The sequence below is a fragment of the Micromonospora sp. AB353 genome (genome assembly GCF_049538395.1).
Taxonomy (GTDB): domain Bacteria; phylum Actinomycetota; class Actinomycetes; order Mycobacteriales; family Micromonosporaceae; genus Micromonospora; species Micromonospora aurantiaca.
Window position 1 is genome coordinate 109650 of record NZ_JBMVFV010000004.1, and the last position, 55837, is coordinate 165486.

Genomic DNA, 55837 nt, shown 5'->3' on the forward strand with positions numbered 1-55837 from the left:
AGACGTACCCGATGGGCGAAGATCAGCGTGCCGCGGGCGGCGAGGCCGGCCACGAGCCGGTCCACCGCGCCCAGCGGCCCGCCGCCCCCGGCGCGGCGGGCGGCGTCGGCGAGCGCGGGCAGGTCGGCCGCGCCCACCCGCAGCGCGCCGCCGAACACGCCGCTCGGATCGGCGGCGCCGACCTCGACCACCTGCCCGCGTTCCTCGCGCACCGTGGCCTGCCCGGGAGCGGGCGGATCGGTGAGCACCAGCGCCACCGTCGGCCCCACCGGGCTGGTCGCGAGGTGCTTGAGTACGGCGGTGTGCGCCACCAGGTCGGTGCCGCTCACCAGCACCGGGCCGGTCGCGCCGGCCACCAGGTCGGCCAGCTCGGTCAGGTCGGCGGCGATACGCACGTCGTCCGCCCCGGCCCGGCGCCACTGCGCGGCCAGCCGCTCGGTGAGCGGTTCCCCGTTGACCCGGCCCGCCGGCTCGACCGGGTGGGCCGGCGGCTCGGTGAGGTGGCCCGCCGCCGGTTCGGCGGCGAGCACGATCGCGAGCGTCACCGCTTCGCCGCGTCGGCGTAGGCCGCCAGCGCCTCGTCGATCGTCCCGTCGACGATCAGCCGTCCGGCGTCGAGGTACAGCCCCCGACGGCAGAACCGGGTGAGGTCCTTGTCGTTGTGTGACACCAGCACCAGCGTGCGCCCTTCCGCGAGAAGTCGCTCGATGGTCGCATAGCACTTCGCGCGGAACTCCGCGTCCCCGACCGCTGTCACCTCGTCCACAAGCAGCACCGGGTGCGGCAGGTGCGCGATCACCGCGAAGCCCAGCCGTACCTTCATCCCCGACGAGTAGTGCCGCACCGAGGTGTCGATGGCGCGTTCCACCTGCTCACCGGCGAACGAGACGATCTCGTCGAAGTGTTCCCGCAGGTACGCCGACGACAGCCCGTGCAGCCCGCCCACCAGGTACAGGTTCTCCCGGCCGGTCAGGTCGCCGGAGAACCCGGCGGACAGTTCGAGCAGCGGCGCCACCCGGCCGTGCACCCGGATCGAGCCCTCGTCCGGGATGAGCACGCCGGCGATCAGCCGCAGCAGCGTGCTCTTGCCGGTGCCGTTGCGCCCCACCACGCCCACCGTCTCGCCCGGTTCGATCCGGAACGACAGGTCACGCAGCGGCCAGAACCGGCCCGCGTCCGGGTCGCGGGCGCCCCGGTGCACGATCAGCTCCCGCAGCCGCAGCTGACGGCGCCGGTTGCGGACGAACCGGATGCCGAGCCCGTCCGCCTCGATGATCGGGGCCATTCAGAGTTCCTTCAGCACTGCCGGTTCGAGGCGGTGGAACGCCCACCAGCCGAACGCCAGCACCAGCACGCTGCCGGTCACCGTGATGATGAGCAGCCGGGCGTCGGGGAACTCGTCCGGGTACCAGACCGCGTGGTGCAGTTGAAAGATTCCGACCAGCGGGTTCAGCTCGTACCCGATCTTGAGCCAGCCCGGCATGCCCGACTCCCGTACCAGGTCGAGCGGATAGATGATCGGGGTCGCGTAGAACAGCAGCCGGATGATCAACCGCATGGTGCGTTCGATGTCGCGCATCAGCACGTTTCCCGCCGACAGCAGCAACGCCAGGCCCACCAGCAGCACGAACTGCACCGCCACCGCCAGCGGCAGGGCGAGCAGGCTCCAGCCGGGGCGGATCCTCCCCTGGCTCGCGTAGATCGCCGCGACGGCGGCCAGGATCGGCAGCCCGGCCAGGTACTCGGCGAACCGGCCGGTGACCCGCCCGATCGGAAAGATCGGCCGGGGCAGGTTCATCGTGGTGATCAGCCGGGACTGCCCGGTGAGCGCGTTCGCGGCCTCGGTCAGCGCCGAACTCGCCCACATCCAGGCGAAGATGCCGGTGATCAGGAACAGCGGATACGACCCGGCCGCCTCGCCCAGGTGCCGCCGGGTCGCGCCGGAGTAGAGCACGCCGAAGACGAACCAGTAGATCAGGCCCATGCCGAGCGGCTCGATCAGCGACCAGAAGTAGCCCAGCACCGACTGCTGGTACTTCACCGCGAGATCCCGGCGGACCAGGATGCGCAGCGAGGTGCGGGCGGACCAGAGCGCCGCGACGCCTGACGTCACCGCATGATGGTCGCTTTGTCAGTAGCGCTCCCGGGCCGGGTGCGGGCCGGGATCACCCCAACGGGGTCAGCACTCGATCACGTTGACGGCGAGCCCGCCCCGCGCGGTCTCCTTGTACTTGACCTTCATGTCCGCGCCGGTCTCCCGCATGGTCTTGATGACCTTGTCCAGCGACACGTGGTGCACCCCGTCGCCCCGCAACGCCAGCCGGGCCGCGGTGATCGCCTTGATGCTCGCCACCGCGTTGCGCTCGATGCACGGGATCTGCACCAGGCCACCCACCGGATCGCAGGTCAGCCCCAGGTTGTGCTCCATGCCGATCTCGGCGGCGTTCTCCACCTGCTCCGGCGTACCGCCGAGCGCCTCGGCCAGCCCGGCCGCCGCCATCGAGCACGCCGAACCCACCTCGCCCTGGCAGCCCACCTCGGCCCCGGAGATCGACGCGTTCTCCTTGAACAGCACACCGATCGCACCGGCCGCCAGCAGGAACCGGACCACGCCCTCCTCGGAGGCGCCCGGCACGAAGCGGGCGTAGTAGTGCAGCACCGCCGGGATGATCCCGGCAGCCCCGTTCGTCGGCGCGGTGACCACCCGCCCGCCGGCCGCGTTCTCCTCGTTGACCGCCAGCGCGAACAACGTCACCCAGTCCATCGCGCGCAACGGATCCCCGCTGCCGGTCTCCGCCTCCAGGCCGCGCCGCATCTCCGCCGCGCGCCGCCGGACCTTCAACCCACCCGGCAGTACGCCGTCACGGGTGCAGCCGTTCTCCACGCACTCGCGCATCACCCGCCAGATCTCCAGCAGCCCCGCCCGCACGTCCGCCTCGCTACGCCAGGCCAGCTCGTTGGCGAGCATCACCTCACTGATCGACAGGCCGGTCTCCGAGGTGACAGTGAGCAGCTCCGCGCCGGTGAGGAACGGGTGCCGTACCCGGGTCGTGTCCGCCTTGATCCGGTCCGCCCCGGCCGCCGCCTCGTCCACCACGAACCCGCCACCGACCGAGTAGTACGTGCGCGTCCGCACCTCGTTCCCGGCCGCGTCGTACGCCGCGAACGTCATCCCGTTCGGGTGGTACGGCAACGATCGCCGGCGATGCAGCACCAGATCCGCGTCCGGGTCGAAGTCGATCCCCTGACTGCCGAACAGGTCGAGCCGCCGCTGCGTACGGATCCGCTCCACCCGCGGCCCGACCGAGTCGGTGTCGACGGTCTCCGGGACCTCACCCTCCAGCCCCAGCAGCACCGCCCGGTCACTGCCGTGCCCGTGCCCGGTCGCGCCGAGCGAACCGAACAACTCCGCCCGTACCCGCGCCACATCGGCGAGCTGCCCGTCGGCCTTCAGACCCGCCACGAACGTACGGGCAGCCCGCATCGGCCCGACGGTGTGCGAGCTGGACGGCCCGATACCGACGCTGAAAAGATCGAAAACACTGATCATGTGCTGTTTCCTCGCCGTCGTCCCCGTTGTGCGGATCCGAGCCGGTGCGTAGGTGCCGCGCCCGCCGGGCGGGTAGACGGCCGGCGCCCGGGGTGGGGGCGCCCGACCGGCGAGCCTACCTCGCCCCCGTGAATACCCGCCCCCACTCCACGCCATGCCCGGCCTTGTTGCGCGCGGTCCGCCCCACCCTCCACCGCTCCGTCCGAGCCGGCTTCCGGGGCGGCCACCTCAAGATCGCCCCCACTCCCCCATCGATCTTGGAGTTCTGGCACCCGGAATCGACGTCTTTGCGGCATACACGAACTGCCACAACTCCAAGATCGCCACCCCCAGCCCTGCCGCGGGCGCTCCCGACTCCCGGCTCTCGGGCCCCCGGCGAGATCTTGGTACGAAACGGCCCCCATAGGGGCACTTTCCTACCAAGATCTCTACCGATCCCACTACGCGGAATGCTTGTCTCACCAGACGGATGGCGTTCGACGCAGCAGCCAGCCGAACGAGGAGCCCTCGCCCTAGTCCACCCCACAACTCCCGCGATCTTGCAGTTGTGGCCTTCACCAATGGCGCGAATCGGGCACAACGAGGGCCCTAAGTGCAAGATCGCGGAGGCGGAGGCGGAGGCGGAGGCGGAGGCGAGGGCGGGGGCGGGAGCCGGGAAGCCGGGAGCCGCCCGCGGCGGGGCTGGGTGCGGGCGGGTCGGGGTCGGAGCGGGCGGGCTGGGTGGGCTGGGGAGCCTCTGCGGACAACCAGGTGGGTGCGTCGGTGGGGAGGGGCCGGGGTAAGCACCTACGGGTGCCCGGGTCGCCGATCCTCCTCGGGGCTGAGGGCGCGGCGCGTACCCCTTTCTACCGTGGAATCAGCGCGGCGGATCGCCGCAGAAGTGGGAGACGACGATGAGTCGCAAACTGGTCCGGCCCCGCCAGGGGCGCATGATCGCCGGTGTCTGCGCCGGCCTGGGGCAGCGGTTCGGCATGTCGGCCGGCATGGTCCGGCTGCTGTTCCTGCTGTCGCTGCTGCTGCCCGGCACGCAGGTGATCATCTACCTGGTCCTGTGGATTCTGATGCCGAACGAGGACCGCTACCTCGCCACCCGCTGACGCGGCACGAGCCGGGACGCCGGCCCACACGCGACGCGCCCGCCCCGGATCCTCGGGGCGGGCGCGCGGTGTCAGAGCAGGAAGGTCAGGGTGCCGTGTAGGTGACTGTCACCTTCTCGTATCCGAGGGAGCGCAGCAGCCCTTCGAGCATCTTGCGGGTGTTCTCCTCGGCGCGGGCGGTGAGCCCGCTGTCCCGGGCGGCGGCGGTGATCCGGTCCTCGGCGAGCTTGTAGACCTGCTGCTGCCGGTTCGGGTCGCCGGCCACCAGGTCGTTGAGCCGGTTGATCAGGCCGCGCTGCTCGGCGAACACGTAGCTCTTGTCCATGTCCAGATCGGTCTCGCCGAGCTGCGGCGCGGGCAGCTTGATCTCGGCGGTCTTGCCGTCCTCGGAGACCACCACGGCGCCGTCGGCGATCTTCGTGAAGTCGACGTACGCCTCGACCCGGCCCGCCCCGACGAACAGCGTGCGCTCGTTGAGCAGGAAGTCGGGCACGTTGCGCCTGTCGTTCTGCACGTCCACCACGACCTGGAAGTTGCCCTCGGCGGCGACGTAGCGGCTCAGGTCACGGATCGACTTGAGCAGCGGCGGCTGGCTTCGGTCGGTCTGCTCCTTGGCGAACGGGTTGCGGAAGTCGGGCAGCAGACCGGTGGCCTGCACGCCGAGCAGCACCACCACCGCCAGCGCCGCCGCGCCGAGCACCCAGAGCAGGCCGCGCGCCGCACCGCCGCCCGACGCCGGGGCGCCCGGACCGGGGTCCGGATCGGGCGAGCCCTCCGCCCGGTCGCGAAGGGACTCGCTGGTGGGGTAGTCCGGGAACTCCCGGGTGGGCTCGTTGATGTCACCGTCGCGGGCCATCGCCCTCACCGTCCTCGTCCGACACATCGACTGACAATGACGGTACGGCCACCGTGCGACAGCCGCTCGCCGAGCGCCTCGATCGGGTGAAACCGCAGGTCAGGCGAACGCGGACACGCCCGTCAGCCGCTGGCCGATGACGAGCTGGTGGATCTCGGAGGTGCCCTCGTAGGTGAGCACGCTCTCCAGGTTGTTGGCGTGCCGCATCACCGGGTACTCCCCCGAGACGCCGTTGGCACCGAGGATCGTGCGGCACTGCCGGGCGATGGCGAGCGCCTCGCGGACGTTGTTCAGCTTGCCCACGCTCACCTGGTCGGGCCGCAGCGTGCCCGCGTCGGCGAGGCGGCCCAGGTGCAGCGCGAGCAGCATGCCCTTGTTCCACTCGACCGCCATGTCGGCGAGCTTGGCCTGGGTGAGCTGGAACCCGGCGAGCGGACGGCCGAACTGGGTGCGCGTGGTCGCGTACTCCAGGGCGGTCTCCAGGCAATCGCGGGCCGCGCCGAGCGCGCCCCAGACGATGCCGTGCCGGGCCTCGGTCAGGCACCCCAGCGGCGCCTTGAGCCCGATCGCCTCGGGCAGTCGCGCGTCGGCCGGCAGCCGGACGTCGTCGAGCGCGATCTCGCCGGTCACTGACGCGCGCAGCGACATCTTGTGCCGGATCTCGCGCGCCGTCACCCCCGGCGTGTCCATCGGTACGGCGAAGCCGCGCACCCCGTCGTCGGTACGCGCCCAGATCACACCCACGTCGGCGATCGGCGCGTTGGTGATCCACAATTTGCTGCCGGTGAGGATCCAGTCGTCGCCGTCGCGGCGGGCCCGGGTGGCCATCGAGGCGGGATCGGAGCCGTGGTCGGGTTCGGTGAGCCCGAAACAGCCGATCGCCTCGCCTGCTGCCATGGCGGGCAGCCAGCGCTGCTTCTGCTCCTCGCTGCCGTAGCGCCAGATGGCGTACATGGCCAGCGAGCCCTGCACCGACACCAGGGACCGGACGCCGGAGTCGCCGGCCTCCAGTTCCAGGCAGGCCAGCCCGTACGCGACGGCGGAGGAGCCGGCGCAGCCGTACCCGGTCAGGTGCATGCCGAGCAGGCCGAGCTTGCCGAACTCGCGGGCCAGTTCGCGGGCCGGGACCTGGCCGTCCTCGTACCAGCCGGCGACGTGCGGGCGTACCCGGTCGGTCACGAGCCGGCGCACGACGGTGCGGATCTGCCGCTCCTCGTCGCTGAGCGACGCATCGATGTCGAGCAGGTCGAGAGGAGTCATGGCGTCACCTTAACCAAGACTCAGGGAGGCGTCACTCGCCCTGGTCACCGAGCACGAGCACCCGCGCGTGGATCTGGTTGCGCTGCTGGAGCGCCGCGCGCAGCGCCCGGTGCAGGCCGTCCTCCAGGTAGAGGCCGCCGTTCCACTGGACGACGTGCGGGAAGAGGTCGCCGTAGAAGGTGGAGTCCTCCGCGAGCAGCTTGTCCAGCGCGAGTTCGCGCTTGGTGGTGATGAGCTGGTCAAGCCGCAGCGGGCGCGGCGGAATCTCGGCCCACTGCTTCAGCGTGAGGTTGTGCTCCGGGTAGGGACGCCCGTCCCGGACCGCCCTGAAGATCACGGCGTGCTCTCCTCCCCAGGCCAGGCTGACAATGTGGATGTCAGCCTAACCGCTCAGGTCCACCGTCCCCGCCGCACCACATCCTGCACCGGACGCCGCCCTCGGCGCAGCGACGGTGACCGGTGGTCGACAGCTCGGTAACCTACTGTGATCGCACCGATCGGGTGCAGTTCCGGCGGTACCCCGAACGCCTCCCGGTACGCCCCGATGCGCTGCGGCGGGATGCCGAAGAAGCAGGCGCCCAGCCCTTCGTCGACGGCGGTGAGCAGCATCAGCAGCGCCGCGAAGCCGGTGTCCACGTACCAGTAGGGCACCGGCCAGCGGTCCTCGGCGCGGTCCGCCCAGCCCTTGTCCGCCTCGGCGTAGCGGTCCAGGTAGGCGTCGCGGTTCGCGTGCGGCACCACGATCAGCGGCGCCCGGCGCATCCCGGCCAGCCAGCGTTCCCGGCCGCCGCCACCGGGCGTGGTGGCAGCCCAGAACCGTTCCCGGTCCTCGGGTTCCTCCAGCACCAGGAAGCCCCAGCCCTGCGAGAACCCGGCCGACGGGGCCCGGACGGCGTGGTCGAGCAGCCGGTCCACCACCTCCGGCGGCACCGGCCGGTCGGGGTCGTAGTTGCGCACCATCCGGCGGCGCCGGACGACCTCGGCGAACTCCACGCTCAGACCTCCGGGCGGACGCCCCAGGCGCCCCGCCAGGTCTGCCCCGGCTCGAGCATGATCAGGTCCTTGCCGGAGCGGAACGCGTCGGGCGGGCAGGTCATCGGCTCCACCGCCACGGACCGGCGGTGCCGTTCCCCGCCGAGGGTGTCGCCGGTGAACACCTGCCACCAGCCGAACTCGCGGTCCGCCCAGATCCGCAGCCCGGACGAGCCGTCCGGCGCGCTGAGCACCACCGCCGAGCCGCCGTCGGCGTCCCGCTCGACGTCACCGAACGCGGTGTCGAGCACCAGGTCGCCGATCGGGCGCGGGCTGGTGAAGTCGAACTCGGAGCCGGTCACCTCGGCGGCGGCGACCGGCAGCAGGCGGCTGTCCACCAGCACACGCCGCCGGGCCGGCAGATGCAGCCGCAGCTCGTCCACGCCGACCTTGGGCAGCTGGAGGTAGGGGTGGACGGAGAAGCCGAACGGCGCGGGCTCGTCGGCGAGGTTCGTCGCCTCGTGCTCGGCCCGCAGGCCGTCCGGGCCGACGCTCCACCGGGCCCGTAGCCGCAGCGCCCACGGGTAGCCGGGGCTCGGCGGCAGGTCGTAGCCGATGGTCACGCTGTCCGCCGACTGCTCGATCGGCTGCCACCGCACCCAGTTCACCAGGCCGTGCAGGGCGTTGTGCCGTTCCGGCTCGGTGAGGTCGAGCTGAAACGACCGCTCCCCGACCGTGTAGACGCCGTCCCGGATGCGGTTCGGCCAGGGCGCCAGCACCTGCCCGGCCGAGCCGGGGCAGACCTCGTCCTCGGCGTACCCGTCGAGGTGGTCCACGCCGTCGTAGCGGTAGGCCCGCAGCCCGCCGCCCACCTCGACCACGACGGCCTCGTGGCCGCCGGCCGCGATGGTCCACTGTGTACCGGACGGTGGCTGCGCGTCGATCCCCATGTCGGCGACCCTACCGTCAGTGGCGCTCCTCGGCGGGGGTGGTCGAGCGATAGCGCAGCAGCGCCGGGAACGCCACCACCAGCAGCACCGCGAGTACGGCGGCGGCGAGACCGCCACCGACCATGGCGAAGCCCGTGCCGAAGGCGGCGGCCGTCGCACCGGCGCGCAGGTCGCCCAGGCGCGGGCCACCGGCCACCACGACCGTGTTCACGCCCTGGAGACGGCCCCGCATCCGGTCCGGCGCGTAGACCAGCAGCATCGACTGGCGCAGCGTGGCGCTGACCAGGTCGGCGGCGCCGGCGACGCCCAGCAGCACCACTGCCACCCACAACTGACCGGCCAGCCCGGCGAGCGCGATCGCCACGCCCCAGCCGACCACCGCCACGGTGAGCGCGAGGCCCTGGCGGCGGACCCGGCCGATCCAGCCGGAGGTCAGGCCGCCCAGCATCGCGCCGATGGCGATGGAGCTGTACAGCCAGCCCACCGCCGACGCGCCGCCGAAGCGTTCCTGCGCCAGCTCCGGGAACAGCGCCCGCGGCATGGCCAGGATCATCGCGATCAGGTCGATGGCGAAGGAGAGCAGCAACACCCGCGTGGTGGCCAGGTAGCGGAAGCCGTCGACGATGCTGGCGAAGCCGGCCTTGCGGACGCCGCCGTCCGGGTCCGGCGTGGGCGGCATCGCGGGCAGCCGCAGCGTGGCCCAGAGCGCCGCCGTGTACAGCAGCGCGTCCGCCGCGTACGCGATGGGCAGCGCCACCTCGACCTGCCAGGCGGCGAAGATCAGGCCGGCGGCGAGCGGGCCGAAGACGGCGGCGGCGGTGAACGTGGTGAAGTTCAGCGTGGTGGCCGCCGGGACCAGCTCGGCCGGCACGAGCCGGGGCAGGATCGCGCTGCGGGCCGGCGAGGTGATCGCGAAGGCGGTCGACTGGAGGGCGACGAGCAGCAGGAGCAGCAGCGGGCTGCGCACGCCGGCCAGCGACTGCACCAGCAGCCCGAGCGTCGAGGCCCAGAGCACACAGCCGCCGACGAGCAGCACCCGGCGGCGGTCCCGGGCGTCGGCGACCGCGCCGCCCCACAACCCGAAGAGCAGCAACGGTACGAAGCCCGCGATGCCGAGCAGACCGACCCAGAGCGAGCCGCCGGTCAGGTCGAACATCTCCACCGGCACCGCCACGGCGGTGAACTGGAAGCCGAACATGGCGATCGCGTTGCCGGTCCAGACCCGCCGGTACGCGGGCACGCGCAGCGGGCGCAGGTCGATCGCCCAGCGGCGCGCACCCCGCCGCCGGGCCTGCGTGACGTCGGTCACGGTGCGAGCCGCTCGACGACGAAGACCCCGTCCCCGGTACGCCGGAAGCGCAGCCGGTCGTGCAGCCGGCTGGCCCGGCCCTGCCAGAACTCGACGGTCTCCGGGCGGACCCGGAACCCGCCCCAGTGCGGCGGCGCGGGGATCGGGTCCACGTCGGCGAACCGCTCGGCCGCCGCCCGGTACGCCTCGTCGAGCGCGGCCCGGTCCGGCACCACCGCCGACTGGGCGCTGGCCCACGCCCCGAGCTGCGACCCGCGCGGCCGGCCGGCGAAGTACGCCTGCGTCTCGGCCCGGTCCACCTGCTCGACCCGGCCGGTCACCGTCACCTGCCGCTGCATCGGGAACCACGGGAACACCAGGCTGGCCCACGGGTTCCCGGTCACCTCGGTGCCCTTGCGCGAACCGTGGTTGGTGTAGAAGACGAAGCCCTCCGGGTCGTACCCCTTGAGCAGCACGGTGCGCCCGCTGGGCCGGCCCCGGCCGTCGGCGGTGCCGAGCACCATCGCGTTCGGCTCCGGCAGCGGATGAGCAACCGCGTCGGCGAACCAGCGGGCGAACTGGGTGTGCCAGTCCGGCGCCAGATCCGTCTCGGTCAGGCCCAGGTCGGCGGCGTACTCGTTACGCATACCGGCCGGGGCGGGTGTGTCGCCTGTCACTGTGGTAGTCCCTCTCCCGGGCGTGCCGGCGTCCCCCGACGCTGGCCAGGCCCCGGTACCCAGTCTTCTCCCTCTCTCACCGACGTCCAGCGGCGGGGATGTCGCGTGGCGCACAGTGGCTGTGGGTCGCGCAGCTTGTTACCCAGCGGGCAAGATGTTCCGAACCACATCCCTGAAGGGTCGCCTGAGCTGCGGGGCTCGATCAGCCCGCCCGGGCGCGCCGAGCCGAAGCCAGGAGACGACATGTCCGATTTCAAACCGGGCCTGGAGGGCGTCGTAGCCTTCGAGACCGAGATCGCCGAACCCGACCGCGCGGGGGGTTCACTGCGCTACCGGGGCGTGGACATCGAGGACCTGATCGGCCAGGTCTCGTTCGGCAACGTCTGGGCGCTGCTGGTGGACGGCCGGTTCGGCCCGGGCCTGCCGCCGGCCGAGCCGTTCCCGGTGCCGGTGCACTCCGGTGACATCCGCGTCGACGTGCAGTCCGCGGTCGCCATGCTGGCGCCGTACTGGGGGCTCAACCAGCTTCTCGACATCTCCGACGAGCAGGCCCGCGAGGACCTGGCCCGGGTGTCGGTCACCGCGCTGTCCTTCGTCGCCCAGTCGGCGCGCGGCCTGGGCCTGCCGGCCGTGCCGCAGAAGGAGATCGACAAGGCGGAGACCATCGTCGAGCGGTTCATGAAGCGCTGGCGGGGTGAGCCCGACCCGCGGCACGTCAAGGCCGTCGACGCGTACTTCATCTCGGCCGCCGAGCACGGCCTGAACGCCTCCACCTTCACCGCCCGGATCGTCGCCTCCACCGGCGCGGACGCCGCTGCCTGCATCTCCTCCGGCATCGGCGCGCTCTCCGGCCCGCTGCACGGCGGCGCCCCGTCCCGGGTGCTCAGCATGTTGGAGGCGGTCGAGCGCAGCGGCGACGCCGACGGGTACGTCAAGGGCGTCCTCGACCGGGGCGAGCGGCTGATGGGCTTCGGCCACCGGGTCTACCGGGCCGAGGACCCGCGCGCCCGCGTGCTGCGGCGTACCGCCAAGGAGCTGGGCGCGCCCCGCTTCGAGGTCGCCGAGGCGCTGGAGAAGGCCGCGCTGGCCGAGCTGCAGGCCCGCCGCCCGGACCGCGTCCTCGCCACCAACGTCGAGTTCTGGTCGGCCGTGGTGCTGGACTTCGCCGAGGTGCCGGCGCACATGTTCACCTCGATGTTCACCTGCGCCCGGATGGGCGGCTGGTCCGCGCACATCCTGGAGCAGAAGAAGCTGCAGCGGCTGGTCCGGCCGTCGGCCACGTACGTCGGCCACGGCCCGCGCAAGCCGCAGCAGGTCGAGGGCTGGGACGCTATCCCGCACGGCGTCTGAGGTGTAAGGAAGGGGCCCCGCTTAACGCCTCCGGTAGAGGCGGGGCCCCTTCTTAACGCCCGCCTCCGTGCCCACGAGGTGCTGCGCCGCTGTGGCGCACGACTCAGCGCCGACAGTGGGACCAGCCGCCGGTCCGGCCCGCCCGGGTGGGAGGATGAAGGCCGGCAGCGCTGCCGGCCGGGTTCGGACCCCGGCCGCCCCGTGCGCCCGGCGCACGCCCGGCCATCGGTCCGCGCCCGCACCAAGGGCCCGTCCCGCCCACGCGGAAGGATCGAGACAACCGTGGCTGACGCACCGACCATCCGGATTCCCGACGAGATCAGGCCCGCCGACGGACGATTCGGCTGCGGCCCGTCCAAGGTCCGTCCGGCCGCGGTCTCCGCCCTCTCCGACGTCGCCACCAGCTACCTGGGCACGTCGCACCGGCAGAAGACGGTCCGCGACCAGGTGTCCCGGCTGCGCCGCGGCCTGGCCGAGTTCTTCTCCCTGCCCGAGGGGTACGAGGTGGTGCTCGGCAACGGCGGCACCACCGCGTTCTGGGAGGTCGCCACGTTCGGTCTGATCCGCGACCGGGCCCAGTTCGCCAGCTTCGGCGAGTTCGGTGCCAAGTTCGCCAAGTCGGTCAAGGACGCACCGTTCCTCGGTGAGCCGACGGTGCGCAAGTCCGACGCGGGCAGCGCCCCGACGCTCGTGGCCGAGGCCGGCGTGGACGTCTACGCCACCCCGCACAACGAGACCTCCACCGGTGTCGCGGTGCCGATCAGCCGCGTCGCGGGCGCCGACGAGGGCTCGCTGCTGCTGGTCGACGCCACCTCCGGCGCGGGCGGCCTGGACGTGGACGTCGCCCAGACCGACGTCTACTACTTCGCGCCGCAGAAGTGCTTCGGCTCCGACGGCGGGCTCTGGCTGGCCCTGATGTCGCCGGCCGCGCTGGCCCGGGCCACCGAGGTCAAGGAGTCGGGCCGCTACATCCCGGCCTTCCTCGACCTGGTCACCGCGATCGACAACTCGCGGCTGGAGCAGACGTACAACACCCCGGCGCTGGCGACCATCTTCCTGGCCGCGGAGCAGACCGACTGGATGAACTCGCAGGGCGGGCTGGCCTGGGCGGCCAAGCGCACCGCCGAGAGCGCCGGCATCGTGTACGGCTGGGCCGAGCGCTCGTCGTTCGCCACGCCGTTCGTGTCGGACCCGGCGCTGCGGTCCAACGTGGTCGCCACCATCGACTTCGCCGACGAGGTGGACGCCACGGCGATCGCCAAGGCGCTGCGCGCCAACGGCATCGTCGACACCGAGCCGTACCGCAAGCTGGGTCGCAACCAGCTGCGGGTGGCACTGTTCCCGGCCGTCGAGCCGGCCGACGTCGAGGCGCTCACCGCGTCCATCGACTACGTGGTAGAGCGACTCTGATCACGTCGTCACGGTGCGTGGCCGTCGGGGCTCCGGCGGCCACCCACCGTGATCGTTACCGCAGCTCAGTCACGACATGCCGGGGTGTCGCAGTCCCCATCGGCGGGTAGATGAGCGTACGGTGGTGCGAGACGCCCGGGTGGCCGGCTCCCGTGGCGTGACGGCCAGCGAAGCGGGACGGAGGCAAGCCCATGCGCCCAGTACGCTTCGTCGCCCTCTCCGAGGACGGCCAGGCCCTGGTGCTCGCCGACGAGGTGGGGCGCCTGCTGGCGCTGCCCATCGACGAGCGGATCGCGTCGGCGCTGCACGCCGAGCCGGGCGCACCGCCGCTCGCGGTGGTGCCGAGCGCCACCGACCCGACGCCGTCGCTGTCCCCACGGGACATTCAGGCCCGGATCCGGTCCGGCGAGTCCGCGGAGGACGTCGCCCGCATCGCCGGCGTACCGGTCGACCGGGTGCTGCGCTACGCCGGCCCGGTGCTCCAGGAGCGGGCCATGCTCGCCCAGCACGCCCGCCGCACCCGGCTCAAGGGCGCGGAGAAGCCGACCCCGCTGGCCGAGGTCGTCAACGGCCGGCTGGCCCAGCACGGCATCGACACCGAGAAGATCTCGTGGGACGCCTACCGCCGCGACGACGGCACCTGGCGGATCATCGCGACCTGGCCGTCCGGCAAGGCCACCGCGCAGGCGGTGTGGGATCTGGACAAGACCCGGCAGAACGTCGCCCCGCACGACGACATGGCGCAATACCTGTGCGCCGAGCGGCCCACGCCGATCCTCGGCCAGGAGCCGGCGCCGGAGCGGGGCGGTCACGCCCTGCCCGGTCCGTCGCGTGGCGAGCCGAGCCGGGGTGGGCACGGCCTGCCGGCCGCCTCCGAGCACGCCCGTCCGGGGCGTGACCCGATCCGCGCCGGCCGGGACGCGCTGCTCGCCTCGCTGGACCGTCCCCTCGGCGGCACGTCCGGGCGTGGTCTCGACACCCGCTCCCCGGCCGCGCTGGCCGGGCAGGAGGCGCCCCGTCAGCGGGCCGTCGCCGGTGGTGCCGCGGCGCTGCTCGGTGGTGGGCAGGGTTCGGCCTTCGACGACGACTCGGACGCGCCGAAGGAGATCCCGGCCGTACCCTCGCTGGCGGTGCTGCGGCCCCGCCGCACCGGCCCCGCGGCGGCGACCGGCGGTGCGGCCGCCGAGTCCACCGAGGCCGGTGGCAAGCCGCGCAAGCGGCTGCCGAGCTGGGACGACGTGCTGTTCGGCACCGGCCCGGCGGCCCGCGAGTCCTCCTGATCCACCGCTCCACCCTGGCTCGTCGAGAGGGCACTCGAAGTGCCGGCGTGCCAGGGTGGAGTCATGGAGTACACGAACCTGGGACGCACCGGTCTGTCCGTGAGCCGACTCTGCCTCGGCACGATGAACTTCGGTCCGCAGACCGACGAGCCGGACAGTTTCGCCATCATGGACCGGGCGCTCGAACACGGGATCAACTTCTTCGACACCGCGAACGTCTACGGCTGGAAGCTCGGTGAGGGCGTCACCGAGCAGATCGTCGGCCGCTGGTTCGCGCAGGGCGGCGGGCGCCGCGACAAGGTCGTCCTCGCCACCAAGGTGTACGGCAAGATGGGCGAGTGGCCCAACGAGCAGGGCCTGAGCGCCCGGCACATCATCCGGGCCTGCGAGGACTCGCTGCGCCGGCTCCAGACCGACACGATCGACCTCTACCAGATGCACCACATCTCCCGGACCACGCCGTGGGAGGAGATCTGGCAGGCGATGGAGACACTCGTCGCCCAGGGCAAGGTGATCTACGTCGGCTCGTCCAACTTCGCCGGCTGGCACATCGCGCAGGCGCAGGCCGCGGCCGGCAAGCGCAACTTCCTCGGTCTCGTCTCCGAGCAGTGCATCTACAACCTGCTGACCCGCCACGTCGAACTGGAGGTCGTGCCGGCCGCGCAGCACTACGGGCTGGGCATCATCCCCTGGTCGCCGCTGCACGGCGGGCTGCTGTCCGGCATCATCCGCAAGATGGCCGAGGGCAGCGCGGCGCGTGGCACCACCGGCCGCTCGGCCGACGCGCTGGCCGAGCACCGGAACACCATCGAGGCGTACGAGAAGCTCTGCGCCGACCTCGGCCACGACCCGGCGGATGTGGCGCTGGCGTGGCTGCTGTCCCGGCCGGGCGTGACCGCCCCGATCGTCGGCCCGCGCACGATGGACCAGCTCGACCGCAACCTCGGCGCTCTCGACGTCCAGTTGGACGAGTCGACGCTGACCCGCCTCGACGAGCTGTTCCCGCCGGTCGGCAACGGCGGCCCCGGCCCCGAGGCCTGGGCCTGGTAGGTGTAAGGAAGGGCCCCTTCTTAACGCCTCCGGTAGAGGAGGGGCCCCTTCTTAACGCCCCGCCTGAATCAACGCCCCGCCGCCCAGCGCCCACGCGGCGACGCGGGTGTAGCGCGGCGTACGGCCCAGGTGGCTGCGGATCAGGAGCAACTCGCCGGCCGCCCACTGCGGCCCGGCGTAATCGTGCAGCGTGCGCACGTCCGAGCGGAGGTCGGCCTCGGGCACCCGGTCGCCGGGGCGGGCGATGGTCAGATGCGCCCGGAACGGCTTGTCGTCGCAGGGCAGCCCGGCCTCACGCAGCCCGCCACGGATCGACAGGGCGAGCGCGTCGAGCACCTCGACCTCGCCGCGCACGTCGACCCAGAGCACTGTGGACCGGCCCGCACCGAAGCAGCCGCCACCAGCCAGGCACAGCAGTGGGGAGCGGGCCGTCCGGGCGGCCGAGGCGAGCGCATGCTTCACGTCGGCCAGCCGGTCGGCCGGTACCTCACCGAGGAAGGCCAGCGTGAGGTGCAGGTTCGCCGGGTCGGTGAGGCGGGCGTGGCGGGCGGCCGCGACCCGCAGGCCCTTCATCCGGACGGTCAGGTCGGCGACGGCCACGGCAGGCGGGTAGATCGCCGCGAAGAGACGCACCCGGTCAGGGGTGCCGCTGGTGGTGCGCGGCGCGGGCGGCCGGCAGGGTCAGCCCGGCGGCGTGCAGCAGCCCTTCGACGCGTACCCGTTCGATCTCCCGGTCGACACCGTCCAGCTCGGCCAGGTGTTCGGCGATGCCGAGCGCGTGGCAGGCGGCGCGCAGCCGTTCGTCGTACGCCTCGATGACCGCGCCGTGCCACACCACGCTGCGGTCGGCGGCGGCGAGCCGGTGGCCGCCGAGACGGCGCAGGTCGGTGGCGAGTTGTTCCAGCGGGCGGCGGCCGTCCTTGTCGAACTCGGTGAGGTCGATGTCGCGGGTCAGCGCCTCGGCCTCGATGGCCCGGTCGAGCCGCGCGATGGTACGGCGTTCCCGGCGCTGCTCCCGCCACTCGGCCCACCCGCACGCGACCCGGTCGATGACTTCGTCAGCGCAGAACAGCAGCGCGAACAGGGCGGGCAGGCAGCAGACGGCGAGGATCGCCAGCGCCAGCAGCAGTCCCTGCCCCACTTCCACACATCGACGCTAAGCCCTGCCGCACCGGCCCGCCACCCGTTTGGGTAATCGGACCGGCACGACCGGCTATCGGGGCTACTTCGCCCCGGGCGACACCACGTAGAAGCGGGGCATCGGCAGCACCCGCATGCGCAGGCGGGCGCCGGAGCGGCGCAACTGCCAGGTGAGCGCCAGCAGCGCGGCGGTGAGCGAGATCAGGCCGCCGGCCCAGATGCTCGCGCCGGCGCCGTACGTCTCGGCGACCCAGCCGATCAGCGGCGCGCCGACCGGGTTGGTGCCCAGGAACACCAGCACCCACAGCGCCATCACCCGTCCCCGGAAGGACGCGTCGACACCGAGCTGTACGCGCTGGTTGGCGGCCTGGGCGAAGTAGATCATGAAGAACCCGGCGGGCAGCAGCAGCGTCACGACCAGCCAGTACGCCGGGGCGAGCCCGACGAGCGTGCCGAAGACCGCGCAGCCGATCGCGGCACCGAGCACGAGCCAGACCGAGGGCCGGCTGCGCCGTCCGGTGCCGGCCAGCGCCCCGACCAGCGCACCGACCGCGAGCGCGGTGCTGAACAGGCCGAACGAGGCGGCGCCGGTGTTGAACACGGTCTTCGCCAGCGCGGCGAGGGTGAGCTGGAAGTTGAACAGGCTCATCCCGATCACCGACATGAGGACCATCGGCAGCAGGATGTCGGGGCGGCGTGCCACGTACCGGAGGCCGTCGACCACCCGGGCCTGGTCCCGCTCACCGACCGGCGGCAGGTCCTTGCGGTGCAGCTCGTCGGTACGCATCCGGACCACGTTGACGAGTGGGGCGATCGAGCTGAGCGCGGTGACCAGGAAGACCGGGCCGACGTCGACGACGGCGATGGCCAGGCCGGCGACGGCGGGGCCGACGATCCGGGCGGAGTTGAACACTGCCGCGTTGAGCGAGAGCGCGTTCGGCAGCAGCGGCATGCCGACCAGCTCGGAGACGAACGCCTGGCGGACCGGCGTCTCGACCGCGTTGGAGACGCCGAGCAGGGCGGCGAACGTGAAGACGTGCCAGAGCTGCACCAGGCCGGTGAGGACCAGGATGCTCATGGCCAGCGCGAGCACGGTCCAGAACGCGTTGGCGACGAAGAGCAGCATCCGCTTGTCGTAGCGGTCGGCGAGCCGGCCGGACAGCAGCGTGAGCAGGAGTACGGGGGTGAACTGCAACGCGGTGACCACGCCGAGCGCGGTCGCGGAGTTGTCGCTGAGCTCGAGGACGAGCCAGTCCTGGGCGATGAACATCATCCAGACGCCGATCAGTTTGATCAGCTGTCCGGTGGCGAAGAGTCGATAGTTGCGGACTCGTAGGGACTGGAACATCGTGCTCAGCTTGGCCTGCACTCTAGGTGCGCCTCCTCGCGTCGGTACGCTTCATCCACAGCTGACGAAGCGAACCGCGGGCGGCGGTGTCAGGCGCGAGCGATGCCCTGGAGGATGTCCGCAGCTCGCCGTAGCGTTTCGCGTTCGTCCTCGGTCAGCGCGGCCAGCCGGGTGGCCAGCCACTCGTTGCGGGCCCGCTCGAACTGGTCGAGTACGGCCCTTCCCCCTTCGGTCGCCGCCAGGATGACCTGCCGTCCGTCGGTCGGATGGGGAGTGCGCTGCACGAGGCCGCGCTCCTCCAACTTCGCGACGATCTTCGTCATCGTGGGCGGCTGCACCCGTTCGACATCAGCCAGTTCCCGTGGCGTGAGGGCGCCCGCCAGATTGAGGCTGGTGAGCGCCGACAGCTGGGTGACCGTGAGGTCGCCGACCGGCCGGGCCTGTCGGACCCGCCGGTTGAGCCGGGTGATCGCATCTCGCAGCTGAGGAGCCAGCTGCGCCGGTGGCACGCGTTTCGCCGTCACCGTCCGCTCCGTCACACTAGTTAGCTTAACTAATGAGCCTGGCTAACGACATGCGTTATGACCAGGCTCACCAGCGTCAGAGCAACACGGACTCGACCGGCCCGCGCAGGAAGTACACGATGAACAGCGCGGCGACCCCGTACAGGAGCGGGTGGACCTCCCGGGCCTTACCCTTCGCCACCTTGAGCAGCACGAAGCTGATCACGCCGGCCCCGATGCCGTTGGAGATCGAATAGGTGAACGGCATCAGCGCGATGGTGAGGAACGCCGGGATGGCGATCTCGTAGTCGGTCCAGTCGATCGTGCGGACCGCCGTCATCATCAGGAAGCCGACCACCACCAGCGCCGTCGACGCGGCCTCGAACGGCACGATCAGCGACAGCGGCGCCAGGAACATGGCGAGCAGGAACAACGCGCCGGTGACCAGGTTGGCCACGCCGGTCCGCGCACCCTCCGCGACGCCTGCGGCGCTCTCGATGTACGAGGTGTTGCTGGACACCGAGGCGGCACCACCGGCGGCGGCGGCGATCGAGTCGACGAGCAGGATCTCCTTGGCCTTCGGCGGGGTGCCCGTCTCGTCGAGCATGTCCCCTTCCTGGCCGATCGCGACCATCGTGCCCATGGTGTCGAAGAAGTCGGTGATCAGCAGCGTGAAGATGAACATCAGCGGCACCAGCCAGCCGACCCGGCTCCACGAGTTCAGCACGTTGAACTGACCCAGCAACGACAGGTCGGGCAGGTCCACGATCTGTTTGGGCAACTCGGGCACGTTCAGCGCCCAGCCCTTCGGGTTCGGCTTGCCGTCGACGAAGGACGGGCCGACGTTGGCGATCGCCTCGACGACGATGGCCAGCACGGTGGAGGCCAGGATGCCGATCAGGATCGCGCCGCGGACCCGGCGAACCACCAGGACCAGCGTGATCAGCAGGCCGACCACGAAGACGAGCATCGGCCAGCTGACGATCTTGCCGTTGATGCCCAGCCCGACCGGCACGGTGGAGTTCGCGGCGTCCGGCACGCGCCGCACGAAGCCGGCGTCGACCAGGCCGATGATGGTCAGGAACAGACCGATGCCGACGCCGATCGCGGTCTTGAGCTGCGTCGGCACCGAGCGGAACACCGCCGTACGCAGGCCGGTGAGCACCAGGATGCCGATCAGCACACCCTCGATGACCACCAGGCCCATCGCGTCCGCCCAGGTCATCTGGGGCGCGATCTCGTACGCGACGAGCGCGTTCACGCCCAGGCCGGCCGCCAGCGCGATCGGGAACCGGGCCACCACGCCCATCAGGATGGTCATCAGACCGGCGACCAGCGCGGTCGCCGCGGCGAGCGCCGGAATCGCAAGCGAACGGCCGTCGCCGTCCTTCCCGCTGCCCAGGATCAGCGGGTTCAACACCACGATGTACGCCATCGTGAAGAACGTGGCGAAGCCGCCTCGCAGCTCCCGGCTCAGCGTGGACCCGCGTGCCGAGATCAGGAAGTAGCGGTCGAAGGCGTTACGTGGATGCGCGGGATCGGGCGGAGTGCCGTGATCCGGCGGCGGGGCAATGGACATGGTTCCTCATCTGGTCATCGGCCGGGTTTTGTCGCGCGCATCGTCCCAGATCACCTGGCAGGCAGGGAAGAACGATCACGTAGGCTGGGCCGGTGTCACAGCAGCAACAGCCGCGGCCGGAGCCGCTCGACCCGCCGATGGTGCCGTTCGCCGTCGCCGGGCTGATCGCCTGGGCGGTGGCCGGCCTGGTGCTACTGATCTTCTTCCGGGACTGGCTCACCGAGTCCGGGCGTCAGAACTGGCTCTGGACCTGCCTGGCCGGTTTTCTGTGGGGCTTTCCCGGCCTGGCGGTGATGATGCGGCACGACGCCAACCGGCGTCGCCGACGCGCTGCCGCCGCACAGCGGCAGCGCTGACCCGTCAGGGGTGGCCGTACGGCTCCGCCGGCTCGGCCGACTCCACCGAGCCCGGGGCCCGGCTGACGGTCATGGCCTCGACCGCGCTGTCGTCGTAGACGGTCGGCAGCTCGTCGACGGGCGTCTCGGCCGCCTCGACAAGCGTCTCCGAGTGCGCGCCGCACCCGTGGTCGGCGCTCACCACCCGGCCGTCGTCAGGGGCGAAGAAGTTGCCGCAGGCGCCGAAGGCCAGGCGCAGCGAACCGGCGAGCGGCAGGTAGAAACCGCAGGTGCCGCAGCGGGCGGCGGCCGGCGCGGCGACCGAGATCGCGGCGTCCGGGCCGTGGTCGCCGTCGTACCAGCGCTGGGCGGCCTCGGCGCGGCCCTCCCGGGACAGCACCCGGGGCCGACCCAGACCGAGCTCCCAGGCGGTCTCCTCGACTGCCGGGTCGTCGGAGAGCAGGTAGCCGGGGGCGAGCCGCTCGTCGTCGGCGGGGGTGGGCAGCAGGTCGCCAGGGCCCAGATCGCCCGGCTTGAGCCGCTCCTGCCACGGCAGCCAGCCCGGTGCGAGCAGCGCGTCCGGGCCGGGCAGCAGCACCGTCTCGCAGACGGTGACGTGCCGGCTGCGCGGCACCCGGGTCACCGTGACGGCCCAGCGCCAGCCGCGGTAACCGGCCATCCGGCATTCGAAGTAGTGGGTGACGACCCGATCGCCCTCAGCGACCACCTGGAGATGGTCACCGATGTCGGTGGGCTCCACCTCGGTGATCGCGTCGCGGGCCACCTCGACGGCGGCGGCGCAGACCTGGTCGAGCCGGGGAGCGCGGGCGGAGGCGGGCCTGGTCACCGGACCATTGTTCCCCATGCCCGTCCACGGGCGACAGGCACTCCCCGGAGTCATTCTCTCCGGGTGATGCGGCGCACGTGGAAAGGATGGGCGAGGATGGGACGCATGGCGCTGTCCTCCCGCTCCGGCCGCTCCTTCCTCGGGCGGACCGTCGGCACCGGCATCCGCGCCACCCGGCTGCTGCTGCGGGGCTCGATGCACGGCGGGCGCTGGATGACCCGGCGGGCCGGCACCGCCCGGGCCCGCAGCGCCGGCAACGAGGTGGGCATGGTCCGCCTGTTCGACCTGCACGCGCTCTCCTGCGCCGGTGACACGCTCATCGCGATCGGCCTGGCCGGGACGATCTTCTTCGACGTGCCGCTGGGCGAGGCGCGCAACAAGGTGGCCCTCTACCTGCTGGTCACCATGGTGCCGTTCGCCATGCTCGCCCCGGTGGTCGGCCCGCTGCTCGACCACTTCCGCCACGGCCGGCGGTACGCGCTGGCCACGACCATGCTCGGCCGGGCGTTCCTGGCCTGGTTGATCTCCGACTACATGGGCGGCTTCGGGCTCTATCCGGCGGCGTTCGGGGTGCTCGCGCTCTCCCGGGCGTACGGGGTGGCCCGCTCGGCGGCGGTCCCCCGGCTGCTCCCCGAGGGGCTCGGGCTGTCCCAGGTCGGGGCGCGCGCGAGCGTCTACGGCACGGTGGCCGGTGCGCTCGTCGCGCCGATCGGGCTGGCCGCGTTCTGGTTCGGGCCGCAGTGGCCGCTGCGGGTCGCCTCGGTGATCTTCCTGATCGGCATGGTGATCTCGCTCCGGCTGCCGCCGAAGGCCGACTCCGAGCCGCCGGAGCGGATGCCGCACCCGCTGCGGGCGATGCGCCGCCGCGACGGCGAGCGCCCGCTGGGCCGGGGTCGTCCCAGCGGCCGGCTGGTGATCGCCACGCTGATCGGCGCGGCGGCACTACGCGGGCTCTACGGCTTCCTGCTGCTGTTCCTGGCCTTCGCGATCAAGGCCGGTGACCTGACCACCGACTTCTTCGGCCGCGACCTCGGCGCCCAGGGCGCGCTGGGCCTGGTCGGCGGCGCGCTGGCGGTCGGCACGTTCCTGGCCACCGCGCTCGGCACCCGTCTGCGCATCCACCGGCCGACAGCGCTCCAGTCCAGCGGCACGATCGTGGTCGCCGGTGTGGCGGTGCTCGCCGCGCTGAAGTTCTCGCTGCCGATGGTGGCGCTGCTCTGCCTGGTCGCCGCGATGATGAGCGGGATCGCCAAGCTGGCGGTGGACGCCTCGATCCAGGAACGCATCCCGGAGCGGCTGCGCGCCAGCTCGTTCGCGCACTCGGAGACCGCGCTGATGCTCGCGTTCGTGGCCGGCGGCGGGCTCGGGCTGGTGCCGTTCACCGGCCTGATCGGCGTGACGGTCGCCGCCGCGGTGGCCGCGCTGGTGGCCGTACGCGGCGTGCTCGTCGCCGGCAAGCTACGCGGCGAGCACCTGGCCGGCCGGCCGCTCGGCGACGAGGAACTGGCGGCGGAGCAGGCGACCCGCGACGAGAAACCGGCCAGCACCTCGTTCGACGACCCGGCGCCCACGTCACCGGCGCCCCAGCGCTCCGGCCCGCCGCCGGACGACGACGGGCTGGCCCCGCCCGGCTTCCACATCTACCGGCCGTCCTCCTCGGTGGGCGGGCCGGGCGGCGTCGAGGACACCGAGCGGCGCGATCCCCGGGGGCCGGTGGCGTGACCGGTCTGCTCGTGGTCACGGCCGTGCCGGCCGAGGCCGAGGCGATCCGTGCCGGCCTCACCGCACCGGCAGCACCGGACGGGACGACGCCGTCGGACGTGACGGCACCGCCGGACGGGACGACGCCGTCGGACGTGACGGCACCGCCGGACGGGACGATGCCGTCGGACGTGACGGCACCGCCGGACGTGACGGTGCTGCCGGACGTGACGGTGCTGCCGGTCGGGGTCGGCCCGGCCGTCGCCGGTGCCGCCACGGCACGGCTGCTGGCGCTGGCCGAGGCGGCCGGGCGGCCGTACCGGGCGGTGGTCAGCGCCGGCATCGCCGGAGGGTTCGTCGGCCGGGTCGCGGTGGGCGGCACGGTGCTCGCCGACCGCAGCGTCGCCGCCGACCTCGGCGCCGAGTCACCGGCCGGGTTCATCCCGGTCGAGGACCTGGGCATGCCTCCCGAGCTGCTGGGCGGCGGCCGGATCGTGCCCGCCGATCCGGGCCTGCTGGCCCGTCTGCGCGCCGCGCTGCCGGGGGCCACCGTCGGCACTGTGCTCACCGTCAGCACGGTGACCGGCACCGCCGCGAGCACGGCGGCGCTGGCCGAACGGCACCCGGACGCGGTGGCCGAGGCGATGGAGGGGTACGGCGTGGCGGTCGCCGCCGCCCAGGCCGGTGTGCCCTTCGTGGAGCTGCGGACGGTCTCCAACCCGATCGGCCCGCGTGACCGGAGCGCGTGGCGGATGCGGGAGGCGTTCGCCGCGCTCACCGCCGCGGCGGCCGCCCTCCACTGATCCCGTCCACCTGTGGACAACCCTGTGGAGAAGTCGCCGGGCTGGGGACGGCGGGCTCAGATCGTGATGACGACCTTGGCGCGCGCGTGCTCGGTCTCGAGGTAGCGGACGGCCTCGGGCACCTCGCGCAGCGGATGGGTCCGGTCGACCACAGGCGTGAGCCAGCCCGCCTCGGCGTGCTCGCGCAGCACGTCGAGGTGCGCCCGGCCGGGTGAGGTGGCGAGGACGACGACGCGCTGGCTGATGACCGGCGCGAGCAGCCGTCCCCGCGCCAGCAGCCCGATCGGGCCGAGCAGGCTGCCGCCCCGGTAGACGCCGCCGCCGGAGAGCACGAGCGTCCCGTCCGGTGTGAGCGCCCGCCGCAACGCGGTCAGGGAGCGGTTGCCGACCAGGTCGAACACCACGTCGTGGCGGCGGCCGTCGCGGGTGAAGTCCTCGCGGGTGTAGTCGACCACGTGGTCGGCGCCCAGGGAGCGGACCAGGTCGACGTTGCGGGTGCGGCACACGCCGGTCACCGTCGCGCCGAGCGCCTTGGCCAACTGGACGGCGAGCGTGCCGACGCCGCCGGAGGCCCCGTTGATCAGGACGTGGTGGCCGGGCCGGACCTGCCCGGCGTCGCGCAGGCCCTGGAGCGCGGTGACACCGGCCAGCGGCAGGGCCGCCGCCTGCGCCGGGGTCAGGTTCGCCGGGCGCGGCGCGACCAGGTGCTCGGGCACGCAGACGTACTCGGCGAACGCGCCGTCGGCCTCACCGAGGTCGCCGAAGACGGCGTCGCCGGGGCGTACGTGCCGCACCTGGGTGCCGACGGCCTCGACCCGGCCGGCGACGTCCCGGCCACGGATGCGGGCGCGGGGCCGAGCGAGGCCGAGCGCCAGCCGCGACAGCCGGGGGTCGCCGCGCATGACGTGCCAGTCGTACGCGTTCAGCGCGGCGGCCTCGACCCGGACGAGGACGTCGCCGGGGCCGGGCGCGGGCGTCTCGACGTCGGCGAGCACGAGTGTCTCCGGGGGGCCGTACCGGTCCTGGACGATCGCCTTCATGTCGCCACTCCCTCCCAGGGTGTACGGCGTACACCTTCATGAGGACAAGGCTAGGTGTACGCCGTACACCAGTCAAGACGGTTACTGTGTCAACGGCCTTCGGGAGGACTGGGGACGACATGGCGGAGCAGACGGAGACGGTGCGCCGGACACCCCTGACCAGGGATCGCGTCCTGCGTACCGCAGTCGTGCTCGCCGACCGGACCGGCATCGAGTCGCTGAGCATGCGCAACCTCGCGCAGGATCTCGGCGTCGTGCCGATGGCCCTCTACAAGCACGTCGCGAACAAGGACGAACTGCTCGACGGCATGATCGACATGGTCGTCGCGGAGATCGAACCGCCGACGGCCGGCGACTGGAAACAGGCGATCCGCCGGCGCATCCTGTCGGCGCGGCAGATGCTGCTCCGCCACCCGTGGGCGTCGCTGGCGATCGAGTCCCGGACCGCGCCCACCCCGGCCGTCCTGGCCTACCTCGACTCGACAGTCGGCGCGCTGCGGGCGGGCGGGCTCTCCACCGACCTGGCCCACCACGTCATGCACGCGCTGGGCAGCCGGGTGCTGGGCTTCAGCCAGGAACTGTTCGACACCTCCCGGCAGGCCGGGCGATCCGGCGCGACGGTGCCCGAGGTGCCGGCCGATCTGCCACCGGAGGTGGCCGCCCGGTTCCCGAACCTCGCCGCCATCGCCACCGCCGCGTCCCACGACGACGACTCGGTGGTCGGGCCGGGCTGCGACGACCAGTTCGAGTTCGAATTCGCGCTGGACCTGCTGCTCGACGGCATCGAGCGGCTGCACCGGACCGGCTGGACGTCACACCGGACGGGGTGACGGGCCGCCCGGCCGCCGGGGTTACGGTGGGACCGTGGCGCTCTCCCTGGCGATCTCCCCCTGCCCCAACGACACGTTCGTCTTCGACGCCCTGGTGCACGGCCGGGTGCCGGGCGCGCCGGCGGTCGAGGTGACCTACGCGGACGTCGACGTCACGAACACCGCCGCCGAGCGTGGGGCGTTCGACCTGGTGAAAGTCAGCTACGCGGCGCTGCCCTGGCTGCTCGACGACTACCACCTGCTGCCCTGCGGCGGTGCGCTGGGCCGGGGCTGCGGCCCGCTGGTGCTGACCCGTGGCGACCGGACCGACCTGTCCGGGGCGACGGTGGCGGTGCCCGGCGAGCGGACCACCGCGTACCTGCTGTTCCGGCTCTGGGCGGCCGGCCAGGCCCCGGCGCGCATCGAGGTGGTGCCGTTCCACGAGATCATGCCGGGCGTGGCCGCCGGCCGGTACGACGCGGGCCTGGTCATCCACGAGGCGCGCTTCACCTACCCGCGGCACGGGCTGACCGCCCTGGTCGACCTGGGCGAATGGTGGGAGGGCGACACCGGGCTGCCGATCCCGCTCGGCGCGATCCTGGCCCGCCGGGGCGCCGTCGACCCGGTCGAGGCCGCCGCCTGGATCCGCGAGTCGGTACGCCAGGCGTGGGCCGACCCGACGGCGAGCCGCGAGTACGTGCTCGCGCACGCGCAGGAGATGGAGCCCGACGTGGTGGACCGGCACATCGGCCTCTACGTCAACGAGTTCACCGCCGACCTGGGAGAGGCCGGCTTCGCCGCCGTGGAGGCGCTGCTGGGCCGGGCCGCCGACGCCGGGCTCGTCCCTCAGACCTCCAGCTCGCGCGCCACCGCGTGGACAAGTTGAGCGATCTTCTGGGAGGTCTTCCGATCCGGGAAGCGACCCCGGCGCAGGTCCGGCTGGACCTTCGCCTCCAGCACCTTGATCATGTCTTCCACCAGGCCGTGGAGTTCCTCGGCCGGCCGGCGGCGCAGCTCCGCCACGGACGGCGGTGCCTCCAGCAGCTTGACCCCCATCGCCTGGGCGCCCCGCCGGCTGTCGACCACGCTGAAATCGACCCGCTGGCCACCCTTCAGGTCGGCGACACCCGCCGGTAGCGCGCCCTTCGGCAGGAACACGTCGCCACCCTCGTCACTGGTGACGAACCCGTACCCCTTGGCGGCGTCGTACCACTTCACTCGACCCGTCGGCACCTGTTGAACCCCGCTCCACTCGAACCGTCTACCCCTCCAAGGCTAGCCCGATGATCCGGTCCAGCGCGCTCGGGAATTCGACGAGATCATCAAGCACCAGGTACGCCCCGGCCTCGGTCAGTTCGTCGGCCGAGCACGGGCCGGTCGCCACTGCCACGCCCGGGATTCCCGCGGCTCGCGCGGCGGCCATGTCGGCCACGTGATCGCCCACGTAGAGCGTCGCGCCGTGCTCGCGCAACGCGACCGCCTTCTGCTCGGCGAACACGTCCCCGGCCAGCTCGTCCACCGGTAGCCCGAGGTGGTCCAGGTGCAGCTTCGCCAGCCGGCCCATCTTCGCGGTCACCACCATCGTCCGGCCGCCGCGCGCCTGCACCGCGCGCAGCGCGGCCTCCGCACCGGGCATCGGCACGGTCGGGGTGATCGCGTACGCCGGATACAGCTCCCGGTAGAGCGTCACCGCCTCCTCGACGCGCTCCGGCGGGAACCAGTGCGCCAGCTCGGTCCGCAGCGGCGGGCCCAGCCGGGAGACGGCCAGTTCCCCGTCCACGTGCACGCCCGTGCGCGCGGTGAGCGCCCGGAACGCGGCGGCGATCCCGGGCCGGGAGTCGACCAGGGTCATGTCGAGGTCGAAGCCGACCATCAGCGGAGACATGCCGAGAACCTACCCAGCGGGCTAGCGTGGTACGACGATGACCACCTCACTCGCCGACCACCTGCGGGCCCTCCCCGACGACTCCCTCGCCGCGCTGCTCCAGCTGCGGCCGGACCTCGTCGTGCCGGTGCCGGCCGACGTGTCCGCCCTCGCCCTGCGCGCCCAGTCCCGGGTCTCCGTGGCCCGGGCGCTCGACGGGCTGGACCAGTTCACCCTCCAGATCCTCGACGCCGCCCGGCTCACCCGCGGTCCCGAGGGCGCCACCTCCACCGACCAGATCCTCGCCCTGGCCACCACCGGGCCGCACCCGCCCGCGCCGACGGCGATCCGCGCCGCCGTCGACCGGCTCCGGGCCCGGTTCCTGCTGTACGGCCCCGAGCACGACCTGTGCGTGGCCGGTGGCATCGACGAGGTGTCCCCGTACCCGGCGGGGCTGGGCCGGCCGGCGGCGGAGCTGGATCCGCGCGCGGCGGCGCTCTGCGCGGACCCGGCGAAGCTGCGGCGGACGCTGCTGTCCGCGCCGCCCTCGGCCCGCGCGGTCCTGGACCGGCTCGCCGCCGGGCCACCGGTCGGGACCGTGGCGCCCGGCGCGCTGGAGGCCCCCGCCACCGGCACCGAGGACGTGCTGCCGCCCGACCTCGTCAACGGCGGTGCGCCGACCGGCTCGCCGATCCGCTGGCTGGTCGAGCACCGGCTGCTGGTCCGGATGTCCGGCGGCCGCAACGGCACCGTCGAGCTGCCCCGCGAGGTGGGGCTGGTGCTGCGCCGTGACGCCGGTCCGCTCGGCCCGCTGCGCACCAGCCCGCCGGTGGTGTCCGGCCCGCCGCGCGAGGTCAAGTCCGTCGACTCGGCCGGGGCCGGGCAGACCATGGAGGTGGTCCGGTACACCGAGGCGATGCTGGAGGCGCTGACCGCGGAACCGGCACCCGTGCTGCGCTCCGGCGGCGTCGGCGTCCGCGACCTGCGGCGGCTCGCCCGTGGCATCGGGCTGGACGAGCCGACCACCGCGCTGCTGTTCGAGGTGGCGTACGCGGCCGGGCTGACCGGCGAGATGGAGCTGACCGGCGCTGCCACCACCCGGTACGGCGGTGACCAGCAGATCCTGCCCACCGGCGGGTACGAGGTGTGGCGCGCGGTGTCGCTGGCCCAGCGCTGGGAGCAGCTCGCCCGCGCCTGGATGTCGATGCCCCGCCAGGCCGGCCTGATCGGGCAGCGCGACGACCGGGACCGGCCCATCTCGGTGCTCTCCGCCGAGGCGGAACGCGCCGGTGCGCCGGCCGCCCGTCGTGCGGTGCTCGCCGTGCTGGCCGACCTGACACCCGGCACCGCGCCGACGCCGGAGGAGGTGCTGGAACTGCTGGACTGGCGCGCGCCCCGGCGGGCCCGGGGACGGGAGACGGCGCACCGGGAGGTGCTCGCCGAGGCCGCCACGCTGGGCGTGACCGGGCTCGGCGCGCTCACCACGTACGGGCGGCTGCTGCTCGCCGAGCTGACCGAGGCCGACGAGCACGGTGACGACCCGCTCGGGTTGCGCTCCGACGCCGAGTCGGGCGACGCCTCGACGACGGTACGGGCGCTGGACGGGCTGCTGCCCGCCCCGGTCGACCACGTGCTGGTGCAGGCCGACCTGTCGGTGGTGGTGCCCGGCCCGCCCGACCCGGCGCTCGCCGCCGAACTGGACGTGGTGGCCGAGCACGAGTCGGCGGGCGGAGCCAGCGTGCACCGGGTCACCACGGGGAGCATCAGGCGGGCGCTCGACGCCGGCTACACCGCCGACGACCTGCACGCGCTGTTCCGCCGCCGCTCGCGTACCCCGGTGCCGCAGGGCCTCACCTATCTGGTCGACGACGTGGCCCGCAAGCACGGTGGCCTGCGCGTCGGGCCGGCCGGCGCGTACGTGCGCAGCGACGACGAGGCGCTGCTCACCGAGGTGCAGGCGGACCGGCGACTGGAACCGCTGGCGTTCCGCCGGCTCGCGCCCACGGTGCTGGTCACCCCGTACCAGGTCAACCGGATGCTCACCGCGTTGCGCGACGCCGGCTACGCCCCGGTGCCGGAGGACGCCGGTGGCGCGACGGTGCTGGCACGCCCGAAGACCCGGCGGGCGCCGGCGCGTACCGCGATCGGTCGTGCGGTCGACCCGCTCGCCACGCCGAAGCTGCCGATGCCCCGCCTGCTCGGCGTGGTCGAGCAGATCCGCCGGGGCGAGGCGGCGGCCCGGGCGGCCCGGCGGGCCCCGGCGGTGGTCCGCGGCGCCCCGGCGGCGGGCGGCCCCGCGCCCGTCTCCGGGCACGGCGACGCGCTGGCGGTGCTCCAGCAGGCGGTACGGGACAAGGCGCTGGTCTGGGTCGGCTACGTCGACGCGCACGGGGCGACCGCGTCCCGGCTGGTCCGGCCGGTGTCGATCGGCGCCGGCTACCTGCGCGCCGAGGACGACCGGACGGAGATGCTGCACACGTTCGCGCTGCACCGGATCACGGCGGCCGTGCTGGAGGAGTGAGCTACTCCCCGTTGCGGCGCAGCGTGCCGATCACCGACACGGCCAGCAGCAACGTGAACGCGGTACCGGCCGCCTCACCCACCGAGTCGACGAAACCCTGCTGCTGCACCAGCAGCCCGAACAGGAACCAGCCGAACACCCCCGCGGCGGCGGCCGCGTAGGCGAGCACGACCGCCGTGGGCACCTCCTGCTGCCGCGTCCGTTCGTCCTCGGGAAGCACGTCCTGGTCAACGGTCATGGCAGTCCCTCCCCGTCCCGGCATGGACCCGGCTTCCAGGGTTACACCAACCGGACCGCGCGGACAGGGGTTAAAACCCTGATCCGGGCGGTCCGGTCACGGGTAGGACGAGTTCCGGTGCGCTCAGGTGCCGGGGCGGCGGCCGATCACGACCACGCGGGTACCGACCGAACCCAGCTCCCACAGGCGTACCGCGTCGCGGTGCAGCAGGTTCACGCAGCCGTGCGACCCGATCGCGCCGTTGTGCAGGTAGGTGGTGGTCTCGTGGAAGCCGATCCCGCCGTTGAACTGCTGCCAGTACGGCAGCCACACCTCGTACGGGTTGGACCACTCGCGCGGGTTCTTCCGGCCCACCGAGTACGTGCCGGCCGGGGTGGCGTAGCCGGACATGCCGGTGCGGGTCACCGTCGGGCCCATCACCACCTTCCCGCCGCGCATCGCCCAGACCGTCTGCCGCGTCAGGTCGACGCAGAAGGTGAGCCGGGATCCGGCCCTGCACCGCGCGGTGTCGGTGGCGGCGAGCCGCTTCGCCACGTCGTACGTGGTGGGGCCCGCGCGACCGGAGGACGGGCTGATGCCGTACCGGATCTGGAACTTCTTGATCGCCGCGCAGTCGACGGCGGACTGCTCGCCGTCCACGGTCAGCGTCCCGAAGCCGCCCAGCCGGGTCAGGTACGTCTCCACGGCCCGCTGGTGCTCCCCCTGCGGGCACCCGGCGGACGCGCTCGGCTTCGGCTTGGGCTTCGTCGTCTTCGTCGCCTCCGGCGACCGGGAGGGTTTCGGCGAGGCCGTCCGGCTCGGCTGCGCCGACGGGGACGTGACCGGCTGTTCCGGCGTGGGCGACGCGCTCGCCCCCGATGCTCCCTCCGTCAGCCCGACCGGGCCGGGGGTGCTGCCCCCGGCGCCTTCCGCCTGCGGATCGAGCGCGCAGGCGCCGACACCGACCAGCACGACCACCGCCAGAGCGGCGGCCCGTGCGAGAAACCGGACACGCGGCATGGGCCCTCCCTGGACAGTCGTCCCGCTTGCTAGACGTGTGGGACGAGTATGACGTTGCCTGTCCAGCGAGACTTTTTTGCGGCGCCCTCCGGCGTGCAACACTGGATGGTCGGCCTGCGGCAGGTCAGCCGGGGTGTGGACGGGGTGCCGGGCGACCGGGTTCCGGGCGACGAGTTTCCGGGCAGCGGGTTCCGGGCGATGCGAGAGGACGCTGGCGTGAGCGGTGGACCACTGATCGTGCAGTCGGACAAGACGCTGCTGCTGGAGGTGGATCACCCCGACGCGCAGGCGTGCCGGATGGCGATCGCGCCCTTCGCCGAGCTGGAACGCTCCCCCGAGCACGTGCACACGTACCGGCTCACACCGCTGGGCCTGTGGAACGCCCGGGCCGCGGGCCACGACGCCGAGGGCGTGGTGGACTCGCTGATCAAGTACTCGCGCTACCCGGTGCCGCACGGGCTGCTCGTCGACGTGGCCGAGACCATGGACCGGTACGGCCGGCTCCAGCTCGCCAACGACCCGGTACACGGCCTGGTGCTGCGCGCGCTGGACCGGGTGGTCCTGATCGAGGTCGCCAAGAGCAAGAAGCTCGCCGGCATGCTCGGCGCCAGGATCGACGACGACACGATCGCGGTGCACCCGTCCGAGCGGGGGCGGCTCAAGCAGGCGCTGCTCAAGCTGGGCTGGCCGGCCGAGGACCTGGCCGGGTACGTGGACGGCGAGGCGCACCCGATCGAGCTGGCCGAGTCCGGCAAGGACGGCGGAAAACCGTGGACGCTGCGGTCGTACCAGCGGGAAGCCGTCGAGGCGTTCTGGGCCGGCGGCTCCGGCGTGGTGGTGCTGCCCTGCGGCGCCGGCAAGACCCTCGTCGGGGCGGCGGCGATGGCCGAGGCGAAGGCGACCACGCTGATCCTGGTCACCAACACGGTGGCGGGACGGCAGTGGAAGCGGGAGCTGATCGCCCGCACCTCGCTGACCGAGGAGGAGATCGGCGAGTACTCGGGCGAGCGCAAGGAGATCCGCCCGGTCACCATCGCCACGTACCAGGTGCTCACCTCGCGGCGCGGCGGCGCGTTCACCCACCTGGACCTGTTCGGCGCCCGCGACTGGGGCCTGGTCGTCTACGACGAGGTGCACCTGCTGCCCGCGCCGATCTTCCGCTTCACGGCGGACCTCCAGGCCCGCCGCCGGCTCGGCCTCACCGCGACTCTGGTACGCGAGGACGGCCGCGAGGGCGACGTGTTCAGCCTGATCGGCCCGAAGCGGTACGACGCCCCGTGGAGGGACATCGAGCAGCAGGGCTGGATCGCCCCGGCGGAGTGCACCGAGGTACGGGTGACGCTCACCGACGCCGAACGACTCGCGTACGCGACGGCGGAGGCGGAGGAGCGCTACCGGATGGCGGCCACCGCCCGCACCAAGCTGCCGGTGGTCCGCGCCCTGGTGGAGCGGCACCCGGACGAGCAGGTCCTCGTCATCGGCGGGTTCCTCGACCAGCTGCACCAGCTCGGGGAGTACCTGGACGCGCCGATCGTGCAGGGCTCCACCACGAACAAGGAACGCGAGCGGCTGTTCGACGCGTTCCGCTCCGGCTCGTTGCGGACTCTGGTGCTCTCGAAGGTCGGCAACTTCTCCATCGACCTGCCGGAGGCGGCTGTCGCGATCCAGGTGTCCGGCACGTTCGGCTCCCGGCAGGAGGAGGCGCAGCGGCTGGGCCGGGTGCTGCGCCCGAAGGCCGACGGCCGGCAGGCGCACTTCTACACGGTGGTCTCCCGGGACACCATCGACACCGAGTACGCCGCGCACCGGCAGCGGTTCCTGGCCGAGCAGGGGTACGCGTACACCATCGTGGACGCGGACGACGTGCTCGGGCCGTCGCTGCCCACAGTCGACTGAGCGACCGGTGGGCCGCCCCCTTCCGGGCGGCCCACCGTCACCACCGGGTCAGGAGTAGTTGACCAGGAAGTAGTAGCTCGTCGTGTCGGTCCACACGCCGTCGGCGGTCCGGCCGCGTACCCGCATGCTGTACGAGCCGGCCGAGGTCGGCGTGAAGGTCGCCGTGGCGACTCCGGCGGCGTTCGCGGCCACGGTCACCGGCTGCCCGTCCTCGACTGTGTACTCGAACTCGGTCACACCCGGGCTGCCCTGGGTGAAGGTGAACTCACCGGCCACACCCACACCGCCGGACCACCGATCGGCCGGGTAGGTGCCCGAGCTGACGAGCGGCGCCGTGCCGACCAGGAACGGGTAGTCGGTCTGCGGCGTGTAGTCGCCCGCGGCGGTACGCCCCCGGACCGAGATGAGGTTGGCGCCGTTGCGGTCCATGGTCACCGTGATGTCCGTGGCCAACGCATCGGGCTTCTTCGGCACGCTCTGCCAGGCGCCGCCGTTGAGCTGGTACTCGAAGGTCGTCACCTCGCTGATCTCGGTGTAGACCCCGAACGTGCCGACCGACCCGATCCCGCCACGCGGGCTGTACTCGTCGTACGCGCTGCTCACGTTCACCCGGGCGTCGCGGACCCGGAAGTAGTACCGGCGTTCCGGGCTGACCGTGCCGTCGGCCGTCCGGCTGGTGACAGTCAGCAGCGTGTAGCCGGAGTGCGTCGGCGTGATCTCGACGGTGGCCCGGCCGTCCGCGCCGGCGGCCACCACCTGCTCCTCGCCGGTGTACTCCAGCACGTAGCGGTACTCGGTCACGCCGGAGCGGCCCGGGTTGAAGGTGAACCGGCCCGTCTGCCCGGGCTGGCCGCCCTCACCGTTCTCCGGGTAGTCCTCGGACGTCACCACCGGCGCGTCGCTGACCTCGAACGTGTACGTCCGGGTCGGGGAGAAGGAGCCGTCCTGGAACCGGGTACGCACCGTCAGGGTGTTGCTGCCGGAACGGTCCGGGGTGAGCGTCACCCGCGCCCAGCTGTAGTCCGGGTCGACGACCTGCTCCGGCCCGTCGTTCAGGCGGTAGAGGTAGGCGTCGACGTCGGGCATGCCGGTGTCGAAGTTGAACTCACCGGGGATGCCCACGCCGCCCCAGGCGCCGTTCTCGTAGTAGGTGCTGGAGGAGACGTACGGCTTGGTGTCGATGACGTTGAACTGCCGCTCCTGCGTCTCCGAGACAGTGCCGTCGGCGCTGATGCTCCGGACGTTCAGCACGTGCCAGCCACCCTCGGTGGGCGTCCAGCGCAGCACCGCCGTGCCGTCCGCGGCCGCGTCGATGCGCAGCAGATCGCCGCCACCGAAGGTGTACTCGTATGCCACCACACCGGTCCGGCCGGGCCGGAACGTGACGGTGCCGGGACGGTCCACCACCCCGTCGTGCTCGGGGAAGTCGAAGTCGTCCGACTCCACGGTCGGGAGGTCGCGGACCGATACGTTCTCGGTGTACCCGCCGACGAGTTCGCTCCCGGCGTAGCTGCGGACCTCGACCTTGACGAGGCCTCCCTCGGCGAACGTCACCGGGATCTCGGTCGGGCCGTCGGGGTTCACCGGCACCCGGGCCTCGGCGCCGTCGCCGATGCGGTACCCGAACTCGGTGACCCCCTCGACGTTCGTGGAGACGGCCAGCTTGCTGGGCAGCCCGATGCCGGCCATCGTCACCTCGACCTGCGGCGCGGTCGACTTCACCCGGAACTCGTAGTGGACCGTCTCGGACGAGTTGGACGCGCTGTCCACGCTGCGCACGCTCAGCGAGTCGGAGAACGAGGTCGGGGTGTATTCGAGCGTCACGTCGGCGCCGGGCGACGGCGCGGGGATGTAGTGGTAGGCGTCGCCGAAGCGGCCCCAGTAGTAGCCGACCACGTCCGGCGAGCCGTTGGCCTTGAACGTGAACGTCCCCGGCACCCCCGACCCGCCGTGCGGCAGGCCGTCGTTCGGGTACTTCTCCGAGGTCACCACGGGGGCGGCGGGTCGCTGCGCGTCCACCTTGACGTAGCACGGCTCGGCCCACGGCGAGAAGTCGTGATCGTCGTAGGCGCGGGCGGTCCAGGCCACCACGGTCCCGTGCGGGTACTGCGACATGTCCCAGTCGAGCTTCGAGAGGGCACCGCCGTAGCTGTATCCGAACTGCTCGGCGCGCTGGTCCTCGTGGCCGACCGGCCATGCCGCGAACTGCCCCCGGTAGGTGGAGTCGTTGCTGTCCGCGTCCGCACCCTTGACCATCAGGCCGTGGTTGCGCGGCCCCACCGGCTGCGGATTCGTCTTGGTCCCGCAGGCCCAGGCCGGGAAGTCGATCCCGATCTGCTCGACCGTCGGCGCGTGGTTCGCCTCACTGTTGATCACCGGGAACGGACGGAGCTTACGACCGTGGGAGAGCTTGCCCTCGGAGCCGTGCGGCAGCCGGATCTCGACGGTGAGCGTCTGCTTGCCCTGATCCGCGAGCTTCTGGAGGGCGGGCATGATGTCCCACGCCAGATAGCCGGGGCAGGTCGCCTCCCCGCCGGCCTGGACCGTGCCGAGCAGCTCGCGACGGCGCGGGCTCGACGCCCAGCTCGTGGTCGCGGTGATCGGGTCGGTACGCCACAGCTCCACCGGCTGGGTGATCGAGCAGTCCGTCGCGGAGCGCTCCGCGACGACCAGGTCCGCCTTGTGGATGACGGTCCCGCGGAAGCGCGAGACGTCGAAGGTGAAGTAGGACCGGGACTTGTGCTTCGTGCCGGTCGCGTCCGTCCAGGCGCCGACCGGAGCGTCCCCGTCCGTGTTGACGAACGACTTCCTCGGCTGTTGCGAATCCGTGTAGGCCCAGCCGGACTTGCTGGTGGTCCGGTGCTCGTAGGCCTGCGCCGGAGCGGTACCGACGCTGATCAGGCCGGCACCGAGCACTATGCCCAGTGTCGCGGCGAGCATTCTTCGTGCGCGCACGACGATGCCCCTTCCCCCGTAGGACAACGGCGTGCATCGCCGTCGAGTCGCATGAGGGTATCGAAGGGGGACGACAGAGGCGTACGCCGATTCGGGTGGCCTGAGCCGACCGGGCGGACCGCATCGGCGCGGCCCGCCCGGTCCGGCGGTCAGCCCTTGCCGCCGGCGCGGAACGCGACCCAGGCGTCGCTCATCCGGTCGGCCTGGCCCGGGGTGAACATGTTCATGCAGGAGTCCTGCGTGTAGTCCATGAAGTTGTGGATCGGGTCCAGGCCCGGCGCGGTGCAGGTGTCCGCCCCGATCGGGCAGTTGAACTGCGGCGCCGCCTCACGCGGCGTGTCGGCCACGAAGTCGCCGGACGCGGAGCAGCCGTGCGCGAACGTGTGCTCCAGCATCAGCCAGTGCCCCACCTCGTGCGTGAGCGTGTCGCCGAGCGCGTACTTGCCGGCCGTACCGCCCGGCATCGACTCGTCGAGCATCACCACGCCGTCGATGTAGTCGCGGCCGTTGTTGTAGCCCTTCGGGAAGTACGCCCAGCCGAGCAGCCCGTCACCGATGTTCGCCGCGTAGACGTTCAGCGTGCGCGAGTCGCCGGTGTAGAGCGCCTTCTTCATGTCCCGCTCGTTCTTGCCCGGCACGACCGTGTACCAGGCGCTGTTGACGGTCCAGGTGGTGTCCACGAGCGAGAACCGGAACGGCGTGTCCGACGCGTCGGCGGCGGTACGACCCGCGAACGAGTCGTTCAGCACCGTCATCTGGGCCGAGATAAGCGTGTTCCAGCGGGCCTTCTCGGCCGCGCTCAGCTCGTGGTCCGAGATCATGTGGAAGATCGTCGGCACGGTGACGCTGCCGTTCGCCAGACGTGGTGAGTCCTTGATGACGCCGTACGCCTTGGCCTCGTTCGTCGAGTAGAGCTCGGGCTCCTTGGCGGTGGCGCCCTCGCGTACCCGGGCGGCGCTGTGCGTGTCGGCGCCGGGCTCGCACTCGGCGGCGGCGGGAGAGGCGGTCACGGGTGCGGCCGTGGCCGCAACGGGGGCTCCGCCCGCGGTCAGGAAGGTGGCTGCGGCAGCGACGAGCACTGCCAGGTGGATCGTCGGTTTCCTGTGCATCGTTGCACCTTTCGAGAGGCATGAAAGGAGTACCGACGCGGGGTTGTCAAAGTTGCGGGTCGATGACGTCGTCGTCCCGCCATAAGACCACGTCACCGTGCATCCGCAACACCCCCCGGCGAGGGAGGCTCACCCTGGGGCGGGTCAGGCGGCGCTCAGCTTCCGCAGCACGTACTGGTTGAGGCTCATGCCCTCCTCGGCGGCATGGATGGCCAGCTCGCGGTGCAGGCTCTCGCCGACCCGAAGGTTGAACTTGCCCGAGTAGCTTCGCTCGGACAGCGGCTCCGGGATCTGCTCGCCCTCTTCCGCCATGTCAGCGATCACCTCGCGCAACATGTTCTGGAGACCGTGAAGTGCCTCGATCTGCGTGCGGGCCAGCCACGAGAGAGACGGGAACTCGGCACAGGTGGCGACGAACTCCTGGTCGTCGACGGACCACGTGACGCGGTACGTGTAGTGCGAGATCTCGGGGCGGGACTCGGACATCACATGGCCTCCTTCTTGTTGATCGCCTTGAGCACCTGCCGTACCTGATACGCCTTGGCCTTGCCCTTGTCGTCCTGGATGTTGACGCGCGGGTCTCCCGCCCACGGCATCTTGAACACCGCGTGCGAAGTGCCGGCCTGCCGTGGTTTACCGAAGTGGTGTTCGCAGACCCGATAAAGATCGTTGTATGCGACGTTCTGCTGGCTCCTGCGCATCGCTTCGACGAGGCTGGCTATGGACGGCACAAGGTGATGGTACCGCAAGTAGTACCATCAACGGGTCGTTGACGTCACGGCGTCGGCGATGGCGCGCGCCACGCACTCGTAGTCGCGCACCAGCGGTCCGACCAGCTTGGGGTCCGGCTCGAACGCGGCGACCAGTCCGCGTACCAGATCTCTCAGCCGGTCGTCCGGGCCGAGCCGCCGCCCCCGGTGCCGGCGGGCGACGCTGCGCCAGCGGCGCAGACCGACGTCGGCGAGCCGTTCGTGGAGCTCGGGCGCGGGCACCGGACAGCCGTTCGCCCACAGGTCGGCGAGGGCCCGCAGAATCGCCTCCCGCGTCGGGTCAGCCATGCAGATAGCGGGCGCGGCGGCCGAAGTCGGTGAAGCCGAGCCGCCGGTACAGGCCGGCGGCCGGGTTGTCGTCGTTGACGCAGAGCCACGCGGCGTCCGCGCCCGCGTCGGCGAGGCCGCGCAGCACGCGCGCCACCAGGTACGCGCCGACCCGTCGCCCGCGCCAGCCGGGCACCACGCCGACCTGGTCGATCCAGTTGTCGAGCACGGTGACGAAGCCGGCCGCCGCGCCGTCCGGGCCGCGTGCGAGCAGCGTCAACTCCGGCCGGAAGTCCTCGTCGTCGCGCAGGTCGCCCAGCCACTCGTCGGCCTCCGGCTCGACGAATCCGGGCCGGTCGGCGAACGACGCGCGGTAGGTGGTGAACAGCTCCGCCCCCGGCGTCGCGGGCTCCGCCGTCACGCCGTCCGGCGCGGCGACCTCGGGCAGCACGTCGAGGTCGTGCCGCAGCACCCACTCCAGGAACGTCCGCGTGTACCCGCGCGCCGCGAACAACTCCTCCCCGCCCGCGGTCCACGTCTCCGTGGTGACCAGCAGGCCCGCGTCGCCCGCCTGCTTCTCCGCCCGGTCCAGCAGCGCGCCGCCGAGCCCACGCCCGCGCCACGCCGGGTGCACCAGGCCGGTGGCGGTGACGGGCGTCCGCCCGGTGCCGACCCCGACGGCCGCGACCAGGTCGCCGCCGGACCAGGCGCCGTGGGTACGCGTCTGCAACAGCCGCGCCCGCGCCAACGGGGTACGCCCGAACAGCGGCAGCCCGCCGTCAGTGGCAAGGCACGCCTGCGCCAGGGCGATCAGGGCGGGCAGGTCGTCCTCGCCGAACTCCCGCCAGAACAGCCCGTCCACGGTCCACCCCTGTCGCCTGTCGCCGCCGCGCCCGACCGCCACGGTCCGGCCCTCCGGCAGTAGGCCCCATCCCCTCCCCGGTGGTCAACCCGATTCCCCGCCCGCCCCCGCAGCCGTACGGGCTCGGTGCCACCGCCGGCGGAGAACGGGCCGAGGCCGAGGGCCGAGTGGGCGCTCAGGGCAGGTCGAGGACGGCCCGGGCGAAGTCCCGGGGCGCCTCCTGGGGCAGGTTGTGGCCGATACCGCCGGTCACGGTCCGGTGCTCGTACCTGCCGGTGAACCGTCCCGCGTAGACGGACGGGTCGAGGTGGGGCGCGCCGTTGGCGTCACCTTCGAGCGTGATCGTGGGTACCGAGATGCCGGGGTCGGCGGCCAGCCGTCGTTCCCACTCGTCGTACCGCGCCTCGCCCTCGGCGAGCCCGAGCCGCCAGCGATAGTTGTGGATCACCACGTCGACGTGGTCCGGGTTGTCGAACGCCGATGCGCTCCGGTCGAACGTCGCGTCGTCGAAGCGCCACTGCGGCGAGGCGGTACGCCAGATCAGCTTGGCGAAGTCGCGCCGGTTCCGGTCGTACCCGTCGCGCCCCCGGTCGGTGGCGAAGTAGAACTGGTACCACCAGGACAGCTCGGCCGCCGGCGGCAGCGGTGCTCGGCCCGCCTCCTGCCCGGCGATCAGGTACCCGCTCACCGAGACCAGCCCCGTGCAGCGGTCGGGAAGCAGCGCGGCGATCACGTCGGCGGTACGCGCCCCCCAGTCGAACCCGGCGAGCGTGGCCCGTTCCACGCCGAGCGCGTCCATCAGGGCCACCGTGTCCCCGGCCAGGGCGGCGGGCTGGCCGTTGCGCAGGGTGTCGTCCGAGCGGAGCCGGGTGGCACCGAACCCCCGAAGGTAGGGCACGACGACTCGCCGGCCCGCGCCCGTCAGCAGCGGCACCACTTCGGCGAAGCTGTGGATGTCGTAGGGCCACCCGTGCAGCAGCACCACCACCGGCCCGTCTTGCGGCCCCGAGTCCAGGTATCCGACGCTCACGTCCCCCGCGTCGACCCGGCGCAGCTCTCCCAGCCCTTCCGTCATCCGCTCCGGATCCCCACCCCGCCGTTGATCATGCAGGTACTGACCGGCGGAAGCCGCAAACCCGCCGCACGAGGGGCCCGAACCGCAAGATCGGCGAGATGGAGGGTCAGGGAATGGGACGAGGGTTGGCGTGGATCAGGACCGTGGCGCCCGCGGAGAGGGGGGCCAGCAGCCACCTCAAGGGCTGCTCCTCCTCGGTCGGATCCACCACGAGGCGGTCGCCGGGGCGCAGGTCCTTCTGGGTGGCGATCTCGGCGGCCAGGCGGCGCCACGCGCCGAAGCTGGTGCCGTCGGGCGTGGCCGGGCCAGCCGGATCGACGGCGACGTAGTCCGGCGGGTCGGTGGGGTGCCGCAGCACCTCGGCCGACCAGTCCAGCCAGCCCGGTGGCACCTCGGCCAACTGCCCCGGCCCGGTGCCCACCAGGTACCGGTGCGTCCCCTCGGGCACGTCCTCCAGCCAGTCGTCGAGGCGTTCCGGGGTCACGAACACCGCGTCGTACGGCCGGTCCGCGCCGGGTTCGAGGACCGGCAGCCCGGCCAGCGCACGGGGACGGAATGACACCGTGAGCCCGATCGACCAGGCCCCGATGAGGACGGCTGCGGTACGCCAGTGCGGCGGCAGCAGCACCGCCACCCGGTCGCCGGGGCGTAGTCCGCATCCGTCGCGCAGCAGCCCGGCGCTGCGGGCCGCCCACTGACCCAGCTGCGGCCCGGTCAGCTCGGTGCGCTCGCCCGTGGCGTCGTCGAGGTAGGTCAGCATCGGCTCGTCGGACGCGACGGTGGCGGGTGTGCGGGTGGCCATCGGACTCCTCCCTGACGGTCAGCTCACCCTAGCCGGGTGAACCGGTCGACCAGGAGAGCCAGCCGCCGCGCGTGTTCGTCGCGCCGCAGACGGCCGCCGCGCATCAGCGTGACCTGGCCGTGCAGCCCGCTCCAGAACGTCTCGGTGAACGTCTCGAGGTCGTCGTCGCCGGCGAACGGGCGCAGCGTCTCGGCCAGTTCGGCGAAGGCCCGGACCAGCTCGACGGGCGTGTCCTGGCTGGCGAAGGAGAGGGCGACGGGGAGGGTGAAGATCGCGTCGTAGAGCGCGGGCCGGCGTTCGGCGAACGCGGCGTACGCCGTGGCGATGGCGGCCACCGCGGCCCGCGGGTCGGTGGCGGCGGCCCGGGCGGCGGCGAGTTCGACTGCCAGTTCGGCGGCTCCCGGGCGACCGCCTTCGGCATCCACTTCGCCACCGCGGTGGCCGTCCTCCTCGACGCCGCCCTGCTGTTCGCGCTCTAGCCGGGCCCACGGGCCCGCCACCGTCGACTTTGGTCGCGGGCCCGGTCGCCCGACGGCCGTATCGACGGGCCGGATGGCTGCGGGACGGTGCGGGCATGACGACCGAACCCCCGCGCCGGCGGCTGGTGCCGGCGATCGCGCTGCTGCTGCTCGCCCCGTGGACCGCCGAGTGCTCCTGGGGCGGCTTCACCCTCACCGGCATGCCGTTCGTGGTGCTGGTGCTCGCCCCGATGTACGGCGGAGCCGCGCTGCTGATCCGCGAGACGGCCCGGCGGCTCGGGCTCGGCTGGCCGGGGATCGCGCTGCTCGCCGCCGCGTTCGGCGTGATCCAGGCCGGCCTGGTCGACCAGTCGCTGTTCAACCCCGGGTTCCTCGACGACACCGAGTTCGCCGGCACCCGGGCCGCGGCGGAGGCCACGCTGGTGCCCGGCCTCGGGTTCAGCGCGCGGCAGGCGGTCGACTACGTGGGCAACCACGTGGTGCTGACCATCTGCGCGCCGATCGCGCTCGTCGAGTCGTACCTCGGTGCGGGCCGCCGGGCGCGGCCCTGGCTGGGCCGGCCGGGGCTGACCACGGCGGCGCTGCTCTGGCTCGGCGGCAGCCTGCTGGTGTTCGCCGACGACGGTGGCCGCAAGAACTTCCTGGCCTCGCCGGTCCAGTTGACGGTCGCCGTCGGCGTGGCGCTGGCCCTCATCACCGCCGCCCTGCTCCGCCGCCGGCTCGCCGGGCCACCGCCCGACGCACCGACGCCCGCCGGCCGACCGCACACCGAAGCCGGCCCGCCCCGGCCGCTCTGGCCCGCGCTGGTCGTGGCGGTGGCGTACGTGGGTTCGACCATCGCCCCGGGCTGGCCGGGAGTGGTGCTCGCCCTCACGCTCGCCGGGATCGCCGCCGCCCTGCTGACGCGCTGGTCCCGGCGGCCCGGCTGGGGACAGCGGCACGTGCTCGCCACCGCAGCGGCCGGCCTGGTCGTCGCGGCGGCGCTCGCGTACACCGTGCCGACCTATGCCCCGGCGAGCCCGGCGGCGGCGCTGGTGGGTGACGTGGCGATCAGCGTGATCGTGCTGCTGCTGGTGGGTGGCGCGTGGTGGCGGATCACGGCAGCTCGGGACCGCCGTCGAGCAGCGGCGCCAGCAGGTCGCCCTGCTTCTCCACCCGCTTGAGCACCTCACCGGCGGTGTACGGCCGCGTCGACGGCCGCTTCCCCGCCGCCCCGGCCTCCACCTCGTCCCAGGTCAGCGGTGTGGACACCGCGGGCACCGGCTGGGCCCGCAGCGAGTACGGCGCCACTGTCGTCTTCGCCGCGTTGTTCTGGCTCCAGTCGATGAAGACCTTGCCGGGGCGCAGGTTCTTCGCCATCTTCGACACGATCAGCTTCGGGTGTGCCTGCTCCAACTCCTGCGCGATCCGCTTGGCATAGTCGGAGACGGAATCGGCGTCCTGCGTGCCGGCGATCGGGCAGCAGAGCTGCATGCCCTTCTTCCCCGACGTCTTCGGATACGCCTCGACGCCGTCGGAAGCCAGCCGGTCGCGCATCAGCAGCGCCACCTGGCAGCACTGCTTGAGCGCGGCCGGGGCGCCCGGATCCAGGTCGACGACCATCATGTCCGGGTGCGCACCGATCTTCCACTGCGGAGTGTGCAGCTCCAGCGCGGCGAGATTCGCCAGCCACACCAGCGTGGGCAGCTCGTCGCAGACCACGTAGTCGATGGTCTCCCGCCCCTTCGTCGACCCGGGGGCGGGCAGGTTCTCGGTGCGTACCCAACCGGGGGTCGCGGCGGGTGCGTTCTTCTCGAAGAACGAGCCGCCGTCGACGCCGTTGGGGAACCGGATCCGGGTCAGCGCGCGGTCGCTCAGGTGCGGCAGCAGCACCGGGGCGATCCGGGTGTAGTAGTCGATCACCTCGCCCTTGGTGAAGCCGGCCTTCGGGAACAGCACCTTGTCCAGGTTGGACAGCTCCAGCGAGCGCCCCTCGACCTCGACCTTGAGCCGGTCAGACGGCATCGTCGACCTCCTCGGGCGGCTTGTCCGGGCGCAGGCGCAGGATGCGCGGGAAGCGCAGCCGGCCGTCCGGCGTGCGCTGGCCGTACTTGACCTCCACCACGATCCGGGGAGTTACCCAGATCGCGCCCCGGGCATCCTCGCGCGGCACGCCGGCGGCGAACGGCGAGTCGGTGGCGCGCAGCGGTTCCAGCTCGCGCAGCAGTTCCCGTTCGATGGCCGCGCCGATCCCGCCGCCGACCCGCCCCCGGTAGACCAGCCGCCCGTCCGGGCCGGGCACGCCCACGAGCAGGCCACCGACGCGCCGCGCGCCGGGCCGCCAGCCACCGACCACGAAGTCGGCGGTGACCTCCAGCTTGACCTTCACCCAGTCCGGCGAGCGCACGCCGGGCCGGTAGAGCGAGTCGACCCGCTTGGCCATCACCCCCTCCAGCCCGTGCTCGCCGGCCGCCGCGTAGGTGGCCGGGCCGTCGCCGAAGACCGGCGGCACCGCCCACCGGGCGGCGCCGAGCCCGAGCGACTCCAGCGCCGCCCGCCGCTCCCGCCAGGGCCGGGAGGTCAGGTCGACGCCGTCGAGCCGCAACAGGTCGAAGATCATGTACGTGACGGGTACGGTCGCCGCCAGCCGCGCCGCCTTGGCCGGGTTGCGGACGTGCATCCGCTCGGCGAGCGCGGTGAACGAGGGCTGCCCGTCGGTGAAGAGGACCACCTCGCCGTCGAGCAGCGCGTCACCTACCTGCTCGGCCAGGTTGAGCAGTTCCGGGTACGCGGTGGTGATCTCCACGCCGGAGCGGGCGTAGAAGTGCCTGTCGCCGCGGGAGATGTCGGCGAGAGCGCGGACGCCGTCCCACTTGAACTCGTACGACCAGGCGGCGCCGGCCGGGAGCTGCCCGGTCGTCGCGAGCATCGGCTTCAACGGCGCGCCGGGCACCTCCTGACTGTAGTTGCGTAGCGAAGCGCGTGCGTCCCGTTCGATCGTTTGCGATTCTGGTGGTCAACCGGGGAGAGGAGCGCGGGTATGCGGGCGATCTGGAAAGGAGCGGTGTCGTTCGGCCTGGTGTCGATCGGGGTGAAGGTCTACTCGGCCACCGAGGAGAAGGACATCCGTTTCCACCAGGTGCACCGTGAGGACGGCGGCCGGATCCGCTACAAGCGCACCTGCTCGGTCTGCGGCGAGGAGGTCACCTACGACGACATCGCCAAGGGGTACGACATCGGCGGCGGCGAGATGGTGATCCTCACCGACTCCGACTTCGCCGACCTGCCGTTGAGCACGTCGCACGCGATCGACGTGCTGGAGTTCGTACCGGCCGAGCAGGTCGATCCGATCCTCTACAACAAGGCGTACTTCCTGGAGCCGGAGGGCTCGGCGACGAAGCCGTACGTGCTGCTGCGCGACGCGCTGTCCGACTCGGAGCGCGTGGCGATCGTCAAGGTGGCGCTGCGCCAGCGGGAGCAGCTCGCCACGCTGCGGGTCCGCGAGGGCGTGCTGCTCCTCAACACCATGCTGTGGCCGGACGAGATCCGCCGGCCCGACTTCGGTTTCCTGGACGAGGACCTGAAGGTACGCCCGCCGGAACTGGCGATGGCCAGCTCACTCATCGACTCGATGGCCGGTGAGTTCGAGCCGGACGCGTTCACCGACGACTACCGGGCCGCGTTGCAGGAGGTCATCGACGCGAAGGTCGAGGGCCGCGAGGTGGTGCAGCCGGAGGAGGAAGAGGCGGCGCCGGCCGCCGCCGTCGACCTGATGGCCGCGCTGAAGGCGTCGGTGGAGCGGGCCCGGGCGGCCCGGGGCGAGGCGCCGTCGGGCGGCGGGGCCGAGCCGACGCCGATCTCGTCGGCGCGCTCCGCGAAGAAGGCCGCGAAGAAGGCGCCGGCGAAGAAGGCCGAACCGGCGAAGAAGACCACTGCCAAGAAGGCGCCCGCGAAGAAGACGGCGGCGAAGAAGGCCGAACCGGCGAAGAAGACGGCCGCCAAGAAGGCGCCCGCGAAGAAGAAGACCGCGTGACGCGTACGGCGATCGCCCCGCCCCCGGTGGCGGGCGGGGCTCCCGCCGTTCAGCCGCGGCCGAGCTTCTCGGTCGGGGTGATGCGCACGATGACGCGCTCCTCGCCGGGGCGGCGCCAGGGGTAGGTGTCCTGGCCGAGGTACTTCTTCGCCATCCGGTCGATGTGCTCGTCGGCACCCTCGGTGACGAACTCGACGGTGCCCTTGATCCAGAGCGTGCGGAAGTCGTCGGCCTTGTCCGCGACCGACACCGCGACCACCGGGTTACGGGACATGTTCAGGTACTTCTGCCGGCCCTTGGCCGTGTTGAACACGATGTGCTCGCCGTCGGTGTCGACCCAGACCGGGGTGACGTGCGGGGTGCCGTCGGCCTCGATCGTCGCCACGTGCGCGAGCTGCGGCTCGCCGAGCAGGGTCAGGTCTTCTTCGCTGAGGATCGCCATGGTCGGAACGTACCCCGTGCGGTGCCCCCGTATCGGGCATCGTGTCCGGATCGTGGCGGCCGTATGGGCACGCTGGGGCTCCGGGCGGGTACCGTGTGCGCTGGCCTCGGCGGCGGCCCGCCGGGGGCGCACCCACCCACCCTGCAGGGAGTCGACGTGAGCGAGCGTGTGGAGAACCGGTCGGCGGGCCAGGCCCCGGCCACCAAGGCACAGCGGCGGCTGGCCGCCCAGCTGGCCGAGAAGAAGGCAGCCGAGGCGCGTCGCCGCCGGCAGTCGATCCTCGGCGCGGCGGTCGGCGTGCTCGCGGTGGTGGCCCTGGTCGGCGGTCTGGTCTGGCTGAACAGCGGGGACGACGACAAGACGTCCACCGCCGGCTCCTCGGCCAGCCCCACCGCGCCGGCCGAGCCCTCGGCGCCCGCCCAGGAGCTGCCCGCCGGTTTCGACCCGGCGCTGAAGACCAAGCCGACAGTGCAGGCTGGCACCGGCGAGCTGACGAAGCTCACCGTCACCACCCTGGTCAAGGGCACCGGCCCGGCGGTGAAGGCAGGGCAGAACATCACCACGAACTACGTGGGCGTGTTCTACAAGGACGGCAAGCAGTTCGACGCGTCCTGGGACAGCGGCCAGCCGGCCACCTTCCAGATCGGTGTGGGCCAGGTCATCAAGGGCTGGGACCAGGGCCTGGTCGGCGTGCCGGTGGGCAGCCGGGTCCAGCTGGACCTCCCGGCCGAGCTGGCGTACGGCAACGACGCCGCCGGCGGCCGTCCGGCCGGCCCGCTGCGCTTCGTCGTCGACGTGCTGGCTGCGCAGTAGATCACTCCGGGCTTCCGCCCGGTCACCCAGCGGCAGTAGGTTCATGGTCACCACGGGCGGCACGTCCGTCCGTGGTGATCTGCCCACCGACGCGGAGGTGCACGTGGCGGCGCTGGACGAGGCCGGGGTGACCCGGCAGATGTGGACGCTCTACGAGCCGGTCCACGCGGTGACCTACTTCCACCCCCGGGCCCGGGCCGCGTTCGAGGCGGTCGGGCTGCGGGGCTACTGGCGCGGCTACTTCGCCGGCCGGGCCGCGCCGCTCGGGGCGGTGGACGCGCCGGCGGTGACTGCGGCGTTCTTCAGCTTCGCGCCGGCCATGGTGGCCCGCGCGCTGCCGTCGGTGTGGCGACTGGCCAGCCCGGAGGAGGCGCTGCGGGCCCGGCTCACCGGTGGCGTGCAGGCGCTCGCCGAGTTCACCTACGAGCTGCCCGAATCGCACCTGGTCGAGGCCGCCGACCTGCTGGAGGAGGCGGCCGGGCGGGTGGACACGGCCGGGCGGGTGCTCGGCGCGGTGAACGCCGCCCTGCCCCGGGGCGAGTACCCGCTGGCCCGGCTCTGGCAGGCCGCCGCGACGCTGCGCGAGCACCGGGGCGACGGGCACGTGGCGGCGCTGGTGACCACGGGCCTGGAACCGGTCGAGGTGGTGGCTTGGCGGTGCCGGGTCGACCAGTCGCGCGAGTTCCACCAGCCGGCCCGGGGCTGGACCGACGAGCAGTGGACCGACGCCGAGCAGCGCCTGGTGGACAAGGGCTGGCTGACCGACGACCTGGACCCCACGCCGTACGCCACGGAGACGTTCCGCGTGGTCGAGGAGGCCACCGACCGGGCCGCGTCGGGCCCGTGGCGGGCGCTGGGCGCGGAGCGTACCGCCCGGCTGCGGGAGCTGCTGGAACCGATCGCGACGCGCTGCCGCACGATCATCCCGGCCAAGGCCCCGATCGGCCTGCCGGCGCAGCGTTCGGCGAAGGCGGCGCAGCCGCACTGAACCGGGCCGCCGGCTGGGGCAGGATGACGGCATGGTGGACGCGGTGCTCTTCGACCTGGACGGCGTGCTCGTGGACTCCGAGCCGGTGTGGGAGGAGGTCCGGCGGGCGTACGTGGCCGAGCACGGCGGCGTCTGGCAGCCGGACACGCAGCGCCGGCTGATGGGCATGAGCACCGGCGAGTGGGCCGCCTACCTGAGCGGTGAGCTGGGCGTCGACAGGTCGGCCGAGCAGGTCGCCACCGAGGTGGTGACCGAGATGGCCCGGCGGTACGCGCAGCGCGTACCGCTGATCGACGGCGCCGACGCGGTCGTGCGCCGCATCGCCGCGCGGTGGCCGCTGGGGCTGGCCAGTTCCTCTCCCACCCGGCTGATCGCGGCGGCGCTGGACGCGACGGGCCTGGCTGGCGCGTTCGGCGCGACGCTGTCGACCGAGGAGACCGCCCGGGGCAAGCCCGCCCCCGACGTGTGGCTCGCCGTGGCGCAGCGGCTGGGCGTCGACCCGGCGCGGTGCGTGGCGGTGGAGGACTCGTCGAACGGGGTCCGCTCGGCGGCCGCCGCCGGGTGCCGCGTGGTGGCGGTGCCGCACGCGTCGTACCCGCTCGACCCGGACGCCGAGGCGCTCGCGGCCGTGCTGCTCCCGTCCATCGGCGCGCTCACGCCCGCTGTGGTCGAGGGGTGTTAACAAGGGGCCCTTCCTCTACCTGAGGCGTTAACAGGGGGCCCTTCCTTGAATGATCGGCGGGCGGCGGGGTAGCGCAGGTGGGAAGGGGAGGGCGGATGAAGGCGATCGTGTACGAGCGCAGCGGGGACGCCTCGGTGCTCCAGGTGGTGGAGCGGCCGGTGCCGGAACCCGGGCCGGGCGAGGTGCTGGTCCGGATGGCCGTGTCGGGGGTGAACCCGACCGACTGGAAGGCCCGCCAGACGTGGCCGCTGCCGGCCGGCTGGCAGATCCCGCACCAGGACGGCGCGGGGGTGGTCGAGGCGGTCGGCGAGGGCGTGGACCGGACGCTGATCGGTGAGCGGGTCTGGGTGTGGGAGGCGGCGTGGCAGCGCCCGTGGGGCACCGCCGCCGAGTACACGCTGGTGCCGGTCCGGCACGCGGTGCCGCTCGGTCCGGCCTCGTTCGACCTGGGGGCGGCGCTGGGCATCCCGTTCATGACCGCGCACCGCTGCCTGACCGCCGGTGAGTTCATGCCGGACAAGTTGCACGCGGGTGCGTTGAGCGACCACGTGGTGCTGGTGCAGGGCGGTGCGGGCGCGGTGGGCAACGCGGCGATCCAGCTCGCCCGCTGGGCCGACGCGTGCGTGATCACCACGGTGAGCAGCCCGGAGAAGGCGCAGCTCGCGGCGGCGGCCGGCGCCAGCTTCGTGATCAACTATCGCGAGCAGGACGTGGTCGAGGAGGTCCGCAAGGTCGCGCCCGACGGGGTGCACACGATCGTCGAGGTGTCCGCCGCCCGTAACGCCGCCGCCGACGTCCGGATGCTGCGTACCGGCGGGGCGGTCTGCGTGTACGCCGACGACGGCGGCGACGAGGTGACGTTGCCGATCCGGCCGCTGATGGGCCCGAACGCGCGCTGGCAGTTCGTGCTGATCTACACCGCGCCGAAGGTGGCGAAGGCGCAGGCGGTCACGGACATCGCGGCGGCGGTGGCGCAGGGCGCGATCCGGGTCGGCGAGGAGGCGGGCCTGCCGCTGCACCGGTATCCGCTGGCGGAGGCCGCAGCCGCGCAGCAGGCGGTGCAGGACAGCGTGGTGGGCAAGGTGCTGGTGAGCACGGCCGACGAGTAGGTGACCGGATTTCCCCGACAGCCGGACAGACGCGAACAAGTTTCGCAACAATGACGGTGCGGGTCACTCCGTAACGGACGGGCGGCCCCGGCGCGGTGCGAACGCCGGGGCCGCCCTCTGGGAGGAATGTCCGTTGGGAACGCGTCCTACCCGTGTAGGCGACGGTACGCCGCGAAACGTTACGACGCGGTCAGTTCCCGCACGTCGAGGCCGCCGTCGGCGTACCGCGAGCGCACCACCTTCTTGTCGAACTTGCCGACGCTGGTCTTCGGCAGCGCGTCGATGAACGCCCACCGCTCCGGCAGCTGCCAGCGGGCCACCGAGCCGGCGAGGAAGTCCCGCAGCTCCTCCGCCGTCACCGAGGCGCCCTCGCGGACCACCACGGTGGCCAGCGGCCGCTCGTCCCAGCGCTCGTCCGGTACGCCCACCACGCACGCCTCCAGCACCGCCGGGTGCGCCATCAGGGCGTTCTCCAGCTCGACCGAGGAGATCCACTCCCCGCCCGACTTGATCACGTCCTTGGCGCGGTCGGTGAGCGTGATGTAGCCGTCCGGTGAGAGCGTGCCGACGTCACCGGTCCGCAGCCAGCCGTCCCGGAACTTCTCCTCGTCCGGGGCGTCGTCGCCGATGTAGCGGGCGGTCACCCACGGCCCGCGTACCTCCAGCTCCCCCACCGACGTCCCGTCGGCCGGCAGCGGCTCGCCGGCCGGGCCGACGATCCGCGCGGTCACGCCCGCCGGGACGCGGCCCTGCGTGTAGCGGTAGCGCCAGGCGTCGTCGCCGGTCGCGCCGGCCGGTGCCCGGGAGACCGAGCCCAGCGGCGACATCTCGGTCATGCCCCAGGCGTGGATGACGTCGATGCCGTAGCGGTCGTGGAACGCGTGCATCAGCGCCGGCGGGCAGGCCGAACCACCGACGATGACCTCCTTCAGCGAGGAGAGGTCCACCTCGTGCGCGTCCAGGTAGGCCAGCAGGTCGGTCCAGATGGTCGGCACCGCGCCGGCGAGCGTGGGTCGCTCGGCGGCGATCATCGCGGCGATCGGCTCGGCCTGGAGGAACCGGTCCGGCATGATCAGCGACGCGCCGGAGAGGAACGCCGCGTACGGCAGGCCCCACGACATCGCGTGGAACATCGGCACGATGGCCAGCTCCCTGTCGTTCGGGCCGAGCCCGAAGCCCTCCGGCATGCAGACCTGGAGCGAGTGCAGGTAGATCGAGCGGTGCGAGTAGGCGACGCCCTTGGGGTTGCCGGTGGTCCCGGAGGTGTAGCAGAGCGCCGCGGCGTCGCGCTCGTCCACCTCCGGCCAGTCGAAGTGGTCCGGACGGTCGGCCAGCAGCGCGTCCCAGTGGTGCACGGTGATCCGGTCACCGGCCGCGGCGAGCAGCGGGGCCGGGTCGCCGCCGCCGACCACCACCACGTGCGACACGGTGGTCATCTCGCCGATCACCCGCGCGAGCAGCGGGATGAGCGTGCTGTCGACGAGGACCACCCGGTCCTGCGCGTGGTTGGCGATGTAGGCGACCTGGTCGGGGAAGAGCCGGATGTTGAGCGTGTGCAGCACCGCGCCCATGCTCGGCACGGCGAAGTACGCCACCAGGTGCTCGTTGTTGTTCCACATGAACGTACCGACCCGCTCGTCGCCGGTCACCCCGCACTCGTCGCGCAGCGCGTGGGCCAGCCGGGCAGCGGCGCGGCCGACCTCCGCGTACGTCATCCGGCGTGGTTCGGCGCCGGTCCAGGTGACCACCTCCGCCGCGCCGTGCACGGTGGAGCCGTGTTCGAGGATCCGGGCGACCTGGAGAGGGGCATCCATCATCGTGCTACGCATGTGTGACAACGTAGTGGCGGCGGTCACATCTGCGGAACCCCCCGGAATCGCCGAGGTGATCACGGATGATGCGTAGATTGTCCGGGTGAGCATCTCGTGGGCCGACTCGTACGTGGGACAGCTACGTGCCCTGGCCGGTGACCGCACCCTGATGTTCGTCGGCGCGCGCGCCGTGGTGCGCGACAACGCCGCCCGGGTGCTGCTGATCCAGCGTTCCGACAACGGCCAGTGGGCGTTGCCGGCCGGTGCCATGGAACTCGGCGAGTCGATCGCCGACTGCGCGGTCCGCGAGGTCCGGGAGGAGACCGGGCTGCGGGCGCTGCGGGTCAGCGCGTTCGCGCTCTACACCGGCCCGGATCGCACCCACACCAACATGTACGGGCACACGTACCAGGTCTTCACCACGGCGTTCCGGGTCGACGAGTGGGACGGCGAGCTGGCCCGGTTCACCGACGAGACCACCGACTCCGGGTTCTTCCACCCGGCCGACTTCCCGCACCCGCTGTCGTCGAGCGTGCACGAGACGCTCGCCGACCTCGACGTGTTCGAGCAGACCAACCGGCTGATCCTCAAGTAGCCGCCGGTCACAGCATCGTCTGCGACTTCGCCTCCATGTCGGCGGCGGCCTCGTCCTTCGACTCCTTCGTCAGCGGCTTGCCGCCCGGCGCCGGCGCCTTCCCGCCGAGCGGGTCGGCGCCGCCGGTGGCGCCCTGCGGGCCGGTGCCGCGCAACTGAAGGTTCGGCATGGCCAGCGTGACAAGCACGGCGATCACGGCGATCAGCCCGGTGGTCAGGAAGACCAGGTGCAGCGACTCGACGAACGCGGCCTGGACGGCGGCGCGTACCGGGGCGGGCAGCGCGAGGATCGCCGCCGGGTCGTTGATCGAGAAGTCCCCACCGGCAGTCACCGCGGCCCGCTGCTCCGGCGGGAGCTGCGCCAGCGCACCCGGCAGCCGCGCGGACATCTCCGAGGTGAGCCGGGACGACAGCACCGCGCCCAGGATGGCCACGCCGAACGAGCCGCCGAGCGACCGGAAGAACGTCGCCGACGAGGTGCCCGCGCCCAGGTCGCGGACGCTCACCGCGTTCTGCACGGCCAGGATCAGCGACTGCATGCACAGGCCCAGCCCGACGCCGATCACCACCATGTAGCCGAACGCGAGCCAGAGCGAGGTGCCCACCTGGAGCTGCTGGAACAGCAGCATGCCGGCCACCAGCACGGCCGCACCCGCCACCGGGAACCACTTGTACCTGCCGATCCGGCTCATCGCCCGGCCGGTGAGCACCGAGGTGACGATGACGCCGGCCATCATCGGCAGCATCAGCAGACCGCTGCGGGTCGGCGAGGCGCCCTTGACGATCTGGAGGTAGAGCGGGATGAAGATGATCGACCCGAACATCACCAGGCCGAGCACGAAACCCGCACCGTTGGCGAGCGCGAACGTGGCGCTGCGGAACAGCCGCAGCGGCAGGATCGGCTCCCTGGTCCGGGCCTCCTGGACGACGAACAGCACGCCCAGCACCGCGCCCGCGGCGAACAGCCCGACGATCACGCCGGAACCCCAGGCGTACTCGGCGCCGCCCCAGCTCAGCGCCAGCAGCAGGCAGCTCACGCCGGCGACCAGCAGCGCCGCGCCGATCCAGTCGACCGTGTGCTCCCGCCGCTCGAACGGCACCAGCCGCATCACGTGCCAGCAGACCACGATGGCGACGATCGCCAGCGGCACGTTGATGTAGAAGATCCACCGCCAGTTGTTCTCCGCGAAGTAGCCGCCGACGAGCGGACCGGCCACCGACGACACGCCGAACACCGCGCCGAACAACCCCTGGTAGCGGCCACGCTCCCGGGGCGACACCACGTCCGAGATGATGGTGAACGCCAGCGTCATCAGGCCACCCGCGCCCAGGCCCTGCACGCCCCGCGTGACGATCAGCTGGGTCATGTCCTGCGACAGCCCGGCCAGCAGCGAGCCGAGCAGGAACATCCCGATGGAGAACAGGAAGACCGGACGGCGCCCGTACAGGTCGGCCATCTTGCCGTACAGCGGCGTCGATGCGGTCGAGGCCAGCAGGTACGCGGTGACCACCCACGAGTAGTGGTTGATGCCGCCCAGTTCGCCGACGATGGTCGGCAACGCGGTGCCGACGATGGTCTGGTCCAGCGCCGCCAGCAGCATGCCGGTCATCAGACCGAACATCAGCAGGCGGATCTGTCGGGCGGGCAACGCGGGACGGGCGGCCTGGGCGGTCATCCCGCTTCCTATCCCACCGGGGGCGGATCATGCCCCCGGTGGGCGTACGAGTTTCAGCGGGCGGCGTGTCGCCCCTCGGCGAACTCCTCGACGATCTTCGCGCAGAACGCCGGCAGGTCGTCCGGCTTGCGGCTGCTGACCAGCCCGTTGTCGGTGACGACCTCCTGGTCGACCCAGTTCGCGCCGGCGTTCGTGAGGTCGGTGCGCAGGCTCGGCCAGGAGGTGATGGTGCGGCCCCGCACCACGTCCGCCTCGACGAGCGTCCACGGGCCGTGGCAGATCACGCCGACCGGCTTGCCGGCGTCGAAGAACGCCTTGACGAACCGGACCGCCTCCGGGTCCGTCCGCAGGAAGTCCGGGTTCGCCACGCCACCGGGCAGGACCAGGCCGTCGTACGCCCCGGCGTCGGCCTCCTCGGTGGTGACGTCGACCTGGTACTGCTTGCCGTGGTCGAGGTGGTTGAAGGCCTGGATCGTGCCGGACTCGATGGAGACCAGCTCGACCTGGGCGCCGGCGTTCTCCACCGCCTCCCGGGGCTTGGTGTACTCGACCTCCTCGACGCCGTCGGCGGCCAGGAAGGCGATGCGCTTGCCCTGAAGTGTCGCTGCCATGCTGTTCTCTCCTCTCCGGGGTACGTCTGAGACGGTTCCCCCGCCCGATGCCGCGAAACCGGACGCATCGGGTGGCCCGCGTCGCGTTTGGCCCGACGGCCCGGGGGGATCCGCAGGGGCATGGCAGGAGCAGCAGCGGAAGAGCGCCGGCTCGCCACCGTGGTGGCGAGCTGGCAGCAGCGTCCCGTGCTGGTCGTCGGGGACGCCATGCTGGACGAGTGGCGGTTCGCCGAGTCGGAGCGGCTCTGCCGCGAGGCGCCCGCGCCGGTCCTCACCCTGCGGCGGCGGATCTCCGCGGCGGGAGGCGCCGCCAACACGGCGGTGAACGTGGCGGCGCTCGGCGGCCGGGCCGCGCTGGTCGCCCCGGTCGGCGCCGACGTCGCCGGCGACGAACTGCACGACTGCCTGGACCGGGCGGCGGTCTGGGACCGTACGGTGAGCCAGCCGGGCCGGCCCACGCCGGTCAAGCGGCGGATGCTCGCCGGCAACCAGATCCTGCTCCGCGAGGACTCCGGCGGTCCGGAGGACGGGCTGGACGCCGACGGCGTGGCCCGCCTGCTGACCGCGCTGCACTGCGCCACCGAGGAGCTGCGGGCGGTGGCCGCCGGTCAGCCGCTCACGCTTGTGGTCTGCGACTACGGCCTGGGTGCGCTGCCGTCGGCGGTACGCGCCTGGCTGGTCGCCAACCGCGACCGGTACGGCACGGTGGCGCTCGACGCGCACGACCTGGCCGACTGGCGCGGACTGAACCCGACAGTGGTGACGCCGAGCTTCGCCGAGGCGACCCGGCTGCTGGCCCGCGCCGCCGCCGGGTTCGCGCACGCCGAGCGGGGTGCCGTCCCCAGCGGCGACGTGCACCTGAACCATGACGCCGACGCCGACGGCCCGTCCGAGCTGATGGTGGGTGCCGCGCCCGGCGGGTCGGGTGAGCGTGTACCGGGCAGCCCGCACCCGACCTCCGGTACGCCCGCCGCCGAGGCCCCCGCCGGCCCGACCGGCGAGCCCATGCCGGGCGAGGAGCGGGTGGCGCTGACCGGCGACGGCCTGAGCGTCACCGGGACCGGCGTGACGGTGAGCGCGGCGGCCGGTGCCGGCGTGGACCGGGCCGTGCTGGCCGAGTCCCGCCTGCCCGAGCTGCGCGCGCACACCGGCGCCGACGTGGTGGCGGTGACCCTGGACACCGAGGGCGCTGTGGTCGGCGGCGCCGAGGGCGAGCCCCGGCGCAGCCACAGCACCCCGGTCCCGGCCAGTCATGCGGTGGGCGCCGGGGACGCGTACCTGGCGGCCATGACGCTGGCGCTCGCCGCCGACGCGGGCCTGCCCACCGCCGCCCAGCTCGCCCAGCTCGCCGCCACCATCACGGTGGCCGACACCGGCACCTGCGTGTGCCGGCGGCAGGACCTGCTGGCCGCGCTCG

At 72.6% G+C, this 55837-nt stretch carries 57 protein-coding genes (2 of these 57 only partly in view); 20 read left to right on the forward strand and 37 right to left on the reverse strand.

The annotated features are described in order from the left end of the window. The 4 genes from ACPCK6_RS03445 to ACPCK6_RS03460 all read right to left on the reverse strand — a co-directional run. Positions 1-545, reverse strand: partial view of a DUF5941 domain-containing protein gene (locus ACPCK6_RS03445; RefSeq protein WP_423480315.1) — the start only. The gene continues 1414 nt to the left of window position 1, outside the view; only the first 545 of its 1959 coding nucleotides appear in the window; its start codon is at positions 543-545; its stop codon lies beyond the left edge, outside the window. Next, positions 542-1285 carry an ABC transporter ATP-binding protein gene (locus ACPCK6_RS03450; RefSeq protein WP_030503547.1) on the reverse strand — a complete coding sequence of 248 codons (744 nt, stop codon included), beginning with the start codon at positions 1283-1285 and terminating at the stop codon, positions 542-544. Before ACPCK6_RS03450 ends, ACPCK6_RS03445 begins: the two co-directional genes overlap by 4 nt. Then, on the reverse strand, positions 1286-2113 hold the full coding sequence (locus ACPCK6_RS03455; protein ID WP_423480316.1) for an ABC transporter permease: 828 nt from the start codon (positions 2111-2113) through the stop codon (positions 1286-1288). It abuts the gene before it with no gap. A 66-nt stretch (positions 2114-2179) separates the two neighbouring features. Continuing rightward, complete coding sequence (locus ACPCK6_RS03460; protein WP_396882108.1) at positions 2180-3550, reverse strand: L-serine ammonia-lyase; 1371 nt, start codon at positions 3548-3550, stop codon at positions 2180-2182. 893 nt (positions 3551-4443) lie between these two features. Between ACPCK6_RS03460 and ACPCK6_RS03465 the strand changes: the two genes are divergently transcribed. Further along, entirely contained in the window at positions 4444-4647 is a 204-nt protein-coding gene (locus tag ACPCK6_RS03465; protein WP_396882107.1) for a PspC domain-containing protein, read from the forward strand. Between the two features lie 85 nt (positions 4648-4732). Here ACPCK6_RS03465 and ACPCK6_RS03470 read toward each other — a convergent pair whose 3' ends face one another. The 7 genes from ACPCK6_RS03470 to pdxH all read right to left on the reverse strand — a co-directional run bounded on the left by ACPCK6_RS03470 (position 4733) and on the right by pdxH (position 10620). After that, positions 4733-5503 (reverse strand): DUF4230 domain-containing protein, encoded by a 771-nt coding sequence (locus ACPCK6_RS03470; protein ID WP_396882106.1) that lies wholly within the window; start codon positions 5501-5503, stop codon positions 4733-4735. Between the two features lie 99 nt (positions 5504-5602). Beyond that, on the reverse strand, positions 5603-6763 hold the full coding sequence (locus tag ACPCK6_RS03475) for an acyl-CoA dehydrogenase family protein (RefSeq protein ID WP_423480317.1): 1161 nt from the start codon (positions 6761-6763) through the stop codon (positions 5603-5605). Between the two features lie 31 nt (positions 6764-6794). Then, positions 6795-7100, reverse strand: coding sequence for a type II toxin-antitoxin system VapB family antitoxin (locus ACPCK6_RS03480; RefSeq protein WP_013283726.1), 306 nt, complete (start codon positions 7098-7100; stop codon positions 6795-6797). A 53-nt stretch (positions 7101-7153) separates the two neighbouring features. Next, on the reverse strand, positions 7154-7756 hold the full coding sequence (locus tag ACPCK6_RS03485; protein ID WP_396882104.1) for a nitroreductase family protein: 603 nt from the start codon (positions 7754-7756) through the stop codon (positions 7154-7156). A 2-nt stretch (positions 7757-7758) separates the two neighbouring features. After that, on the reverse strand, positions 7759-8685 hold the full coding sequence (locus tag ACPCK6_RS03490) for an aldose 1-epimerase family protein (protein ID WP_396882103.1): 927 nt from the start codon (positions 8683-8685) through the stop codon (positions 7759-7761). A 16-nt stretch (positions 8686-8701) separates the two neighbouring features. Beyond that, positions 8702-9994 (reverse strand): MFS transporter, encoded by a 1293-nt coding sequence (locus tag ACPCK6_RS03495; protein ID WP_318332067.1) that lies wholly within the window; start codon positions 9992-9994, stop codon positions 8702-8704. Beyond that, positions 9991-10620: a pyridoxamine 5'-phosphate oxidase gene (gene pdxH, locus ACPCK6_RS03500; protein WP_396882194.1), complete on the reverse strand. Its 630-nt coding sequence runs from the start codon at positions 10618-10620 to the stop codon at positions 9991-9993. Before pdxH ends, ACPCK6_RS03495 begins: the two co-directional genes overlap by 4 nt. 273 nt (positions 10621-10893) lie before the next feature. On the opposite strand from pdxH, the gene ACPCK6_RS03505 reads away from it, so the two are divergent. From ACPCK6_RS03505 to ACPCK6_RS03520, 4 genes are all read left to right on the forward strand, one after another. Next, positions 10894-12000 carry a citrate synthase 2 gene (locus ACPCK6_RS03505; protein ID WP_013283721.1) on the forward strand — a complete coding sequence of 369 codons (1107 nt, stop codon included), beginning with the start codon at positions 10894-10896 and terminating at the stop codon, positions 11998-12000. 282 nt (positions 12001-12282) lie between these two features. Further along, entirely contained in the window at positions 12283-13410 is a 1128-nt protein-coding gene (gene serC, locus ACPCK6_RS03510) for a phosphoserine transaminase (protein ID WP_396882102.1), read from the forward strand. A gap of 191 nt (positions 13411-13601) precedes the next feature. Continuing rightward, on the forward strand, positions 13602-14690 hold the full coding sequence (gene sepH, locus ACPCK6_RS03515; protein ID WP_135242973.1) for a septation protein SepH: 1089 nt from the start codon (positions 13602-13604) through the stop codon (positions 14688-14690). A gap of 63 nt (positions 14691-14753) precedes the next feature. Next, a complete protein-coding gene (locus ACPCK6_RS03520) occupies positions 14754-15740 on the forward strand; it encodes an aldo/keto reductase (RefSeq protein WP_396882101.1) in 987 nt (328 codons plus the stop codon). 51 nt (positions 15741-15791) lie between these two features. Here the strand turns inward: ACPCK6_RS03520 and thpR are convergent, their stop codons facing one another. The 5 genes from thpR to ACPCK6_RS03545 all read right to left on the reverse strand — a co-directional run bounded on the left by thpR (position 15792) and on the right by ACPCK6_RS03545 (position 20310). After that, the gene (gene thpR, locus ACPCK6_RS03525) at positions 15792-16373 is read right to left on the reverse strand and encodes an RNA 2',3'-cyclic phosphodiesterase (RefSeq protein WP_423480318.1); all 582 of its coding nucleotides are present in this window, start codon (positions 16371-16373) and stop codon (positions 15792-15794) included. 4 nt (positions 16374-16377) lie between these two features. Next, positions 16378-16887 (reverse strand): hypothetical protein, encoded by a 510-nt coding sequence (locus ACPCK6_RS03530; protein WP_396882099.1) that lies wholly within the window; start codon positions 16885-16887, stop codon positions 16378-16380. A 75-nt stretch (positions 16888-16962) separates the two neighbouring features. Continuing rightward, positions 16963-18249 carry an MFS transporter gene (locus tag ACPCK6_RS03535; protein ID WP_318332062.1) on the reverse strand — a complete coding sequence of 429 codons (1287 nt, stop codon included), beginning with the start codon at positions 18247-18249 and terminating at the stop codon, positions 16963-16965. A gap of 68 nt (positions 18250-18317) precedes the next feature. Then, positions 18318-18767, reverse strand: a complete 450-nt coding sequence (locus ACPCK6_RS03540) for a MarR family winged helix-turn-helix transcriptional regulator (RefSeq protein ID WP_030274920.1) — start codon at positions 18765-18767, stop codon at positions 18318-18320. Between the two features lie 61 nt (positions 18768-18828). Then, positions 18829-20310, reverse strand: coding sequence for an NCS2 family permease (locus ACPCK6_RS03545; protein ID WP_396882098.1), 1482 nt, complete (start codon positions 20308-20310; stop codon positions 18829-18831). Between the two features lie 92 nt (positions 20311-20402). On the opposite strand from ACPCK6_RS03545, the gene ACPCK6_RS03550 reads away from it, so the two are divergent. Next, positions 20403-20666: a DUF2530 domain-containing protein gene (locus ACPCK6_RS03550; RefSeq protein ID WP_396882097.1), complete on the forward strand. Its 264-nt coding sequence runs from the start codon at positions 20403-20405 to the stop codon at positions 20664-20666. Positions 20667-20670: 4 nt separating this feature from the next. On the opposite strand, the gene ACPCK6_RS03555 is transcribed toward ACPCK6_RS03550, so the two are convergent. Next, positions 20671-21510 (reverse strand): DUF3027 domain-containing protein, encoded by an 840-nt coding sequence (locus ACPCK6_RS03555; RefSeq protein ID WP_423480319.1) that lies wholly within the window; start codon positions 21508-21510, stop codon positions 20671-20673. An 87-nt stretch (positions 21511-21597) separates the two neighbouring features. On the opposite strand from ACPCK6_RS03555, the gene ACPCK6_RS03560 reads away from it, so the two are divergent. Together ACPCK6_RS03560 and ACPCK6_RS03565 are read left to right on the forward strand one after the other, a co-directional pair. Beyond that, positions 21598-23214 carry an MFS transporter gene (locus ACPCK6_RS03560; protein WP_396882095.1) on the forward strand — a complete coding sequence of 539 codons (1617 nt, stop codon included), beginning with the start codon at positions 21598-21600 and terminating at the stop codon, positions 23212-23214. Then, positions 23211-23996, forward strand: a complete 786-nt coding sequence (locus ACPCK6_RS03565; protein WP_423480320.1) for a futalosine hydrolase — start codon at positions 23211-23213, stop codon at positions 23994-23996. The genes ACPCK6_RS03560 and ACPCK6_RS03565 overlap by 4 nt, the downstream gene beginning before the upstream one ends. Positions 23997-24052: 56 nt before the next feature. Here the strand turns inward: ACPCK6_RS03565 and ACPCK6_RS03570 are convergent, their stop codons facing one another. Then, the gene (locus tag ACPCK6_RS03570) at positions 24053-25036 is read right to left on the reverse strand and encodes an NAD(P)-dependent alcohol dehydrogenase (RefSeq protein WP_423480321.1); all 984 of its coding nucleotides are present in this window, start codon (positions 25034-25036) and stop codon (positions 24053-24055) included. Between the two features lie 119 nt (positions 25037-25155). Here ACPCK6_RS03570 and ACPCK6_RS03575 point away from each other — a divergent pair, with 119 nt between their 5' ends. Both ACPCK6_RS03575 and ACPCK6_RS03580 read left to right on the forward strand, forming a co-directional pair. Beyond that, positions 25156-25866, forward strand: a complete 711-nt coding sequence (locus ACPCK6_RS03575) for a TetR/AcrR family transcriptional regulator (protein ID WP_396882092.1) — start codon at positions 25156-25158, stop codon at positions 25864-25866. 34 nt (positions 25867-25900) lie between these two features. Further along, positions 25901-26731, forward strand: coding sequence for a 1,4-dihydroxy-6-naphtoate synthase (locus tag ACPCK6_RS03580; protein WP_396882091.1), 831 nt, complete (start codon positions 25901-25903; stop codon positions 26729-26731). On the opposite strand, the gene ACPCK6_RS03585 is transcribed toward ACPCK6_RS03580, so the two are convergent. Together ACPCK6_RS03585 and ACPCK6_RS03590 are read right to left on the reverse strand one after the other, a co-directional pair. After that, on the reverse strand, positions 26692-27078 hold the full coding sequence (locus ACPCK6_RS03585; protein WP_030503574.1) for a cold-shock protein: 387 nt from the start codon (positions 27076-27078) through the stop codon (positions 26692-26694). The genes ACPCK6_RS03580 and ACPCK6_RS03585 overlap by 40 nt on opposite strands. Positions 27079-27106: 28 nt before the next feature. Beyond that, the gene (locus ACPCK6_RS03590; RefSeq protein WP_396882090.1) at positions 27107-27730 is read right to left on the reverse strand and encodes an HAD family hydrolase; all 624 of its coding nucleotides are present in this window, start codon (positions 27728-27730) and stop codon (positions 27107-27109) included. A gap of 37 nt (positions 27731-27767) precedes the next feature. Here ACPCK6_RS03590 and ACPCK6_RS03595 point away from each other — a divergent pair, with 37 nt between their 5' ends. Next, positions 27768-30230 carry a helicase-associated domain-containing protein gene (locus ACPCK6_RS03595; protein ID WP_396882089.1) on the forward strand — a complete coding sequence of 821 codons (2463 nt, stop codon included), beginning with the start codon at positions 27768-27770 and terminating at the stop codon, positions 30228-30230. Between the two features lies 1 nt (position 30231). Here ACPCK6_RS03595 and ACPCK6_RS03600 read toward each other — a convergent pair whose 3' ends face one another. Next, positions 30232-30468, reverse strand: coding sequence for a hypothetical protein (locus ACPCK6_RS03600; protein WP_396882088.1), 237 nt, complete (start codon positions 30466-30468; stop codon positions 30232-30234). Positions 30469-30591: 123 nt separating this feature from the next. Next, positions 30592-31467, reverse strand: coding sequence for a L,D-transpeptidase family protein (locus ACPCK6_RS03605; protein WP_423480322.1), 876 nt, complete (start codon positions 31465-31467; stop codon positions 30592-30594). Between the two features lie 216 nt (positions 31468-31683). Here ACPCK6_RS03605 and ACPCK6_RS03610 point away from each other — a divergent pair, with 216 nt between their 5' ends. Further along, on the forward strand, positions 31684-33363 hold the full coding sequence (locus ACPCK6_RS03610; RefSeq protein WP_396882086.1) for a DNA repair helicase XPB: 1680 nt from the start codon (positions 31684-31686) through the stop codon (positions 33361-33363). Positions 33364-33411: 48 nt separating this feature from the next. On the opposite strand, the gene ACPCK6_RS03615 is transcribed toward ACPCK6_RS03610, so the two are convergent. From ACPCK6_RS03615 to ACPCK6_RS03655, 9 genes are all read right to left on the reverse strand, one after another. After that, positions 33412-36318: an RHS repeat domain-containing protein gene (locus ACPCK6_RS03615; RefSeq protein ID WP_423480323.1), complete on the reverse strand. Its 2907-nt coding sequence runs from the start codon at positions 36316-36318 to the stop codon at positions 33412-33414. Positions 36319-36467: 149 nt separating this feature from the next. Further along, a complete protein-coding gene (locus ACPCK6_RS03620; RefSeq protein WP_423480324.1) occupies positions 36468-37427 on the reverse strand; it encodes a zinc metalloprotease in 960 nt (319 codons plus the stop codon). A gap of 144 nt (positions 37428-37571) precedes the next feature. After that, complete coding sequence (locus ACPCK6_RS03625) at positions 37572-37913, reverse strand: type II toxin-antitoxin system HicB family antitoxin (protein ID WP_396882083.1); 342 nt, start codon at positions 37911-37913, stop codon at positions 37572-37574. Beyond that, positions 37913-38158 (reverse strand): toxin HicA, encoded by a 246-nt coding sequence (locus tag ACPCK6_RS03630; RefSeq protein WP_423480325.1) that lies wholly within the window; start codon positions 38156-38158, stop codon positions 37913-37915. The genes ACPCK6_RS03625 and ACPCK6_RS03630 overlap by 1 nt, the downstream gene beginning before the upstream one ends. A 27-nt stretch (positions 38159-38185) precedes the next feature. Continuing rightward, complete coding sequence (locus ACPCK6_RS03635) at positions 38186-38485, reverse strand: hypothetical protein (RefSeq protein WP_423480326.1); 300 nt, start codon at positions 38483-38485, stop codon at positions 38186-38188. After that, positions 38478-39326 (reverse strand): GNAT family N-acetyltransferase, encoded by an 849-nt coding sequence (locus tag ACPCK6_RS03640; protein WP_423480327.1) that lies wholly within the window; start codon positions 39324-39326, stop codon positions 38478-38480. Before ACPCK6_RS03640 ends, ACPCK6_RS03635 begins: the two co-directional genes overlap by 8 nt. Positions 39327-39501: 175 nt before the next feature. Further along, positions 39502-40401: an alpha/beta fold hydrolase gene (locus ACPCK6_RS03645; RefSeq protein WP_396882079.1), complete on the reverse strand. Its 900-nt coding sequence runs from the start codon at positions 40399-40401 to the stop codon at positions 39502-39504. Between the two features lie 106 nt (positions 40402-40507). Then, complete coding sequence (locus ACPCK6_RS03650; RefSeq protein ID WP_423480328.1) at positions 40508-41203, reverse strand: TIGR03089 family protein; 696 nt, start codon at positions 41201-41203, stop codon at positions 40508-40510. 23 nt (positions 41204-41226) lie between these two features. Continuing rightward, the gene (locus tag ACPCK6_RS03655) at positions 41227-41628 is read right to left on the reverse strand and encodes a TetR-like C-terminal domain-containing protein (RefSeq protein WP_423480329.1); all 402 of its coding nucleotides are present in this window, start codon (positions 41626-41628) and stop codon (positions 41227-41229) included. A 149-nt stretch (positions 41629-41777) separates the two neighbouring features. On the opposite strand from ACPCK6_RS03655, the gene ACPCK6_RS03660 reads away from it, so the two are divergent. Further along, positions 41778-42845: a hypothetical protein gene (locus ACPCK6_RS03660; RefSeq protein ID WP_423480330.1), complete on the forward strand. Its 1068-nt coding sequence runs from the start codon at positions 41778-41780 to the stop codon at positions 42843-42845. Here the strand turns inward: ACPCK6_RS03660 and ligD (ACPCK6_RS03665) are convergent. Both ligD (ACPCK6_RS03665) and ligD (ACPCK6_RS03670) read right to left on the reverse strand, forming a co-directional pair. After that, entirely contained in the window at positions 42778-43686 is a 909-nt protein-coding gene (gene ligD / locus ACPCK6_RS03665; RefSeq protein ID WP_396882073.1) for a non-homologous end-joining DNA ligase, read from the reverse strand. The two genes, ACPCK6_RS03660 and ligD (ACPCK6_RS03665), sit on opposite strands and share 68 nt — an antisense overlap. Then, a complete protein-coding gene (gene ligD, locus ACPCK6_RS03670; protein WP_194798909.1) occupies positions 43676-44614 on the reverse strand; it encodes a non-homologous end-joining DNA ligase in 939 nt (312 codons plus the stop codon). The genes ligD (ACPCK6_RS03665) and ligD (ACPCK6_RS03670) overlap by 11 nt, the downstream gene beginning before the upstream one ends. Before the next feature lie 87 nt (positions 44615-44701). Here ligD (ACPCK6_RS03670) and ku point away from each other — a divergent pair, with 87 nt between their 5' ends. Beyond that, positions 44702-45694 (forward strand): non-homologous end joining protein Ku, encoded by a 993-nt coding sequence (ku, locus tag ACPCK6_RS03675; RefSeq protein WP_194798910.1) that lies wholly within the window; start codon positions 44702-44704, stop codon positions 45692-45694. Positions 45695-45743: 49 nt separating this feature from the next. Here ku and ACPCK6_RS03680 read toward each other — a convergent pair whose 3' ends face one another. Beyond that, positions 45744-46136 (reverse strand): PPOX class F420-dependent oxidoreductase, encoded by a 393-nt coding sequence (locus ACPCK6_RS03680; RefSeq protein WP_396882070.1) that lies wholly within the window; start codon positions 46134-46136, stop codon positions 45744-45746. 63 nt (positions 46137-46199) lie between these two features. On the opposite strand from ACPCK6_RS03680, the gene ACPCK6_RS03685 reads away from it, so the two are divergent. The 4 genes from ACPCK6_RS03685 to ACPCK6_RS03700 all read left to right on the forward strand — a co-directional run bounded on the left by ACPCK6_RS03685 (position 46200) and on the right by ACPCK6_RS03700 (position 49728). Further along, positions 46200-46949, forward strand: a complete 750-nt coding sequence (locus tag ACPCK6_RS03685) for an FKBP-type peptidyl-prolyl cis-trans isomerase (RefSeq protein ID WP_396882069.1) — start codon at positions 46200-46202, stop codon at positions 46947-46949. Between the two features lie 139 nt (positions 46950-47088). Further along, a complete protein-coding gene (locus ACPCK6_RS03690) occupies positions 47089-47937 on the forward strand; it encodes an SCO6745 family protein (protein ID WP_423480341.1) in 849 nt (282 codons plus the stop codon). Positions 47938-47968: 31 nt separating this feature from the next. Continuing rightward, positions 47969-48619, forward strand: a complete 651-nt coding sequence (locus ACPCK6_RS03695; RefSeq protein WP_423480331.1) for an HAD family hydrolase — start codon at positions 47969-47971, stop codon at positions 48617-48619. Positions 48620-48714: 95 nt separating this feature from the next. Continuing rightward, positions 48715-49728 carry an NADPH:quinone reductase gene (locus ACPCK6_RS03700; protein WP_423480332.1) on the forward strand — a complete coding sequence of 338 codons (1014 nt, stop codon included), beginning with the start codon at positions 48715-48717 and terminating at the stop codon, positions 49726-49728. A gap of 179 nt (positions 49729-49907) precedes the next feature. Here the strand turns inward: ACPCK6_RS03700 and ACPCK6_RS03705 are convergent, their stop codons facing one another. After that, positions 49908-51542: a fatty acid--CoA ligase gene (locus ACPCK6_RS03705; protein ID WP_423480342.1), complete on the reverse strand. Its 1635-nt coding sequence runs from the start codon at positions 51540-51542 to the stop codon at positions 49908-49910. 100 nt (positions 51543-51642) lie between these two features. On the opposite strand from ACPCK6_RS03705, the gene ACPCK6_RS03710 reads away from it, so the two are divergent. Continuing rightward, positions 51643-52134, forward strand: a complete 492-nt coding sequence (locus tag ACPCK6_RS03710) for an NUDIX domain-containing protein (RefSeq protein ID WP_018785677.1) — start codon at positions 51643-51645, stop codon at positions 52132-52134. Between the two features lie 7 nt (positions 52135-52141). Here ACPCK6_RS03710 and ACPCK6_RS03715 read toward each other — a convergent pair whose 3' ends face one another. Then, positions 52142-53809, reverse strand: coding sequence for an MDR family MFS transporter (locus ACPCK6_RS03715; RefSeq protein ID WP_423480333.1), 1668 nt, complete (start codon positions 53807-53809; stop codon positions 52142-52144). A 53-nt stretch (positions 53810-53862) separates the two neighbouring features. Continuing rightward, a complete protein-coding gene (locus ACPCK6_RS03720; protein ID WP_030274416.1) occupies positions 53863-54420 on the reverse strand; it encodes a type 1 glutamine amidotransferase domain-containing protein in 558 nt (185 codons plus the stop codon). Positions 54421-54540: 120 nt separating this feature from the next. Between ACPCK6_RS03720 and rfaE2 the strand changes: the two genes are divergently transcribed. Beyond that, positions 54541-55837, forward strand: the 5' portion of a protein-coding gene (rfaE2, locus tag ACPCK6_RS03725) for a D-glycero-beta-D-manno-heptose 1-phosphate adenylyltransferase (protein ID WP_396882066.1). It continues 530 nt past the right edge of the window; 1297 of the gene's 1827 nt are visible here — the first part of the coding sequence; its start codon is at positions 54541-54543; its stop codon lies off the right edge, out of view.

Coding starts and splice junctions, on each gene's coding strand:
- ACPCK6_RS03690 (WP_423480341.1), top strand. CDS start 47,089: ATGTGGACGCTCTACGAGCCGGTCCACGCGGTGACCTACTTCCACCCC.
- ACPCK6_RS03685 (WP_396882069.1), top strand. CDS start 46,200: ATGGGCACGCTGGGGCTCCGGGCGGGTACCGTGTGCGCTGGCCTCGGC.
- ACPCK6_RS03660 (WP_423480330.1), top strand. CDS start 41,778: ATGACGACCGAACCCCCGCGCCGGCGGCTGGTGCCGGCGATCGCGCTG.
- ACPCK6_RS03625 (WP_396882083.1), bottom strand. CDS start 37,913: ATGTCCGAGTCCCGCCCCGAGATCTCGCACTACACGTACCGCGTCACG.
- ACPCK6_RS03590 (WP_396882090.1), bottom strand. CDS start 27,730: ATGTCTCCGCTGATGGTCGGCTTCGACCTCGACATGACCCTGGTCGAC.
- ACPCK6_RS03635 (WP_423480326.1), bottom strand. CDS start 38,485: ATGGCTGACCCGACGCGGGAGGCGATTCTGCGGGCCCTCGCCGACCTG.
- ACPCK6_RS03595 (WP_396882089.1), top strand. CDS start 27,768: ATGACCACCTCACTCGCCGACCACCTGCGGGCCCTCCCCGACGACTCC.
- ACPCK6_RS03680 (WP_396882070.1), bottom strand. CDS start 46,136: ATGGCGATCCTCAGCGAAGAAGACCTGACCCTGCTCGGCGAGCCGCAG.
- ACPCK6_RS03695 (WP_423480331.1), top strand. CDS start 47,969: ATGGTGGACGCGGTGCTCTTCGACCTGGACGGCGTGCTCGTGGACTCC.
- ACPCK6_RS03650 (WP_423480328.1), bottom strand. CDS start 41,203: ATGGCCACCCGCACACCCGCCACCGTCGCGTCCGACGAGCCGATGCTG.
- ACPCK6_RS03545 (WP_396882098.1), bottom strand. CDS start 20,310: ATGTCCATTGCCCCGCCGCCGGATCACGGCACTCCGCCCGATCCCGCG.
- ACPCK6_RS03560 (WP_396882095.1), top strand. CDS start 21,598: ATGGCGCTGTCCTCCCGCTCCGGCCGCTCCTTCCTCGGGCGGACCGTC.
- ACPCK6_RS03465 (WP_396882107.1), top strand. CDS start 4,444: ATGAGTCGCAAACTGGTCCGGCCCCGCCAGGGGCGCATGATCGCCGGT.
- ACPCK6_RS03475 (WP_423480317.1), bottom strand. CDS start 6,763: ATGACTCCTCTCGACCTGCTCGACATCGATGCGTCGCTCAGCGACGAG.
- ACPCK6_RS03605 (WP_423480322.1), bottom strand. CDS start 31,467: ATGCCGCGTGTCCGGTTTCTCGCACGGGCCGCCGCTCTGGCGGTGGTC.
- ACPCK6_RS03700 (WP_423480332.1), top strand. CDS start 48,715: ATGAAGGCGATCGTGTACGAGCGCAGCGGGGACGCCTCGGTGCTCCAG.
- ACPCK6_RS03460 (WP_396882108.1), bottom strand. CDS start 3,550: ATGATCAGTGTTTTCGATCTTTTCAGCGTCGGTATCGGGCCGTCCAGC.
- ACPCK6_RS03490 (WP_396882103.1), bottom strand. CDS start 8,685: ATGGGGATCGACGCGCAGCCACCGTCCGGTACACAGTGGACCATCGCG.
- ACPCK6_RS03645 (WP_396882079.1), bottom strand. CDS start 40,401: ATGACGGAAGGGCTGGGAGAGCTGCGCCGGGTCGACGCGGGGGACGTG.
- ACPCK6_RS03720 (WP_030274416.1), bottom strand. CDS start 54,420: ATGGCAGCGACACTTCAGGGCAAGCGCATCGCCTTCCTGGCCGCCGAC.
- ACPCK6_RS03555 (WP_423480319.1), bottom strand. CDS start 21,510: ATGGGGAACAATGGTCCGGTGACCAGGCCCGCCTCCGCCCGCGCTCCC.
- ACPCK6_RS03505 (WP_013283721.1), top strand. CDS start 10,894: ATGTCCGATTTCAAACCGGGCCTGGAGGGCGTCGTAGCCTTCGAGACC.
- ACPCK6_RS03600 (WP_396882088.1), bottom strand. CDS start 30,468: ATGACCGTTGACCAGGACGTGCTTCCCGAGGACGAACGGACGCGGCAG.
- ACPCK6_RS03450 (WP_030503547.1), bottom strand. CDS start 1,285: ATGGCCCCGATCATCGAGGCGGACGGGCTCGGCATCCGGTTCGTCCGC.
- ACPCK6_RS03620 (WP_423480324.1), bottom strand. CDS start 37,427: ATGCACAGGAAACCGACGATCCACCTGGCAGTGCTCGTCGCTGCCGCA.
- ACPCK6_RS03575 (WP_396882092.1), top strand. CDS start 25,156: ATGGCGGAGCAGACGGAGACGGTGCGCCGGACACCCCTGACCAGGGAT.
- sepH (WP_135242973.1), top strand. CDS start 13,602: ATGCGCCCAGTACGCTTCGTCGCCCTCTCCGAGGACGGCCAGGCCCTG.
- ACPCK6_RS03715 (WP_423480333.1), bottom strand. CDS start 53,809: ATGACCGCCCAGGCCGCCCGTCCCGCGTTGCCCGCCCGACAGATCCGC.
- ACPCK6_RS03705 (WP_423480342.1), bottom strand. CDS start 51,542: ATGGATGCCCCTCTCCAGGTCGCCCGGATCCTCGAACACGGCTCCACC.
- ACPCK6_RS03520 (WP_396882101.1), top strand. CDS start 14,754: ATGGAGTACACGAACCTGGGACGCACCGGTCTGTCCGTGAGCCGACTC.
- pdxH (WP_396882194.1), bottom strand. CDS start 10,620: ATGCGTAACGAGTACGCCGCCGACCTGGGCCTGACCGAGACGGATCTG.
- ku (WP_194798910.1), top strand. CDS start 44,702: ATGCGGGCGATCTGGAAAGGAGCGGTGTCGTTCGGCCTGGTGTCGATC.
- ACPCK6_RS03570 (WP_423480321.1), bottom strand. CDS start 25,036: ATGAAGGCGATCGTCCAGGACCGGTACGGCCCCCCGGAGACACTCGTG.
- ACPCK6_RS03470 (WP_396882106.1), bottom strand. CDS start 5,503: ATGGCCCGCGACGGTGACATCAACGAGCCCACCCGGGAGTTCCCGGAC.
- ligD (WP_396882073.1), bottom strand. CDS start 43,686: ATGCCGTCTGACCGGCTCAAGGTCGAGGTCGAGGGGCGCTCGCTGGAG.